Annotated in this window: 52 protein-coding genes (1 of these 52 only partly in view); 30 read left to right on the forward strand and 22 right to left on the reverse strand. The window is 71.7% G+C overall.

From position 1 onward, the window contains the following. From IEZ05_RS03885 to glgB, 4 genes are all read left to right on the forward strand, one after another. On the forward strand, window positions 1-439 hold a 439-nt coding region (locus IEZ05_RS03885; RefSeq protein ID WP_189228574.1), incomplete at its 5' end, for a DUF3459 domain-containing protein. Next, window positions 436-2,136: a maltose alpha-D-glucosyltransferase gene (gene treS / locus IEZ05_RS03890; RefSeq protein WP_189228575.1), complete on the forward strand. Its 1,701-nt coding sequence runs from the start codon at window positions 436-438 to the stop codon at window positions 2,134-2,136. The genes IEZ05_RS03885 and treS, both read left to right, overlap by 4 nt. Window positions 2,137-2,225: 89 nt before the next feature. Continuing rightward, window positions 2,226-3,632 (forward strand): maltokinase N-terminal cap-like domain-containing protein, encoded by a 1,407-nt coding sequence (locus tag IEZ05_RS03895; RefSeq protein ID WP_189228576.1) that lies wholly within the window; start codon window positions 2,226-2,228, stop codon window positions 3,630-3,632. A 40-nt stretch (window positions 3,633-3,672) separates the two neighbouring features. Continuing rightward, window positions 3,673-6,282, forward strand: a complete 2,610-nt coding sequence (gene glgB / locus IEZ05_RS03900; RefSeq protein WP_189228577.1) for a 1,4-alpha-glucan branching enzyme — start codon at window positions 3,673-3,675, stop codon at window positions 6,280-6,282. Window positions 6,283-6,292: 10 nt separating this feature from the next. On the opposite strand, the gene IEZ05_RS03905 is transcribed toward glgB, so the two are convergent. The 4 genes from IEZ05_RS03905 to IEZ05_RS03920 all read right to left on the reverse strand — a co-directional run bounded on the left by IEZ05_RS03905 (window position 6,293) and on the right by IEZ05_RS03920 (window position 10,964). Next, entirely contained in the window at window positions 6,293-8,557 is a 2,265-nt protein-coding gene (locus IEZ05_RS03905; protein WP_189228578.1) for a HelD family protein, read from the reverse strand. Window positions 8,558-8,676: 119 nt separating this feature from the next. After that, window positions 8,677-8,991 (reverse strand): thioredoxin family protein, encoded by a 315-nt coding sequence (locus tag IEZ05_RS03910; RefSeq protein ID WP_189229203.1) that lies wholly within the window; start codon window positions 8,989-8,991, stop codon window positions 8,677-8,679. Between the two features lie 14 nt (window positions 8,992-9,005). After that, complete coding sequence (locus tag IEZ05_RS03915; protein WP_189228579.1) at window positions 9,006-9,434, reverse strand: MerR family transcriptional regulator; 429 nt, start codon at window positions 9,432-9,434, stop codon at window positions 9,006-9,008. A 111-nt stretch (window positions 9,435-9,545) separates the two neighbouring features. Continuing rightward, on the reverse strand, window positions 9,546-10,964 hold the full coding sequence (locus IEZ05_RS03920) for a cation:dicarboxylate symporter family transporter (RefSeq protein ID WP_189229204.1): 1,419 nt from the start codon (window positions 10,962-10,964) through the stop codon (window positions 9,546-9,548). A gap of 124 nt (window positions 10,965-11,088) precedes the next feature. Between IEZ05_RS03920 and IEZ05_RS03925 the strand changes: the two genes are divergently transcribed. The 7 genes from IEZ05_RS03925 to IEZ05_RS03955 all read left to right on the forward strand — a co-directional run bounded on the left by IEZ05_RS03925 (window position 11,089) and on the right by IEZ05_RS03955 (window position 17,946). Then, window positions 11,089-12,762: a sensor histidine kinase gene (locus IEZ05_RS03925; protein ID WP_189228580.1), complete on the forward strand. Its 1,674-nt coding sequence runs from the start codon at window positions 11,089-11,091 to the stop codon at window positions 12,760-12,762. Next, window positions 12,759-12,938 (forward strand): hypothetical protein, encoded by a 180-nt coding sequence (locus IEZ05_RS03930; RefSeq protein WP_189228581.1) that lies wholly within the window; start codon window positions 12,759-12,761, stop codon window positions 12,936-12,938. Before IEZ05_RS03925 ends, IEZ05_RS03930 begins: the two co-directional genes overlap by 4 nt. Before the next feature lie 183 nt (window positions 12,939-13,121). Then, entirely contained in the window at window positions 13,122-13,820 is a 699-nt protein-coding gene (locus IEZ05_RS03935; RefSeq protein WP_189228582.1) for a response regulator, read from the forward strand. A 122-nt stretch (window positions 13,821-13,942) separates the two neighbouring features. Continuing rightward, window positions 13,943-15,313: an extracellular solute-binding protein gene (locus tag IEZ05_RS03940; RefSeq protein ID WP_189228583.1), complete on the forward strand. Its 1,371-nt coding sequence runs from the start codon at window positions 13,943-13,945 to the stop codon at window positions 15,311-15,313. Continuing rightward, window positions 15,310-16,263: a carbohydrate ABC transporter permease gene (locus tag IEZ05_RS03945; RefSeq protein ID WP_189228584.1), complete on the forward strand. Its 954-nt coding sequence runs from the start codon at window positions 15,310-15,312 to the stop codon at window positions 16,261-16,263. Before IEZ05_RS03940 ends, IEZ05_RS03945 begins: the two co-directional genes overlap by 4 nt. A gap of 15 nt (window positions 16,264-16,278) precedes the next feature. After that, window positions 16,279-17,118, forward strand: coding sequence for a carbohydrate ABC transporter permease (locus IEZ05_RS03950; RefSeq protein WP_189229205.1), 840 nt, complete (start codon window positions 16,279-16,281; stop codon window positions 17,116-17,118). 111 nt (window positions 17,119-17,229) lie between these two features. Beyond that, window positions 17,230-17,946 (forward strand): helix-turn-helix domain-containing protein, encoded by a 717-nt coding sequence (locus tag IEZ05_RS03955; RefSeq protein WP_189228585.1) that lies wholly within the window; start codon window positions 17,230-17,232, stop codon window positions 17,944-17,946. 10 nt (window positions 17,947-17,956) lie between these two features. On the opposite strand, the gene IEZ05_RS03960 is transcribed toward IEZ05_RS03955, so the two are convergent. Continuing rightward, on the reverse strand, window positions 17,957-18,643 hold the full coding sequence (locus IEZ05_RS03960) for an alpha/beta fold hydrolase (protein WP_189228586.1): 687 nt from the start codon (window positions 18,641-18,643) through the stop codon (window positions 17,957-17,959). A 183-nt stretch (window positions 18,644-18,826) separates the two neighbouring features. Between IEZ05_RS03960 and IEZ05_RS03965 the strand changes: the two genes are divergently transcribed. Then, entirely contained in the window at window positions 18,827-19,792 is a 966-nt protein-coding gene (locus tag IEZ05_RS03965) for a helix-turn-helix transcriptional regulator (RefSeq protein WP_189228587.1), read from the forward strand. A gap of 46 nt (window positions 19,793-19,838) precedes the next feature. Here IEZ05_RS03965 and IEZ05_RS03970 read toward each other — a convergent pair whose 3' ends face one another. Then, window positions 19,839-20,864, reverse strand: coding sequence for an ATP-dependent 6-phosphofructokinase (locus IEZ05_RS03970; RefSeq protein ID WP_189228588.1), 1,026 nt, complete (start codon window positions 20,862-20,864; stop codon window positions 19,839-19,841). Window positions 20,865-21,120: 256 nt separating this feature from the next. On the opposite strand from IEZ05_RS03970, the gene pta reads away from it, so the two are divergent. The 3 genes from pta (at window position 21,121) to pyk (ending at window position 25,932) form a co-directional block, all read left to right on the forward strand. After that, the gene (gene pta / locus IEZ05_RS03975; RefSeq protein ID WP_189228589.1) at window positions 21,121-23,214 is read left to right on the forward strand and encodes a phosphate acetyltransferase; all 2,094 of its coding nucleotides are present in this window, start codon (window positions 21,121-21,123) and stop codon (window positions 23,212-23,214) included. Continuing rightward, window positions 23,211-24,428, forward strand: a complete 1,218-nt coding sequence (locus tag IEZ05_RS03980; protein ID WP_189228590.1) for an acetate kinase — start codon at window positions 23,211-23,213, stop codon at window positions 24,426-24,428. The genes pta and IEZ05_RS03980 overlap by 4 nt, the downstream gene beginning before the upstream one ends. A 73-nt stretch (window positions 24,429-24,501) precedes the next feature. Continuing rightward, a complete protein-coding gene (gene pyk, locus IEZ05_RS03985) occupies window positions 24,502-25,932 on the forward strand; it encodes a pyruvate kinase (protein ID WP_189228591.1) in 1,431 nt (476 codons plus the stop codon). 90 nt (window positions 25,933-26,022) lie between these two features. On the opposite strand, the gene IEZ05_RS03990 is transcribed toward pyk, so the two are convergent. The 4 genes from IEZ05_RS03990 to IEZ05_RS04005 form a co-directional block, all read right to left on the reverse strand. Next, window positions 26,023-27,429, reverse strand: coding sequence for a hypothetical protein (locus IEZ05_RS03990; protein WP_189228592.1), 1,407 nt, complete (start codon window positions 27,427-27,429; stop codon window positions 26,023-26,025). Then, window positions 27,419-27,994, reverse strand: coding sequence for a DUF6114 domain-containing protein (locus IEZ05_RS03995; RefSeq protein WP_189228593.1), 576 nt, complete (start codon window positions 27,992-27,994; stop codon window positions 27,419-27,421). Before IEZ05_RS03995 ends, IEZ05_RS03990 begins: the two co-directional genes overlap by 11 nt. A gap of 117 nt (window positions 27,995-28,111) precedes the next feature. After that, window positions 28,112-28,744, reverse strand: coding sequence for a DUF6230 family protein (locus tag IEZ05_RS04000; RefSeq protein ID WP_189228594.1), 633 nt, complete (start codon window positions 28,742-28,744; stop codon window positions 28,112-28,114). A 651-nt stretch (window positions 28,745-29,395) separates the two neighbouring features. Continuing rightward, window positions 29,396-30,373: a tetratricopeptide repeat protein gene (locus tag IEZ05_RS04005; protein WP_189228595.1), complete on the reverse strand. Its 978-nt coding sequence runs from the start codon at window positions 30,371-30,373 to the stop codon at window positions 29,396-29,398. A 249-nt stretch (window positions 30,374-30,622) separates the two neighbouring features. Here IEZ05_RS04005 and IEZ05_RS04010 point away from each other — a divergent pair, with 249 nt between their 5' ends. Beyond that, window positions 30,623-31,264 (forward strand): TetR/AcrR family transcriptional regulator, encoded by a 642-nt coding sequence (locus IEZ05_RS04010; RefSeq protein ID WP_189228596.1) that lies wholly within the window; start codon window positions 30,623-30,625, stop codon window positions 31,262-31,264. A 40-nt stretch (window positions 31,265-31,304) separates the two neighbouring features. Here the strand turns inward: IEZ05_RS04010 and IEZ05_RS04015 are convergent, their stop codons facing one another. The 5 genes from IEZ05_RS04015 to IEZ05_RS04035 all read right to left on the reverse strand — a co-directional run bounded on the left by IEZ05_RS04015 (window position 31,305) and on the right by IEZ05_RS04035 (window position 34,695). After that, window positions 31,305-33,005 carry an acyl-CoA mutase large subunit family protein gene (locus IEZ05_RS04015; protein WP_189228597.1) on the reverse strand — a complete coding sequence of 567 codons (1,701 nt, stop codon included), beginning with the start codon at window positions 33,003-33,005 and terminating at the stop codon, window positions 31,305-31,307. Window positions 33,006-33,079: 74 nt separating this feature from the next. Next, entirely contained in the window at window positions 33,080-33,418 is a 339-nt protein-coding gene (locus IEZ05_RS04020) for a DUF3817 domain-containing protein (protein ID WP_189228598.1), read from the reverse strand. Between the two features lie 56 nt (window positions 33,419-33,474). Beyond that, the gene (locus IEZ05_RS04025) at window positions 33,475-33,984 is read right to left on the reverse strand and encodes a MarR family winged helix-turn-helix transcriptional regulator (RefSeq protein WP_189228599.1); all 510 of its coding nucleotides are present in this window, start codon (window positions 33,982-33,984) and stop codon (window positions 33,475-33,477) included. 76 nt (window positions 33,985-34,060) lie between these two features. Further along, window positions 34,061-34,354 carry an MTH1187 family thiamine-binding protein gene (locus IEZ05_RS04030; protein ID WP_030187368.1) on the reverse strand — a complete coding sequence of 98 codons (294 nt, stop codon included), beginning with the start codon at window positions 34,352-34,354 and terminating at the stop codon, window positions 34,061-34,063. Beyond that, window positions 34,351-34,695 (reverse strand): DUF3817 domain-containing protein, encoded by a 345-nt coding sequence (locus IEZ05_RS04035; RefSeq protein WP_189228600.1) that lies wholly within the window; start codon window positions 34,693-34,695, stop codon window positions 34,351-34,353. Before IEZ05_RS04035 ends, IEZ05_RS04030 begins: the two co-directional genes overlap by 4 nt. Before the next feature lie 182 nt (window positions 34,696-34,877). Here IEZ05_RS04035 and IEZ05_RS04040 point away from each other — a divergent pair, with 182 nt between their 5' ends. From IEZ05_RS04040 to IEZ05_RS04055, 4 genes are all read left to right on the forward strand, one after another. Next, window positions 34,878-35,510: an AIM24 family protein gene (locus tag IEZ05_RS04040; protein WP_189229206.1), complete on the forward strand. Its 633-nt coding sequence runs from the start codon at window positions 34,878-34,880 to the stop codon at window positions 35,508-35,510. A gap of 1 nt (window position 35,511) precedes the next feature. Beyond that, on the forward strand, window positions 35,512-36,162 hold the full coding sequence (locus IEZ05_RS04045) for an AIM24 family protein (RefSeq protein ID WP_189228601.1): 651 nt from the start codon (window positions 35,512-35,514) through the stop codon (window positions 36,160-36,162). Then, entirely contained in the window at window positions 36,159-36,935 is a 777-nt protein-coding gene (locus IEZ05_RS04050; RefSeq protein ID WP_189228602.1) for an AIM24 family protein, read from the forward strand. Before IEZ05_RS04045 ends, IEZ05_RS04050 begins: the two co-directional genes overlap by 4 nt. Before the next feature lie 104 nt (window positions 36,936-37,039). Continuing rightward, window positions 37,040-37,516, forward strand: coding sequence for a MarR family winged helix-turn-helix transcriptional regulator (locus IEZ05_RS04055; RefSeq protein WP_189228603.1), 477 nt, complete (start codon window positions 37,040-37,042; stop codon window positions 37,514-37,516). 25 nt (window positions 37,517-37,541) lie between these two features. On the opposite strand, the gene IEZ05_RS04060 is transcribed toward IEZ05_RS04055, so the two are convergent. After that, window positions 37,542-38,969: a sensor histidine kinase gene (locus IEZ05_RS04060; RefSeq protein WP_189228604.1), complete on the reverse strand. Its 1,428-nt coding sequence runs from the start codon at window positions 38,967-38,969 to the stop codon at window positions 37,542-37,544. Beyond that, on the reverse strand, window positions 38,966-39,685 hold the full coding sequence (locus IEZ05_RS04065) for a response regulator transcription factor (RefSeq protein ID WP_189228605.1): 720 nt from the start codon (window positions 39,683-39,685) through the stop codon (window positions 38,966-38,968). Before IEZ05_RS04065 ends, IEZ05_RS04060 begins: the two co-directional genes overlap by 4 nt. Window positions 39,686-39,807: 122 nt before the next feature. Between IEZ05_RS04065 and IEZ05_RS04070 the strand changes: the two genes are divergently transcribed. Further along, on the forward strand, window positions 39,808-40,467 hold the full coding sequence (locus tag IEZ05_RS04070) for a PepSY domain-containing protein (RefSeq protein ID WP_189228606.1): 660 nt from the start codon (window positions 39,808-39,810) through the stop codon (window positions 40,465-40,467). Here the strand turns inward: IEZ05_RS04070 and IEZ05_RS04075 are convergent. From IEZ05_RS04075 to IEZ05_RS04085, 3 genes are all read right to left on the reverse strand, one after another. Then, entirely contained in the window at window positions 40,379-41,683 is a 1,305-nt protein-coding gene (locus IEZ05_RS04075; RefSeq protein ID WP_189228607.1) for an MFS transporter, read from the reverse strand. The two genes, IEZ05_RS04070 and IEZ05_RS04075, sit on opposite strands and share 89 nt — an antisense overlap. A gap of 170 nt (window positions 41,684-41,853) precedes the next feature. Then, window positions 41,854-42,810: a methylmalonyl Co-A mutase-associated GTPase MeaB gene (meaB, locus tag IEZ05_RS04080; protein ID WP_189228608.1), complete on the reverse strand. Its 957-nt coding sequence runs from the start codon at window positions 42,808-42,810 to the stop codon at window positions 41,854-41,856. Window positions 42,811-42,853: 43 nt separating this feature from the next. After that, window positions 42,854-44,059: an acetyl-CoA C-acetyltransferase gene (locus tag IEZ05_RS04085; protein WP_189228609.1), complete on the reverse strand. Its 1,206-nt coding sequence runs from the start codon at window positions 44,057-44,059 to the stop codon at window positions 42,854-42,856. 149 nt (window positions 44,060-44,208) lie between these two features. Between IEZ05_RS04085 and mce the strand changes: the two genes are divergently transcribed. The 7 genes from mce to IEZ05_RS04120 all read left to right on the forward strand — a co-directional run bounded on the left by mce (window position 44,209) and on the right by IEZ05_RS04120 (window position 54,133). Next, on the forward strand, window positions 44,209-44,649 hold the full coding sequence (gene mce / locus IEZ05_RS04090) for a methylmalonyl-CoA epimerase (RefSeq protein ID WP_189228610.1): 441 nt from the start codon (window positions 44,209-44,211) through the stop codon (window positions 44,647-44,649). 235 nt (window positions 44,650-44,884) lie between these two features. After that, window positions 44,885-48,865 (forward strand): polarized growth protein Scy, encoded by a 3,981-nt coding sequence (gene scy, locus IEZ05_RS04095; protein ID WP_189228611.1) that lies wholly within the window; start codon window positions 44,885-44,887, stop codon window positions 48,863-48,865. A 208-nt stretch (window positions 48,866-49,073) separates the two neighbouring features. Next, a complete protein-coding gene (locus IEZ05_RS04100) occupies window positions 49,074-50,009 on the forward strand; it encodes a coiled-coil domain-containing protein (RefSeq protein WP_189228612.1) in 936 nt (311 codons plus the stop codon). Between the two features lie 97 nt (window positions 50,010-50,106). Further along, window positions 50,107-51,114: an ABC transporter ATP-binding protein gene (locus tag IEZ05_RS04105; RefSeq protein WP_189228613.1), complete on the forward strand. Its 1,008-nt coding sequence runs from the start codon at window positions 50,107-50,109 to the stop codon at window positions 51,112-51,114. After that, on the forward strand, window positions 51,111-51,887 hold the full coding sequence (locus IEZ05_RS04110; protein WP_189228614.1) for an ABC transporter permease: 777 nt from the start codon (window positions 51,111-51,113) through the stop codon (window positions 51,885-51,887). The genes IEZ05_RS04105 and IEZ05_RS04110 overlap by 4 nt, the downstream gene beginning before the upstream one ends. A 117-nt stretch (window positions 51,888-52,004) precedes the next feature. Then, on the forward strand, window positions 52,005-53,267 hold the full coding sequence (locus IEZ05_RS04115) for an ABC transporter ATP-binding protein (protein ID WP_189228615.1): 1,263 nt from the start codon (window positions 52,005-52,007) through the stop codon (window positions 53,265-53,267). Next, window positions 53,264-54,133: an ABC transporter permease subunit gene (locus IEZ05_RS04120; RefSeq protein ID WP_189228616.1), complete on the forward strand. Its 870-nt coding sequence runs from the start codon at window positions 53,264-53,266 to the stop codon at window positions 54,131-54,133. Before IEZ05_RS04115 ends, IEZ05_RS04120 begins: the two co-directional genes overlap by 4 nt. Before the next feature lie 7 nt (window positions 54,134-54,140). On the opposite strand, the gene IEZ05_RS04125 is transcribed toward IEZ05_RS04120, so the two are convergent. Next, a complete protein-coding gene (locus IEZ05_RS04125; protein WP_189228617.1) occupies window positions 54,141-54,473 on the reverse strand; it encodes an ATP/GTP-binding protein in 333 nt (110 codons plus the stop codon). Window positions 54,474-54,674: 201 nt separating this feature from the next. Here IEZ05_RS04125 and IEZ05_RS04130 point away from each other — a divergent pair, with 201 nt between their 5' ends. Continuing rightward, on the forward strand, window positions 54,675-55,703 hold the full coding sequence (locus IEZ05_RS04130) for an LLM class flavin-dependent oxidoreductase (protein ID WP_189228618.1): 1,029 nt from the start codon (window positions 54,675-54,677) through the stop codon (window positions 55,701-55,703). Window positions 55,704-55,817: 114 nt separating this feature from the next. On the opposite strand, the gene IEZ05_RS04135 is transcribed toward IEZ05_RS04130, so the two are convergent. After that, a complete protein-coding gene (locus tag IEZ05_RS04135) occupies window positions 55,818-56,210 on the reverse strand; it encodes an SCO5389 family protein (protein ID WP_189228619.1) in 393 nt (130 codons plus the stop codon). A gap of 280 nt (window positions 56,211-56,490) precedes the next feature. Between IEZ05_RS04135 and nucS the strand changes: the two genes are divergently transcribed. Then, window positions 56,491-56,661, forward strand: the 5' end (the start) of a protein-coding gene (gene nucS, locus IEZ05_RS04140; protein WP_189228620.1) for an endonuclease NucS. It continues 501 nt past the right edge of the window; only the first 171 of its 672 coding nucleotides appear in the window; it begins with the start codon at window positions 56,491-56,493; its stop codon lies off the right edge, out of view.

Below are 56,661 nucleotides of genomic sequence, written 5' to 3' on the forward strand. Positions count from 1 at the left end.
CGACAGCGAGAAGTACCAGCTCAAACCCCGCGACTGGGACGCCGCCCACCGCGAGGGCCGCACCATCGCCCCCCTCATCACCAGACTCAACAGCATCCGACGCGAGAACCCGGCCCTGCGGCAGCTGCGTGATCTGCACTTCCACCACGCGGACAAGGAGGAGGTGATCGTGTACTCGAAGCGGCAGGGATCGAACACGGTTCTGGTGGTCGCCAACCTCGACCCCCACCACACCCAGGAGGCCACGGTCTCGTTGGACATGCCGCAACTCGGCCTGGACTGGCACGAGTCGGTGCCGGTGCGCGACGAGCTCACCGGTGAGACCTATCACTGGGGCAGGGCCAACTATGTGCGCCTCGAGCCGGGCCGGACGCCCGCGCATGTCTGCACGGTTCTGCGACCGTCCACCCCGCAGATCGGAGGGTCCCCCACAACATGATCGTCAACGAGCCCGTACCGGACACCTTCGAGGACACACCGGCCAAGGACCGGGACCCGGACTGGTTCAAACGAGCCGTCTTCTACGAGGTCCTCGTCCGCTCCTTCCAGGACAGCAACGGCGACGGCGTCGGTGACCTCAAGGGCCTGACCGCCAAACTGGACTACCTGCAGTGGCTGGGCGTGGACTGCCTGTGGCTGCCGCCCTTCTTCAAGTCACCGCTCAGGGACGGCGGTTACGACGTCTCCGACTACACCGCCGTCCTGCCCGAGTTCGGCGACCTGGCCGACTTCGTCGAGTTCGTCGACGCCGCCCACCAGCGCGGCATGCGCGTGATCATCGACTTCGTCATGAACCACACCAGCGACCAGCACCCGTGGTTCCAGGAGTCGCGGAAGAACCCCGACGGCCCGTACGGCGACTACTACGTGTGGGCCGACGACGACAAGCAGTTCCAGGACGCGCGGATCATCTTCGTGGACACGGAGGCGTCGAACTGGACGTACGACCCCGTCCGCAAGCAGTACTACTGGCACCGCTTCTTCTCCCACCAGCCGGACCTCAACTACGAGAACCCGGCCGTACAGGAGGAGATGATCTCCGCCCTGAAGTTCTGGCTGGACCTCGGCATCGACGGGTTCCGGCTGGACGCCGTGCCGTACCTGTACCAGCAGGAGGGCACCAACTGCGAGAACCTCCCGGCCACGCACGCCTTCCTGAAGCGGGTGCGCAAGGAGATCGACGACCAGTATCCGGACACCGTGCTGCTGGCCGAGGCCAATCAGTGGCCGGAGGACGTCGTCGACTACTTCGGCGACTATCCGAGCGGCGGCGACGAGTGCCACATGGCGTTCCACTTCCCGGTGATGCCGCGGATCTTCATGGCGGTCAGGAGGGAGTCGCGCTACCCGGTCTCGGAGATCCTGGCGAAGACCCCGGCGATCCCGTCGGGCTGCCAGTGGGGCATCTTCCTGCGCAACCACGACGAGCTCACCCTCGAGATGGTCACCGACGAGGAACGCGACTACATGTGGGCCGAGTACGCCAAGGACCCGCGGATGCGCGCCAACATCGGCATCCGGCGGCGCCTCGCCCCGCTCCTCGACAACGACCGCAACCAGATCGAGCTGTTCACGGCCCTGCTGCTGTCCCTGCCCGGCTCGCCGATCCTGTACTACGGCGACGAGATCGGCATGGGCGACAACATCTGGCTCGGCGACCGCGACGCGGTGCGCACCCCGATGCAGTGGACCCCGGACCGCAACGCCGGCTTCTCGTCGTCGGACCCCGGCCGGCTGTTCCTGCCGACGATCATGGACCCGGTCTACGGCTACCAGGTGACGAACGTCGAGGCCTCCATGGCGTCGCCCTCCTCCCTGCTGCACTGGACCCGCCGGATGATCGAGATCCGCAAGCAGAACGTGGCGTTCGGCCTCGGCTCGTACACGGAACTGCCCTCGTCCAACCCCGCCGTGCTGGCCTTCCTGCGCGAGTACGAGGACGACCTGGTGCTGTGCGTCCACAACTTCTCCCGGTTCGCACAGCCCACCGAGCTCGATCTCAGCGCCTTCGAGGGACGCCACCCCGTCGAACTGTTCGGCGGGGTCCGTTTCCCGGCGGTCGGGGAGCTGCCGTACCTGCTGACCCTGGCCGGGCACGGCTTCTACTGGTTCCGGCTCCGCAAGGACGCCGCTTAGACCCAGACCCCGGGCGGGGCGGTTTCCGTCGCCCCGCCCGGGGCACGCATCAGTAACACCCCGTCGACCCGGGGAAAGGACGCGACGCCATGTCGGAAGCCGTCATACGCACCGTCACGAGCCCGCCCGGACTCCTGGCGTCCCTGGACCCGCTGCTGCGGGAATGGCTGCCGCGGCAACGCTGGTTCGCGGGCAAGGGGCGACCGGTCACCGGGTTCTCGCTGGTCGCGGCCACCGAGCTGCTGCCGGCGGACGCCCGTCTCGGCCTCTTCCACGTGCTGGTGCGCGCCCACCAGCCGCTCGTGCCGGCCCTCGGCTCCCCCGAGCAGCCGGGCGACTGCTACCAGCTCCTGATAGGGGTGCGCGAGGCGCTGCCGCCCCGGCTGGCGCCCGCCATGATCGGGCACGTCACCGAGGGCCCGCTGGCCGGGCGCACCGCCTACGACGCCCTGTACGACTCCAGGCCCGCCGAGGTGCTGCTGGAGGCGCTGCGCTCCCGGGCCCGCGTGGGCGGGCTCCGTTTCGAGCGCGACCCGGACCAGGAGATCCGCACCGGACTGGTGCCGCGCCTGATGACCGCCGAGCAGTCGAACTCGTCGGTCGTGTATGGAGATACGTTCATTCTCAAGTTGTTGCGCCGGATCGTGCCGGGGATCAACCCCGATCTGGAGCTGCCGCTGGCGCTGGCTCGCGAGGGCTGCCCCCGGGTGCCCTCGCCCACGGGCTGGATGGTGTCGGACCTGGCCGGGCAGACCTGGGTGCTGGGCGTGCTCCAGCCCTATGTGCAGGGCGCGACCGACGGCTGGGAGCTGGCCCTGCGCGAACTGGCCAAGGGCCAGGACTTCGCCGCCGAGGCGCGCGCGCTCGGCCGGGCCACGGCCGAGGTGCACACCGCGCTGGCCCGCGCGCTGCCGACGGTCACGGTGGGCCACAGCCAGCTGCGGCCGCTGGTCGACGGCATGACCGCGCGGCTGGAGGAGGCCGTCCACGCGGTGCCCGCTCTGCGGCCGTACGCGTCCGGGCTGCGCACGGCGTTCACGGCCCTGGCCGATCTGGCCGGCGAGGGCCGCACCTGGACCGCGCAGCGCGTCCACGGCGATCTGCACCTCGGGCAGTGCCTGCGGTCGCCCACCGGGCAGTGGTCGCTGATCGACTTCGAGGGCGAGCCCGCGAAACCGCTGGCCGAGCGGCGGATGCCGCAGCCGCCGGTACGGGACGTCGCGGGGATGCTGCGCTCCTTCGACTACGCGGCGCACTCGGCCGAGGTCCCGGTGCCCGGCTGGGCCGAGACCTGCCGGGCCGCGTACTGCACCGGCTACGCGGAGGCCGGCGGCTTCGACCCGCGCACCGACCCGGTGCTGCTGCGCGCCTACGAGACGGACAAGGCCGTCTACGAGGTCGTGTACGAGGCCCGGCACCGCCCCGACTGGCTCCCGGTACCCCTGTCCGCGGTGCGCCGCCTGGCCATGCCCGACCGGCCCGGCGTCACCTCCTGACCCCCTTTTCCCGCTCGCCCTGCGCCTAGGAGGCTCCCCCGTGACCCCCCGCCCCCCGTCCAGCGGTCCGGATCCGAAGAAGACGGCCGAGGAGAAGAGCGCGAAAAAGGCGGCCGCAGAGCGGACACCCGCGAAGAAGGCGGCGAAGAAGACGGCGAAGACGGTCGTGAAGAAGGCGGTCGTGAAGGAGACGGCCGCACGGGAGACGCCTGCGAAGGGGACGTCTGCGAAGAAGGTGGTCGCGAAGACGGCGGCCGTCAAGAAGACCGTGACGGAGAACGCCGTCACCAGGAAAGCCGTCGCGAAGAAGGCCGCCACGAAAAAGGCCCCCGCGGCGAAAAAGGCCCCGGCGGTGAAGAAGGCCGCCGGGACGCGGACCGCCTCGAAGAAGGCCGCCGCGAAGAAGACTCCCGCGCCGAGGCGGACCACCGCCGGGACGGCCCCCGCCCCCGTCGTGCCCACCGCCTCCGTCGCGCTGGACGCCGGTGACCGGGAGCGGCTGCTGGCCGGTACGCACCACGACCCGCACGCCGTGCTCGGCGCCCACCCGGTGCCCGGCGGGATCGCCGTACGGGTGTTCCGTCCGTACGCGCTCGCCGTGACCGTCCTGGCCGGGGAACTGCGCGCCGAGCTGGACCACGACGGGGACGGCTTCTTCTCGGGTCTGCTGCCGCTCGACGAGGTCCCGGCCTACCGGCTCCTGGTCGCCTACGAGGGAACGGCCCAGGAGACCGAGGACCCGTACCGCTTCCTGCCCACACTGGGCGACCTGGACCTGCACCTGATCGGCGAGGGCCGGCACGAGCAACTGTGGCAGGCGCTCGGCGCGCACCCGACGACCCACCAGGGGGTGACCGGCACCCGCTTCGCGGTGTGGGCGCCGAACGCGCGCGGGGTGCGGGTCGCCGGCGGCTTCAACTTCTGGGACGGCACCGGCCACCCCATGCGGTCGCTCGGCGGGACCGGCGTGTGGGAGGTGTTCCTGCCCGGCATCGACGCGGGCGAACTGTACAAGTTCGAGATCACCCGGCCCGACGGCTCGCGCACCTTCCGCGCCGACCCGCTGGCCCGTCGGACGGAGGTGCCGCCGGCCACGTCCTCCGTCGTGTACGCCTCGGACTACACCTGGGGCGACGACGAGTGGCTGGCCGGACGCGCCGGAGCGCCCGCGCACGAGGCCCCGATGTCGGTGTACGAGGTCCATCTGGCGTCCTGGCGACCGGGCCTGACGTACCGTGAGCTCGCCGAGCAGCTCCCCGCGTACGTCAAGGACCTGGGCTTCACGCACGTCGAGCTGATGCCGGTCGCCGAGCACCCCTTCGGCGGCTCGTGGGGCTACCAGGTCACCGGTTTCTACGCGCCCACGGCCCGGCTCGGCGAGCCCGACGACTTCAAGTACCTGGTCGACCGGCTGCACCAGGCCGGCATCGGCGTCCTGATGGACTGGGTGCCGGCACACTTCCCGCGCGACGACTGGGCGCTGGCCGAGTTCGACGGGCGCCCCCTGTACGAGCACTCCGATCCGCTGCGGGCCGCTCACCCGGACTGGGGGACGCTGGAGTTCGACTTCGGGCGCCGCGAGGTGCGCAACTTCCTGGTCGCCAACGCCGTGTACTGGTGCGAGGAGTTCCACATCGACGGGCTGCGCGTGGACGCGGTCGCCTCGATGCTGTACCTGGACTACTCGCGCGAGCCGGGCCAGTGGACGCCCAACGAGCACGGCGGCCGGGAGAACCTGGACGCGGTGGCGTTCCTCCAGGAGATGAACGCCACGGTGTACCGGCGGGTGCCGGGCGTCGTGACCGTGGCCGAGGAGTCCACGGCCTGGGACGGGGTCACGCGGGCCACGCACCACCAGGGGCCCAGCGGCTTCGGCGGGCTCGGGTTCGGGCTGAAGTGGAACATGGGCTGGATGCACGACTCGCTGGAGTACATGAGCCACGAGCCGGTGCACCGCAAGTACCACCACGGTGAGATGACCTTCTCCATGGTGTACGCGTACAGCGAGAACTACGTGCTGCCCATATCGCACGACGAGGTGGTGCACGGCAAGAAGTCGCTGGTGTCGAAGATGCCGGGCGACTGGTGGCAACAGCGCGCGAACGAGCGGGCGTACCTCGGCTTCATGTGGGCGCACCCCGGCAAGCAGCTGCTGTTCATGGGCCAGGAGTTCGCGCAGGGCGCCGAGTGGTCCGAGGAGCGCGGCCCCGACTGGTGGCTGCTCGATCCGCAGTACGGGGCGGCGGCCGACCACCGGGGCGTGCTGGACCTGGTCCGCGATCTGAACACCGTGTACCGGGACACCCCCGCGCTGTGGCAGCGGGACACCCACCCCGCCGGTTTCTCGTGGGTGGTCGGGGACGCGGCCGAGGACAACGTCCTCGCGTTCCTGCGGTGCGACGCGGACGGCAGCCCGCTGCTGGCAGTGTCGAACTTCGCGCCGGTCGTCCGCCCCGACTACCGGCTCGGCGTCCCCGACGAGGTGCCCGCCTGGCACGAGGTGCTCAACACCGACGCCGCCCGGTACGGCGGCGGCGACGTGGGCAACCCCGGCCCGGTGAAGCCGGAGCCGCAGGGGTGGCACGGCCGCCCGGCGAGCATCCGGCTGACCCTGCCGCCCCTGGCGACGGTGTGGCTGCGTCCGGCGTAGCGCCTCCCGGCTACGCGTCGACCAGTCCCTTCGGCAGCGGCTCGGTGTGCAGGACGCCGAGCCGCTGGGTGGCCCGGGTGAGGGCGACGTACAGGTCGCTCGTGCCGTAGCGGCCGGGCTCGACGACCAGGACGGAGTCGAACTCCAGGCCCTTGGACTGGCGCGGGTCGAGGAGGACCACGGACCGGGTCAGGTCCGGCTCGGTACCCGCCGTGACGCCGTCCAGCCGGGCCGCGAGGGCCCGGTGCAGTGCGCGCGGGGCGATGACGGCGAGGCGGCCCTCGTCCGGGGCCAGCTCCCGGGCGGCCTCGGCGACGGCGGCCGGGAGGTCGCCGGTGGCGCGGACCCAGGGGCGCACCCCCGTGGAGCGCACCGAGCTCGGCGGGTCGAACTCCGGGTCCTCGGCGCGGACGACGGCCGCCGCCAGATCCATGATCTCGGCCGGGGTGCGGTAGTTGACGCCGAGGCGGGTGTGCTCCCAGCGGTCCTCGACGTAGGGGGCGAGGATCTTCGACCAGGAGCCGACGCCGGCCGCCTCCGCGGTCTGCGCCGGGTCGCCGACCAGGGTCATCGAGCGGGTCGGGCAGCGGCGCATCAGCAGCCGCCAGGCCATCGGGGACAGCTCCTGCGCCTCGTCGACGATGATGTGCCCGAACGCCCACGTGCGGTCGGCCGCCGCGCGCTCGGCGGCGCTGCGGTGGTCGTCCTCCTCCTGGCGTTCGGCGAACCGCTCCGCGTCGATGATGTCGTGCGCGGACAGGACCTCGGCGTCCTCCTCGTCCTTGTCCTCGAACTCGTACGTCCGGGAGGCGTACGACACGTCGAGCACGCCCTGCGCGTAGGCGATCTGCTCCTCCCGCTCGCGTTCGGCGCGGGAGCGGGCGATCCGGTCGTCCACGCCGAGCAGCTCGGCCGCCTCGTCCAGCAGGGGGACGTCGGCGACGGTCCAGTGCCGGGTCACCGGGCGGCGGACGGCGGCGGCGTCCTCCGCGGACAGGAAGGCCTCGGGCGCGGCGAGGAAGTCGGCGACGAGGCGCTGCGGGGTCAGCCGGGGCCACAGCCGGTCGACGGCCGCCCAGACCTCGGGGTTCTCGGCGAGTTCGTCGCGGATCTGGGTGATGTCGCTGGGGTCGAGGAGGTTGGAGCCGTCGTAGGGGTCGGTGCCGATGCGCTCGGCGACCATGTCGGTGAGGGTGTTCAGGATGTGACCCTCGAAGTGCTCGCGGGCCGCGTTGTGGGGCAGCCCGGTGGCGCGGGTGCGCTCGCGGGCGACGTTGACCAGGTCGTCGTCGAGCATGAGGACGTCGCGGTCGTGCTCGATCGCGATGACGGGGTCGGGCAGCGCCTGCCGGTCGCGGACCACCTCGGCGAGGACGTCGGCCATGTCGGCCCGGCCCTTCACGGCCGCCGCCTCGGGGGTGTCCGCGGCGGTGGCCTTCACGCCGGGGAACAGCTCGCCGACGGTGGCGAGGAGCACCCCGGTCTCGCCGAGCGAGGGCAGTACCTCGCCGATGTAGCCGAGGAAGGCCGGGTTGGGGCCGACGATGAGGACGGCGCGCTTGGCGAGCAGTTCGCGGTGCTCGTAGAGCAGGTAGGCGGCGCGGTGCAGGGCGACGGCGGTCTTGCCGGTGCCGGGGCCGCCCTCGACGACCAGCACACCGCGGTGCGGGGCGCGGATGATGCGGTCCTGGTCGGCCTGGATGGTCTGCACGATGTCGCCCATGCGGCCGGTGCGCGCGGAGTTCAGCGCAGCGAGCAGCACGGCGTCGCCCGACGGGTCCTCGTGGCCGGTGCGCCTCTCGTCGCCGAGGTCGAGGATCTCGTCGTGCAGGGCGGTGACGCGGCGGCCCTCGCTCGCGATGTGCCGGCGGCGGCGCAGGCCCATCGGGGTGTGGCCGGTCGCCAGGTAGAAGGGACGGGCGACGTCGGCGCGCCAGTCGATGAGGACCGGGGTGCGTTCGGCGTCGTCGGCGCGCAGGCCGATGCGGCCGATGTGGTGGCCCTGGCCGGAGGCGAGGTCGATCCGCCCGAAGCACAGGGAGCCGTCCACCGCGTTGAGCGCGGCGAGCAGTCCGGAGCGCTCGGCGACCAGGATGTCCCGCTCCAGCCGGGCCTGCATCGGGGTGTTGCCCCGCGCGAGCGCGTCCGTGACCGCGACCTCGGTGTCGCCGCGCAGCGCGTCCACGCGCGCGTACAGTCCGTCGATGAATTCCTGTTCGTGCCGCAATTCATCGTCCGGAAATTCGTTGTTTGACAATGCCACTCCCGCCCGCATATACTGTGCTCAGTGAACTTCTTCGTGACGCCCTTTATCCGAAGTCACGAATCATCGAATATACGCAAAGAAATCCCCCGAGCGCAATTGCGCTCGGGGGATTTCTTTTGCCGATGGGGTCACAGCACGTCGGACAGCTCCTCCAGCAGCCGCCGCTTGGGCCGGGCGCCCACCATCGCCTTCACCGGCTCGCCGTCCCGGAACACCATGAAGGTCGGCATCGACAGCACCTTGTAGGCGTTGGTCGTCTCCGGGTTCAGATCGACGTTCAGCTGGACCACCCGGAGCCGGTCCGCCTCCTCGGCGGCCAGGGCGCCGAGCACCGGGGCCATCTGCCGGCACGGCGGGCACCAGTCCGCCGTGAATTCCACCAGCACCGGCAGCCCGGCCCCGATGACCTCCTCCGCGAAGGTCGCGTCGGTCACCTCGGCCACACCACTCGCTACGCTCACAGTCCTCGCCCTCCCAGTTCGCACTCGGGCTCCGGGCCCCCCGGAACCAGCGCCTCGGTGGCCAGCCCGTCCCGCGCCGCTTCCGCGCGCGCCAGCTGGCCCGCGACCGTCGCGCGCACGCCCCGGAGCTCGCCGATCAGCGCGTCCAGCTCCGCGAGCTTGCGGCGGTAGACGGCGAGCGACGCCGGACACGCGTCGCCCTCCGGGTGTCCCGCCCGCAGACAGTCCACGAAGGGCCGGGTCTCCTCCAGGTCGAACCCGAAGTCGCGCAGCGTCCTGATCTGCTCCAGCAGCTTCACGTCGCGCTCGTCGTAGGTCCGGTACCCGTGGGCGTCCCGCCGCGCGGGCAGCAGCCCGCGTGACTCGTAGTACCGCAGCGTCCGCGTCGTGGTCCCGGCGCGTGCGGCCAGCTCACCGATTCGCATGAGGACGAACGTAAGCCTTGACGCGGACGTCAAGGCAAGGAGGGAAGAAGAGGCCGGGCGGCTGAGCAACGGGGGAGCCCTCAGCCGCCCGGGGTCTTCGCGGGGCGGGCGTCAGGCCTTCGCCAGCTCCTTCTCGCCGCCCTGCTCGGGCAGCTCCGCCGGGGTGTCGTCGTCGCCGCGGCCGTGGCCGTCGTCGAGGAGCGTCCGCTCGTCGAACGGGACCCGCCCGGCCAGCACCTCGGCGACCCGCTCCTTGTCGATCTCCTTGGTCCAGGTGCCGATCAGGACGGTGGCCACCGCGTTGCCCGCGAAGTTGGTCAGGGCGCGGGCCTCGCTCATGAAGCGGTCGATGCCGACGATCAGGCCGATGCCGTCCACCAGGGCGGGCTTGTGCGACTGGAGACCACCGGCCAGCGTCGCCAGGCCCGCGCCGGTGACACCGGCGGCGCCCTTGGAGGCGACGAACAGGAACAGCAGCAGCGGGATCTGCTCACCGATCGACATCGGCGTACCCATGGCGTCGGCGATGAACAGCGAGGCCATGGTCATGTAGATCATGGTGCCGTCGAGGTTGAAGGAGTAGCCGGTCGGGACGGTGATGCCGACCACCGGCTTGCTGACGCCCAGGTGCTCCATCTTGGCGATGAGACGGGGCAGCGCCGACTCGGAGGAGGACGTGGACAGGATCAGCAGGAACTCGCGGCCCAGGTACTTGAAGAGCGCGAGCGCGTTGACGCCGGTGCAGATCTTCAGCAGGGCGCCCAGCACCACGATGACGAACAGGATGCAGGTGACGTAGAACCCCAGCATCAGCACGGCCAGGCTCTTCAGGGCGTCCACACCGGCCGAACCGGTCACCGCCGCCATCGCGCCGAACGCGCCGACCGGCGCCGCCCACATGATCATGGCGAGGACGCGGAAGACCAGGCGCTGGATGTGCTCGACGCCGCGCAGCACGGGTTGGCCAGCCTTGCCCATCGCCTGGAGCGCGAAGCCGCAGAGCAGGGCGACCAGCAGGGTCTGCAGGACCTCGCCCTCGGTGAACGCCGAGACGATCGTGGTCGGGATGATGCCGAGCAGGAACTCGGTGGTGTCCTTGGCCTCGGCGTCGACCTGCGCGTGACCGGTCTCCTTGACGGCGTCGGTGACCGCGAGGCCGGTGCCCGGGTCCAGGATGTTGCCGACGATCAGGCCGATCCCCAGGGCGACCAGCGACATCACCATGAAGTAGGCGAGGGCGATGCCGCCCACCGCGCCGACCTTCGCCGCCTTGCGCACCGAGCCGATGCCCAGCACGATCGTGCAGAAGATGATCGGCGAGATCATCATCTTGATCAGGTTCACGAAGCCGGTGCCGATCGGCTTCAGCTCGACCGCGAAGTCGGGGGCGGCCAGGCCGACGGCGATGCCGAGGGCGACCGCGACGATCACCGCGATGTAGAGGTAGTGCGTGCGGTCCCGCTTGGCGGGGGGTGCGGCAGGTGCCGTATCGGCTGTCACGGCGGCCCTCCTTGACGACGTCGTCGGCATCACCGGCGTGCGGCTCACGTCCGGGCGGTTCGGTTCGGGGATGCGGTGACTATCTCCCGCCCTGTGAGCGCGGTCACCCTTGCGTTCATTTAGTTCGCAATCAGCCAGGAGAGACACTGGCGGCATGCGCCTCAGCGTCCCCCGCCCCCGCAGCCTGGCCGGCCAGCTCTTCGCGATGCAGGCCGTGCTGATAGCGGTCGTCGTCGCCGGGTACGCGCTGTTCACCTACCTCAGCGACCGGGGGCAGGCCGAGGAGGCCGCGGGACGTCAGGCCAGGTCGGTGGCGCTGTCGATCGCCGACTCGCCGTCCGTGCTGGAGGCCATCGGCACCGCCGACCCGACGGCGCGGCTCCAGCCGTACGCGGTGCGCGTCATGCGGGACACCGACGTCGACTTCGTCACGATCATGACCCCGCGGGGGATCCGCTGGACCCACCCCGACCCGCGGCAGATCGGCCATCTCTTCCAGGGGCACATCGAGCGCGCACAGCGCGGCGAGACCTTCACCGAGACCTACACGGGGACGCTCGGTCCGTCGGTCCGGGCGGTCACGCCCGTGCGGGACGACGGACGGGTCGTCGGCCTGGTCAGCGCGGGGATCAAGGTCGAGGAGATCAGCAAGCGGGTGCAGGACCAGCTGACGGCCCTGCTCGGCGTCGCGGCCGGCGCCCTGGTGCTCGGCGCGGTCGGCACGTACGTGATCAACGCGCGGTTGCGCCGGCACACCCACGGCATGAACGCGGACGAGCTCAGCCGCATGCACGACTACCATCAGGCGGCGCTGCACGCGGTACGGGAGGGGCTGCTGATGCTGGACTGGCAGTACCGTGTCGCGCTGATCAACGACGGCGGACGGGAGCTGCTCGGCGTGAGCGGCGACGTGGTCGGCACCTCGGTCGCCGACCTAGGCCTGCCGGCGCAGCTGACGGGGGCGCTGCTGGCGTCGGAGCCACGGGTGGACGAGGTGCACCTGACCGCCGAGCGGGTGCTGGTGGTGAACACCTCGCCGGTCTCGGGCGGGGAGCGCCGGGGCACGGTGGTGACCCTGCGCGACGTCACCGAGCTGCAGTCGCTGATGGGCGAGCTGGACTCGGAGCGCGGCTTCACGCAGGCGCTGCGCTCGCAGGCGCACGAGGCGGCCAACCGGCTGCACACGGTGGTCTCGCTGATCGAGCTGGGGCGCGCCGAGGAGGCGGTGGAGTTCGCGACGGCCGAGCTGGAGCTGGCGCAGGCGCTCACCGACCAGGTGGTGGCGGCGGTGAGCGAGCCGGTGCTGGCCGCGCTGCTGCTGGGCAAGACGGCACAGGCGAACGAGCGGGGAGTGGAACTGGTGGTGTCGCAGGACAGCCGGCTGGACGACGGGCTGCTGCCGTCGTCCCTGCCCGCCCGGGACCTGGTGACGATCCTGGGCAACCTGATCGACAACGCGGTGGACGCGGCCCAGGGCCGGGTGCCCTCGCGGGTGACGGTGGCGGCGTACACCGACACGGACGGGGCCGGGGCCGGCCCGGAGCTGGTGCTGCGCGTGTCGGACACCGGCGCGGGCGTGGACCCCGCCCGTGCCGGCCTGCTCTTCCAGCGGGGCTTCTCGACCAAGCCGGCCGGGCCCGGCGGACGGGGCCTGGGTCTCGCGCTGGTCCACCAGGCGGTGCACCGGCACGGGGGCACGCTGACCGTGACGGAGGCCGACGGGGGCGGCGCCCGCTTCGAGGCACGGCTGCCGCTGGCCGGCGCCGGTTCGCCGACAGCGACGTCGCCGACGGGCAGCCCGGCCGCGGCATCCGGGGGCCACGCATGACGACCACCCGCGCCGCCCACCACCGGACCACCCGGCAACCGCTTCGGGCCCCGGCCGTCGGCCGGCCCCACCGGACCCCGGCCGCCGAGCACCCCCGCCGCGTCCTGTCCGTCGGGCAGCCCCGCCGCGTCCTGTCGTCGGGCAGCCCGGCCGCGGCACCCGGAGGCCACGCATGACCACGACCCACGCCACGCACCGCCGGCCCACCGGGCAACCCCGTCGGACCCCGGCCGCCGAGCACCCCCGCCGCGTCCCGTCGGTCGGGCAGCCCCTCGCGGTCCCGGCCCCGCGCCGCCCGGCGCCCCGCGTCGGAGCCGCGCGCAGGACCGCGGTCCGCGACCGGGTCGCGGAGGCCCGGGATGAGTGATCAGCAGCCCATCCGCGTGCTCGTCGTCGAGGACGACCCCGTCGCCGCCGACGCGCATGTGATGTACGTCGAGCGGGTGCCGGGGTTCACGGCCGTCGGCAAGGCGCACACCGGGGCCCAGGCGCGGCGGCTGCTGGACCGTACGCCGGTCGACCTGCTGCTGCTCGACCTGCACCTGCCGGACGTGCACGGGCTCCAGCTGGCCCGTTCGCTGCGCGCGACCGGGCACCACACCGACGTGATAGCGGTGACGTCGGCCCGGGACCTGACGGTCGTACGGGAGGGCGTGTCGCTGGGCGTCGTCCAGTACGTGCTGAAGCCGTTCACCTTCGCCACCCTGCGGGACCGGCTGGTGCGGTACGCCGAGTTCCGGGGCACCGTCGGGGAGGCGAGCGGCCAGGAGGAGGTGGACCGGGCGCTGGCCACACTGCGGGCCCCCGGCCCGGCGGCGCTGCCCAAGGGGCTCAGCGCGCCCACACTGGAGCGGGTGACGGGCGCGCTGCGGGGCGCGGAGGAGGGCCTCACCGCGGCCGGCGTGGCCGAGGCCGTGGGCATCTCGCGGATCACCGCCCGCCGTTACCTGGAGCACCTGGTGGACACCGGCCGGGCACAGCGGAGTCCGCTCTACGGGCAGGTGGGGCGGCCGGAGTTGGTCTATCGGTGGATCCGGGACACCGAGCGGAGCAGATGAGCACAGGCAATCCACGCAGGTAATCCACCGCACACGCATTGACCTGGCTGGACCACCCCTCTTACCTTCGCCGAGCAGCCGTCCCGGCCACAACGTCGTGCGCCAGCAGGAGGTCGTTGCCCGTGCGTCCCACCGTCCGGTTCACCTCTCTCGTCACCCTGACCGCGCTCGCCTCCACCGCACTCGCCGCCTGTTCGAGCGGCTCCGGCAGCGATCCGGACACGGTGAAGGTCTCCTTCAAACAGTCGACGGACAACTCCGTCAAGGTGATGGACACCTACCTCGCCGACATCAAGAAGCAGTTCGAGAAGGCCCACCCGGGCAAGAAGGTCGAGCTCGTCCCGATCAAGGCCCCGGACTCGGAGTACTACACCAAGGTGCAGCAGATGCTGCGCTCCCCCAAGACCGCGCCGGACCTGGTCTACGAGGACACCTTCCTCATCAACTCCGACATCACCAGCGGGTACTTGAAGCCCCTCGACGCCTACCTCGCCAAGTGGCAGGACTGGGACAGGTTCATCGACACCGCGAAGGCGGCGGCCAAGGGCGAGGACGGCAAGACGTACGGCGTCCCGGACGGCACCGACACCCGCGGGCTGTGGTTCAGCAAGGACGTCTTCGCCAAGGCCGGTCTGCCCGCCGACTGGCAGCCGAGGACCTGGGACGACGTGCTCTCGGCGGCCCGCACCATCAAGGAGAAGGTCCCCGGCGTCACACCGCTCAACGTGTACACGGGCAAGCCCGCCGGCGAGGCCGCCACCATGCAGGGCTTCGAGATGCTGCTGTACGGCACGAACGACGGGACCACCGACCCGCTGTACGACAAGGGCAGCAAGAAGTGGATCGCGGCGGGGCAGGGCTTCAAGGACTCCCTCGCGTTCGTCGAGACGGTCTACAAGGAGAAGCTCGGCCCCGAGGTGTCCGACGCGCTCGACCCCAACTTCGCCACCACGGTCCGCGGCGAGCTCCTCCCGCAGGGCAAGCTCGGCATCGCCCTGGACGGCTCCTGGCTGCCCCAGGACTGGCTGGAGGGAAGCGGCCACGAGTGGCCCGAGTGGTCCGAGAAGCTCGGCCTGGCCGCCATGCCGACCCAGAAGGGCCAGGCCCCCGGCAAGGTGAGCATGTCCGGCGGCTGGACCTGGGCGATCCCCGCCAAGGCGGCCAACCCTGACCTGGCCTTCGAGTTCATCAAGACGATGCAGACCAAGGCGAACGCGCAGAAGTGGTACGTCGCCAACTCCGGTATCGCGGTCCGCGAGGACGTCGCGAGCGACCCCGCGTACGTCCGGGCCCAGCCCGGCATCAAGTTCTTCACCGACCTGGTCGCCAGCACCCACTACCGGCCCGCCTACCCGGCGTATCCGAAGGTGTCCGTCGCCGTCCAGGAGGCCATGGAGGGCGTGACGACCGGTGACCTGTCGGTCGAGGAGGCGGCGCGCGGCTACGACGAGGCGCTGAAGGAGGCCACCGACGGCCAGGTGGTCCGCAAGTGACCGCGGCCGCGCCGCGGCACACCGGCCCGGAGGTCCGCAAGGTCCCGCCGGGCCCGCCCGCCGCCGTCCCGGCCCGCCGGGGGCCCGGCTCGATGCGCCGCTCCCTGGTCCGTGCCCTGCCCGTCTCCCCCGCGGTCGTCCTGCTGCTGCTCTTCCTCGCCGGCCCGATCGTCTACTGCGTCGTCATCGCCTTCACCGACCTCCAGCTGACCGGGCAGGCCGAGGAGTCCTTCGTCGGGTTCGACAACTTCCGGCGGGCCTTCCAGGACGAGGCGTTCCTCAACGCCGTGTGGCTGACGCTGGTCTTCACGGTGCTGTCGTCGCTGATCGGGCAGAACACCCTGGGGCTGGCGCTGGCCTCGCTGATGCAGCGGGCCTCGAAGCCGGTCCGTACGCTCACCGGCGGCATCGTTGTCACGGCGTGGGTGCTGCCGGAGGTGGTGGCGGGCTTCCTGCTCTACGCCTTCTTCCGCCGCGAGGGCACCCTCAACGCCATCCTGGACTGGCTCCATCTGCCCTCCCAGAACTGGCTGTTCACGCTGCCGATCCTGGCGGTGTCCTTCGCCAACGTCTGGCGGGGCACGGCGTTCTCGATGCTGGTGTACTCGGCCGCCCTGAACGAGATCCCGAAGGAGGTCACCGAGGCCGCCGAGGTGGACGGGGCGAGCGGCTGGCGCCGCATGTGGCACATCACGCTGCCGATGATCCGCCGTTCCATCGGCACCAACCTCATGCTCAACACCCTGCAGACGCTGTCGGTGTTCGGCCTGATCTGGGTGATGACGCGCGGCGGCCCGAGCGGCAGGAGCCAGACGCTGCCGCTGTTCATGTACGAACAGGCCTTCCAGAACAGCCTGATCGGCTACGGCACGGCGGTGGCGCTGCTGCTGTTGCTGATCGGATCGCTGTTCTCGGTCGTGTATCTGCGCCTGCTGCGGACGGAGGTCTGATCGCCCATGGCCCGCATGACGCGCACGCCCGCCTCCCGTCGTACGAGACGGCGCCTGGCCGCCGACGCCGGGCTGCTGGTGGCCGCCGCGGCCTTCGTGCTGCCGCTGGCGTGGGTGGTGCTGTCCGCCCTCGACCCGCACGCGAGCCTGCGGGTCAAGGCTCCCGACGGCCTCACCCTGGACAACTTCGACGCGATCCTCACCGACGACATCACCTTCACCCCGCTGCTCAACAGCCTGGTGCTGTGCGGCGGCGCGACCCTGCTGACGGTGGTGTGCGCGGTGCTCGCGGCGTACCCGCTGTCCCGTTTCCGGTCCCGGCTGAACCGGCCGTTCCTGCTGACCGTGCTGTTCGCGACCAGCCTGCCCATCACGGCGATCATGGTGCCGGTCTACGCCCTGTTCGTACGGGTGAACCTGATCGACACCCTCCAGGGCACCATCTTCTTCTTCGCCGCGTCCCAACTGCCGTTCGCCATCTGGCTGATGAAGAACTTCATGGACGGCGTGCCCAAGGAGCTGGAGGAGGCGGCGTGGACGGACGGCGCGTCCCCGTTGCAGTCACTGCTGCGGATCGTGCTGCCGCTGATGGGTCCGGGGGTGGCGGTGGTGACCGTGTTCTCGTTCGTGATGATGTGGGGGAACTTCTTCGTCCCCTTCATGCTGCTGCTCACCCCGGACCAGATGCCGGCGTCGGTGAGCATCAACGACTTCTTCGGCAACCGGGGCATGGTGGCGTACGGGCAGCTGGCGGCGTTCTCCCTCGTCTACTCGACGCCGGTGATCCTGCTGTACGTGCTGATCTCGCGGCGGCTCGGCGGCGGCTTCGCGCTGGGCGGGGCAGTCAAGGGGTGAGGCCCGCCGGTCAGGGGGTGAGCGGGGCGGCGCCCGTTCGTGCCCGTAGGTTCGCACAATCCGTATCGCTGGGTGAACAGCCCGTAGTCAAGTCGGCCGGGGCCCCCTACGGTGTGGCCCGTGCGCCGACCCTCACCTCACCCGAACCAGTCGGGTCCCCCGTTCAACGCCCTCGCCGCCCGCCGCCTCCGTGCCGCCCTCGGCATGGGGCCCGAGCACGTCGCCCACGGCATGCGGGTGTCGTACGGGCTGCCGTACGTCACCCCGGACCTCGTCGTCGCCTGGGAGCGGGGGCTCGCCTCCCCCGGCAATTCCGAGCTCACGGCCCTCGCGGGCGTGCTGTGGTGCTCGCCCGGTGAGCTCATCGGCCGCCCGCAGACCCTGCGCGAGCACCGCATCGCCCGCGGGCTGGCACCGGAGGACGTCGCGCGTGCCGTCGGGCTCGGTCTGGACGCCTATCTGAAGATGGAGGAGAAGGAGGACTGGCGCGGCACCGACCGCCAGTCCTCCGCGCTCGCCGACGTGCTCGGCCTCGAGATGCCCGACTTCGTGACCGTCACGGGGCGCGACGGGAAACTCGCCGACCTGCTGCGCAGCGCGGTGAACACCCGCTGGCAGGGGTACGTCCGCCAGGTCGCCAAGATCGCCCCGCTGGACCGGCGGATCCTGGAGGACGTGCTCCAGGAACTGCACCAGGACTACCAGGGGCACATGGTCGCCACCCTCAGCTGGGGCGGCGGCAGCGGCGACTCGAGCGCGGCCGGCCGCGACTACCTCGAGCGGATCGTGGAGCACTTCTGGACGGTGGTCCGCAAGCACACCCAGTGAGGCGCGCCGGTCAGACCGCGTCGGCGGCGGCGGCCAGGATCCGGGCGAGCTCGGCGGGCCTGGTGATCATGGGCCAGTGGCCCGAGTCGATGTCGGCGAAGCCGACGCGCGCGGCCCGGGCGAGTTCCGGGGCGTCGCCGGCGGCGATCCACTCCCGCGCCTGTGCGGGGGTGAACTCCGGGCACACGACCAGGACCGGGACCTCGAACCGCCGCTCGTCCGCGAGCCGCACCACGCCCCGGGCCACGCCCTCGGGCACGGGGATCGCGGCGGCCGCGAACTGCCGCCTGGCCTCCGCGTCGAGATCGGCGGCGTCCGGCCCGTCGAACGGGTCCCAGCCGGGGAAGGGCATGACACCGTCGCGCACCTCGAAGAAGTCGGCGTACGGCTGTCCGTCGCCGGTCGGGAAGCCGCCGACGAGAGCGACCTCGGCCACTCGCTCCGGCCGCCGGTCGGCGGCCAGCCAGGCCAGGGTGCAGGCGGCGGAGTGCCCCACCACCAGGCATCTGCCGGGCGCCGCGTCCACCGCGGCGAGCACCGCCGCCAGCTGGTCGTCGAGCGTCGCGGACGCGGCGCCGTCCCCCTGGCCGGGGAGGGTGAGCGGCGCGGGGCGGTGGCCGAGCGGCTCCAGCGCGGACGCGACGCGGTCCCACACGGACCCGTCCAGCCACAGGCCGCCGACGAGCAGGATGTCCATGGTCGGTTCCCCTTCTCAGGGTTCGTCGGAGCAGAGATCGCCTGACGCAGGGGTCACCTGAGGCAGGGCTCCACTGCCGCGAGGACTTCCCCGCGGCGGCTTCACCGTAGGAGGAGATCCGGACGATCCGCTGCCGGTTCGTCCGGCGACCGCCGAAGCCGCCGGCCGGACTAGCCTGCTCCCGTGCCGAACGACCTCAGCCCCACCGCGCGAGCGCTGCGCACCCTGGAGATCCTCCGGGCCCGCCCCGGAACGACGGCCGGCGACCTCGCCGCGCGGCTGGGCGTCACGGAGCGGGCCGCGCGCCGGTACGTCGGGATCCTCAGGGAGGCCGGCATCCCCGTGCAGTCGGCCCGGGGGCCGCACGGCGGGTACCGGCTGGGGCGCGGTACCCGGCTGCCCCCGGTGCACTTCACGCAGGCCGAGGCGCTCGGCCTGGTGATGGCGGTGCTCGGCGACCAGCCGGCCGCGGCCGACGCCGACGACCTGGTCGGCACCGCCCTGGGCAAGGTCGTCAAGGCGCTGCCGGAGAGCGTCGGCCGCCAGGCGGCACTGCTGCGGGAGTACGCGTCGGCCGCGCCCGACCCGTACGCGGTCCGCCCGGATCCGGCCGTCACCAGCGACCTCGTCGACGCCGTCGCGGCCCGGCGCCGCGTGCTGGTCACGTACCGCAGCGAGGCCGGGAACGAGGGGGAGGCCGAGGTGGAACCCTGGTCCCTCGTCGTCCGCCACGGGCGCTGGTATCTGCTGTGCCACTCCCGGCGCGCCGACGCGGTCCGCACCTACCGGGTCGACCGGATCCGCGCGGTCCGGCCGACCGGGCACGGTTTCCAGCCGCCCGAGGACCTGGATCCGGTGGCGGTGTTGGAGGAGCACCTGGGGCTCGGCTGGGAGTTCGCCACCCGCGTGGTGTTCGACGCCCCGCCGGGCGAGGTGGCTCCGTGGGTCCGGCCGCCCATGGGGCGGCTCGAGCCCTCGGGGGACGGGTGCGTGCTGGTCGGCAGCACCCGCAACCCGGACATGTACGCGCAGGAGTGGCTGGCGACGCTGCCGTTCGCCTTCCGCGTCGACGGCGGGGAGGAACTGCGGGCCGCAGTCCGGGCGCTGGCGGCGCGCTTCACCGCCGCGGTGACGGAGGAACGGGCCTGACCGGATGCGCGGGCCGGGCCCGGCCGGGGCCGGGCCCCGTTCCCGGCTAGAAGACCGACTCGGCCTCGTCCATGCGGTCCTTCGGCACCGTCTTCAGCTCGGTGACGGCCTCGGCCAGGGGCACCATGACGACGTCCGTGCCGCGCAGCGCGGTCATCCGGCCGAACTCGCCCCGGTGCGCGGCCTCGACCGCGTGCCAGCCGAAGCGGGTGGCGAGCACCCTGTCGTAGGCGGTCGGCACGCCGCCGCGCTGGACGTGACCGAGGATGACCGGCTTGGCCTCCTTGCCGAGCCGGCGCTCCAGCTCGTACGCCAGTGCCGTGCCGATGCCCTGGAAGCGCTCGTGGCCGAACTTGTCGATCGCGCCCTTGCCGTAGTCCATGGAGCCGTCGACGGGGTGGGCGCCCTCGGCGACGCAGACGACGGCGAACTTCTTGCCGCGGGCGAACCGCTCCTCGACCATCTTGACCAGGTCGGCGGGGTCGAAGGGCCGCTCGGGCAGGCAGATGCCGTGGGCGCCGGCGGCCATGCCGGACTCCAGGGCGATCCAGCCGGCGTGCCGGCCCATGACCTCGACGACCATCACGCGCTGGTGGGACTCGGCGGTGGTCTTGAGGCGGTCCATCGCCTCCGTCGCCACGCCGACCGCCGTGTCGAAGCCGAAGGTGCGGTCGGTGGAGGAGATGTCGTTGTCGATCGTCTTGGGCACGCCGACCACCGGCAGACCCGCGTCGGACAGCATCCGGGCCGCCGTCAGCGTGCCCTCGCCGCCGATCGGGATCAGCGCGTCGATGCCGAAGTTCTGGATCATGTCGCCCGCGTTCTCGCAGGCCTCGCGGAGCCGGTCGCGCTCCAGCCGGGAGGAGCCGAGGATGGTGCCGCCGCGCGCCAGGATGCCGCTGACCGCGTTCAGGTCGAGGGCGCGGTAACGGCCGTCCAGGAGGCCCGCGTAGCCGTCCTCGAAGCCGATGACCTCGTCGCCGTAGTTGTCGACCGCTCGGTGCACGACCGACCGGATCACTGCGTTCAGGCCGGGGCAGTCGCCGCCTGCGGTGAGAACTCCGATACGCATCGTGCTGTGTCTCCTGCTCGCTGTGGACACCGGTGAGCCATGTCCGATTCTTTCACGTCCCCCAAGGGGATGCCGCTTCCGTACGGTCGGCACCATAGCGGCCCTCGAGCGCCGCTCACTGACGGGCGCCTTATCTATTGGGAGAGGTATTGTCAAGAGGGTTCTGCTCACCCCGGTGGGCGATTTTTGTGCATGGGGACAGCCGCCGCCGGAAAGCCGCCATCAGGACAACCACCAGACGAAACGGAGAGCACGCGTGACGCGCAGCGTGTACGTGACCGGTATCGACCGCGGCGACGGCCGGCAGGTCGTCGAGCTGGGGGTCATGGAGCTCCTGACCCGGCAGGTCGACCGGGTCGGCGTCTTCCGACCCCTGGTCCACGACGGGCCGGACCGGCTCTTCGAGCTGCTGCGCTCCCGCTACCGGCTCTCGCAGGACCCCACGACGGTCTACGGCCTGGACTACCAGGAGGCCTCCGCCCTCCAGGCCGAACAGGGCACGGACGAGCTGGTGTCCGCGCTGGTCGACCGGTTCCACCTGGTCGCCCGCGACTACGACGTCGTCCTCGTCCTCGGCACCGACTTCGCCGGCACCCAGCTCCCGGACGAGCTGTCGCTGAACGCGCGGCTCGCCAACGAGTTCGGCGCCTCGGTGCTCCCGGTCGTGGGCGGCCGCAAGCAGACCGCCGAGTCGGTGCTCGCCGAGACGGTCAACGCCTTCCGCGCCTACGACGGGCTGGGCTGCGACGTCCTCGCCATGGTGACCAACCGGGTCGCCCGCGAGGACCGGGACGAGATCGCCGAGCGCCTCGCGAACCGGCTGCCGGTGCCCTGCTGGGTGGTGCCCGACGAGCCCGCGCTGTCGGCGCCGACCGTCTCCCAGATCGCGCACTCCCTCGGCGCCGAGGTGATCCTCGGGGACGACTCGGGTCTCGCCCGCGACGCGCTGGACTTCGTCTTCGGCGGGGCCATGCTGCCCAACCTGCTGGCCGCGCTGACCCCCGGCTGCCTGGTGATCACCCCCGGCGACCGGGCCGACCTGGTGATCGGCACCCTGGCCGCGCACAGCGCCGGCACCCCGCCGATAGCCGGCCTGCTGCTGACCCTGAACGAGGTGCCGGGCGAGGGCATCCTCACCCTCGCCGCCCGGCTCGCCCCGGGCACGCCGGTGCTCTCGGTGACGGGCAACAGCTTCCCCACCGCCGAGCAGCTGTTCTCCCTGGAGGGCAAGCTGAACGCGGCCACCCCGCGCAAGGCGGAGACCGCCCTCGGCCTCTTCGAGCGGTACGTCGACACCGCAGACCTCAGCAAGCGGGTCTCCGCGCCGAGCAGCGACCGCGTCACCCCGATGATGTTCGAGCACAAGCTGCTCGAACAGGCCCGCTCCGACCTGCGCAGGGTCGTCCTGCCCGAGGGCACCGAGGAGCGGGTGCTGCACGCGGCGGAGGTGCTGCTGCGCCGGGGCGTGTGCGAACTGACGCTGCTCGGCAACGTGGAGCAGATCCGCAAGAAGGCCGCCGACCTCGGCATCGACCTCGGCGCCGCCCAGCTGATCGACCCGGCGGTGTCCGAGCTGCGCGACTCCTTCGCCGAGAAGTACGCCGCCCTGCGCGCCCACAAGGGCGTCACGGTGGAGCTGGCGTACGACGTCGTCTCCGACGTCAACTACTTCGGCACGCTGATGGTGCAGGAGGGGCTGGCCGACGGCATGGTGTCGGGGTCCGTGCACTCGACGGCGGCGACCATCCGCCCGGCCTTCGAGATCATCAAGACCAAGCCGGAGGCGTCGATCGTCTCCTCCGTCTTCTTCATGTGCCTGGCCGACAAGGTCCTCGTCTACGGCGACTGCGCGGTGAACCCGGACCCGAACGCCGAGCAGCTCGCCGACATCGCGACGCAGTCGGCGTCCACGGCGGCGCAGTTCGGCGTGGATCCGCGGATCGCGATGCTGTCGTACTCGACCGGCACGTCCGGTTCCGGCGCGGACGTCGACAAGGTGCGCGAGGCGACCGGCCTGGTCCGCTCGCGCCGCCCCGACCTCCGGGTCGAGGGACCGATCCAGTACGACGCCGCCGTCGAGCCGTCGGTCGCCGCGACCAAGCTGCCCGGCTCGGAGGTCGCCGGGCAGGCCAGCGTGCTGATCTTCCCCGACCTGAACACCGGCAACAACACGTACAAGGCCGTGCAGCGCTCGGCCGGCGCCATCGCCGTCGGCCCGGTCCTCCAGGGCCTGCGCAAGCCGGTCAACGACCTGTCCCGGGGCGCGCTCGTCCAGGACATCGTCAACACCGTCGCCATCACGGCGATCCAGGCCCAGCAGTCCCCCAGTGAGAAGGCGTCCGACCTGTGAGTGGCACCCGCGTCCTCGTCCTCAACTCCGGCTCCTCGTCGGTGAAGTACCAGCTGCTCGACATGCGCGACAACAGCCGGCTGGCGGTGGGCCTCGTCGAGCGGATCGGCGAGCAGACCTCCCGGCTCAAGCACACCCACGTGGCCGGCGGTGACACCCGCGAACAGAACGGCCCCATCGCCGACCACGAGGCCGCCCTGAAGGCGGTCGCCGGGGAACTGAGCCGGGACGGTCTGGGCCTGGAGTCCCCGGAGCTGGCCGCGATCGGGCACCGGGTCGTGCACGGGGGCATGTTCTTCACCGAGCCCACCCTCGTCGACGACTCCGTGCTGACGGAGATCGAGCGGCTGATCCCGGTGGCACCGCTGCACAACCCGGCCAACCTCACCGGCATCCGCACCGCGCGGGCGCTCCGCCCCGACCTGCCCCAGGTGGCCGTCTTCGACACGGCGTTCCACACCACGATGCCGGAGTCCGCGGCGCGCTACGCGATCGACCCGAAGATCGCCGACCGGTACCGCATCCGCCGCTACGGCTTCCACGGCACCTCGCACGCGTACGTCTCCCGCGAGACGGCGCGGCTACTGGGCAAGGATCCGTCGGAGGTCAACGTCATCGTGCTGCACCTCGGCAACGGCGCCTCGGCGTCGGCGGTCGAGGGCGGCCGGTGCGTGGACACCTCCATGGGACTGACGCCCTTGGAGGGACTGGTGATGGGTACGCGGTCGGGAGACCTGGACCCTGCGGTCATCTTCCATTTGGAGCGCGTTGGCGGAATGTCCACGGACGAGATCGACACTTTCCTCAACAAGAGGAGCGGTCTGTTCGGCCTGTGCGGCGACAACGACATGCGGGAGATCCGCCGCCGGGTGGACGAGGGCGACGAGCGGGCGCGGCTCGCCTTCGACATCTACATTCACCGGCTGAAGAAGTACATCGGCGCCTATTACGCCGTTCTCGGACGGGTGGACGCGGTCGCCTTCACGGCCGGGGTCGGGGAGAACGCGGCGCCGGTGCGGGAAGCTGCCGTGGCGGGCCTGGAGGGACTGGGCCTGGCCGTCGACGCGGACCTCAACGCGGTGCGCGGCGACGCGGCGCGGCTGATCTCGCCCGCGTCCGCGCGGGTGGCGGTGGCCGTGGTGCCGACCGACGAGGAAATGGAGATCGCGACACAAACCTACGCGCTGGTAATTGGTTCAGGGAATCTCACCTGAGCGGCATCCCGCCCTTTTGTATTTTCCGCCAGACGGAATATTCCGCAGCGAAACAAACCGATAGGATCGCCCCATGCGCCGTTCGAAAATCGTCTGTACTCTCGGCCCCGCGGTCGACTCCCACGAGCAGCTCGTCGCGCTGATCGAAGCCGGCATGAACGTGGCCCGCTTCAACTTCAGCCACGGAACTCACGCCGAGCACCAGGGGCGTTACGACCGTGTGCGGGCCGCCGCCAAGGAGACCGGCAGGGCCATCGGTGTCCTCGCCGACCTGCAGGGCCCCAAGATCCGCCTGGAGACCTTCGCCGAGGGCCCCGTCGAGCTGGTGCGCGGTGACGAGTTCACCATCACCACCGAGGACGTGCCGGGCGACCGGACGATCTGCGGCACGACGTACAAGGGCCTGCCCGGCGACGTGGCCAAGGGCGACCAGGTGCTCATCAACGACGGCAACGTCGAGCTGAAGGTCACCGAGGTCGACGGCCCCCGGGTGCGGACGATCGTCATCGAGGGCGGTGTCATCTCCGACCACAAGGGCATCAACCTGCCCGGCGCCGCGGTGAACGTCCCCGCGCTGTCCGAGAAGGACGTCGAGGACCTCCGCTTCGCGCTGCGCATGGGCTGCGACATGGTCGCGCTGTCCTTCGTCCGGGACGCCAAGGACGTGGCCGACGTCCACCGTGTGATGGACGAGGAGGGCCGCCGGGTCCCCGTCATCGCCAAGGTGGAGAAGCCGCAGGCGGTGGACAACATGGAGGACGTCGTGATGGCGTTCGACGCCGTCATGGTGGCCCGCGGCGACCTGGCCGTCGAGTACCCGCTCGAGAAGGTCCCCATGGTGCAGAAGCGCCTCATCGAGCTGTGCCGGCGCAACGCCAAGCCGGTGATCGTGGCGACCCAGATGATGGAGTCGATGATCACCAACTCCCGGCCGACCCGCGCCGAGGCCTCCGACGTGGCCAACGCGATCCTGGACGGCGCGGACGCGGTCATGCTGTCGGCGGAGTCGTCCGTGGGCGCGTACCCGATCGAGACCGTGAAGACGATGTCGAAGATCGTCACCGCGGCCGAGCAGGAGCTGCTCTCCAAGGGCCTCCAGCCGCTGGTGCCGGGCAAGAAGCCGCGCACGCAGGGCGGTTCGGTGGCCCGTGCCGCCGCCGAGATCGCCGACTTCCTCGGCGGCAAGGGCCTGGTGGCCTTCACCCAGTCCGGCGACACCGCGCGCCGCCTGTCCCGCTACCGCGCGGCCCAGCCGATCCTGGCCTTCACCACCGACGAGTCCACCCGCAACCAGCTGGCGCTCAGCTGGGGCGTGGAGCCGTACGTGGTGCCGTTCGTCAACAGCACGGACGAGATGGTCGAGCTGGTGGACCAGGAGATGGTGAAGCTCAGCCGCTTCAACGACGGCGACATCGTCGTGATCACCGCCGGTTCGCCCCCCGGCGTGCCCGGCACCACCAACATGGTCCGTGTGCACCACCTCGGCGAGTCGCGTCGCGCCTGACGCCGCCCGCGGTGCACGACGAGGGCGCCCCCTGTGGTCAGGGGGCGCCCTCGCTCTTTCGCGGCTCCCGGAACGGGCCTGGGGGTGCGCTCAGGTCGTGTACTGGTGCAGCCCGGGGATGTGCAGGGTCCCGCCGAACTGGCCGGCCTGGACGACCGTCACCTTGGTGAAGTAGATCAGCGGGATGTCCAGCGGCGGCGGGTTCTCCGGATCGAAGGTGATCGGGATCAGCCCGAGCAGGTTGCCCGAGATGCTCTCGGTGTACATCACGGTCTCGCCGTCGCGGATCGTGGACGTCGAGCCCTGGGCCGCCTGCACGTGGTAGGTCTTGCCGGACTGCTCGTCCTTCACCGTCTGGTGCAGGTCGCCGATGTCGGTGCCGTTCGAGATGACGTACTTCAGCACCTTCTTGGTGGTGCCGTTGGCCGTCCTGACCTCCACGACGCCCTTGTACGAGGCGCCCTTGAGCAGCAGCGAGCTGGCGTTCAGGTACCAGGGGTCGTCCGGCAGCGGCACCTTGTTGTCGACGCCGCCCTCCGCGTCCGTGGCGACCGGGCAGTCGTCCACGTCCGTGCCGGCGCTCTCGGAGGCGTCGGGGCTGGGCGAGGCCGTGGCGTCCTCGGCGGCCTCCGTCGCCTCCGCGGCCTCGTCGGCGGCCTCGTCCACCGTCTTCCCGGTGTCCTCGGCCGCCCCGGACGCCGCGTCGGTGGCGTCCTTCGCGGTGTCCGTCGCCGCGTCGGTGGCCTTCTCGACCGTGTCCTCCACGGTGTCGGAGGCGTCCTTCGCGGCGCTCTCACCGGCACCCTCGCCGGCGCTCGCGGACGCCGAGGGGGTGGGCGTGGGGCTCGGACTCTCCTCGGCCTTGCCGCCGGTGAGGATGCCCCCGATGGCGTCGCCGAGGTCCTTCAGCACGCCTCCGCTGTCGCTCTCGGACGGCGAGGGCGACGGGGTCTCCGTCCCGGACGCCGTCTCCTGGCTCTGCGCCCCGGAGGACGCGGAGGGTGCGGGCTCGGCCTTGTCGTCGGAACCTGAATCCGGCGAAGAGGTCGAACCGGCGCCCTGCTCGGCGCCCTTGCCACTGTCCTGGTCCGCGTCACCGGAGGCCGAGGGGTCGGGCTCCGTCGCGTCGCCCTTGTCGTCGGCCTCGTTGTCGTCGGCCTTCTCGTCGTCCGCCCCGTCGGTCGCCGAGGGCGACGGCGTGGGGGACTCCGAGGGGCCCTTCTCGGCGTCCTCGAGGGCCGCCACGCAGTCCTTGTACTCGTCGGCCGTCAGGCTGTTCGACGGCGGCGCCGCGTCGTTGCCGTCGGCGAGGGCCAGCGTCGGCGTGAACCCCATCCCCATGAGGACCGCCGTGGGCATCGCCGCCAGGGCTATCGCCTTCCCGGCCGGCATGTGGAACCTGGTGAACAACGGCTTCTTGGGTGCCGCGTGGCGCGGCCCGGTTCTCGCACGGGACGCCTCCACGTCAGTCCCGCGGGTCACCTCGTCAGCCGGCACTGTGCCTCCCGTTCGCCCCGTTGGCCGGGCTCGTTCCTGACAGATCGTTCGGCTCTTCCACACCGTCCCGCGGCTGCGGCACCGTGGCGTCGGGCACCGGGATGCCGGGGACCACGCCCTCGGGCGCGTCGCCCGTTCCCTTGCCCTCCACCGGCGGCTCGGCCTGCGGCGGCTGACCCGGTACCCACGACACGGCCATCGCTCCGCCGACCAGCGCGAGCAGGAAACCGATGAGGAAACCACCGAGGTTGGACACGGGGATGGACACCAGCGCCAGCAGGATCGCCGCCACGCCCGCGAAGACCCGGACGTGCTTCTGGAACCACAGGCTGACGCCCAGGACGACCAGCAGCACGCCGATGATCAGGGACCCGGCGCCCGCGGTGGTGGCCATCGCCAGCGTCAGGTGTCCGATCTGGAGGTTCGCGTACGGGAAGTAGGCGATGGGGAGTCCGCCGAGGGCGACGAACAGACCGGCCCAGAACGGCCGCGCACCTCTCCAGGCACGGAACTGCAGCCTACGGCGGGTGAACTGGCCGGTGGCGGCAGGAGTCTCGGCGCTCATGGAAAACAGCTCCCTGGTACGGCTTTGCTGTGGTGGAGATGTGGGCCGTGCGCGAAGGCGCGGCCGGAGAGTGGACGGGCGGGGGCGCCATCGGCTCCCCCGCCCGTCAGCGAGTGCTTAGTAGCACTCCTTGACACCCTTGGACAGCGACATCTTCAGACCGCTGAGCTTGAAGGTTCCGGCGGTGGTCGCCCACGCCGTCTGCTTCACGTTCTTCAGCGTGGCCGAGTCGGCCTGCTGCGAGAACCCGTACGGGTTCGCGGTGTCGCCCTTCTTGATGCCGGGACCCTTGGTGGCGTCCTTGGCGGCCACACCGATGTCGATGCCGCGGAAGGTGGCATCGGCCTCGAGCTGCTCGACGTCGATGTACAGGTTCTCGGCCTCGACCGGGGTGCTGCCACCGCCCGCCTTGAGCATCAGGCTGACCGAACCGATCAGCGGGATGTCCGGGGTGACCACGGACTGGCACATGCCCTTGATGGACGCGGACTTGAACGCCGAGACGGCGACGGGGTGAGCCGTCTTCTGTCCGTCGAGCGTGTAACCCGAGTCGATCGCCCCGTACTGGACGAAGCCCGTACCGTCGAGCTGCTCCGCCGTCACCTTGAACGACTGGCCGGAAACGCTGAACGACGCGGCCAGGGCACCCTGCGCCAGCGCCACGCCTATCGCGGCCGTCGCGGCCACGCTGGGCACCATGACGACGGCGAACCGCTTCCATCTGGTCCCGCCACGCACCTGGGACTCCATATTTCCTCCTTCTCGGACGTACATCTCCTGGCCTCGGCCCGCCGCCGGATCGGCGGCTCGGCCTGGCAGGGATGGGAGAAGTGCTACGTCCTCGGGAAGGAGAGCGCCCGCGCTCGGCGGCACGTACAACGCGCCCGAATCACCGGCGATCACCCCCGAGCGACAACCACTGGTCGCGCCTGACACGCATCACGCACAACCCTGCTGGACAGGCTTCACCGGGTGGGTGAAGACCCCCCTGCCCAAGAGCCGGCCCACTGCCGCCGGCTCTGCTCGGTGGGGACCCAGGAACCCCCGCGACCCGATTGGCTTTCGGGGTACGGGAATGGACCGAGCGTCGCCGATCGTGGTGCATTCTCGCCGCCGACACAAGGGGTTCATTACTCGCTAGTAACGGCCGGATAACCGCGGGACGACACACCGGTCCCGGACGGCGACGCTGGGTGTGCCATGAGGGCGGAACAAAACTATTGATCGCTGGACAGAATCCGACAGAACGACGTCTGCGACTTACTGGCAGTAACAGCGGCCGCGATTACCAAGATTTGGTAAAGCGCGGCCGCACTGACGTCTCGTCGGCAGTTCTCCCACTCGGGCATCACCCGGCCGGACGGTCCGCGACCGCCCGGCGAACGGGCCCCGGAGCGCCCTCTAGAACAGGGCGCGGGCGAGTGCCCTGCGCGCCGCGGTCACCCGCGGATCGTCGGCACCGACCACCTCGAACAGCTCCAGCAGCCGCATCCGTACGGCGTCCCGGTCGTCCCCGGCCGTGCGGCGCACCGTGTCGACGAGCCGGCCGAAGGCGTCCTCGACGTGCCCGCCCACCAGGTCCAGGTCGGCGGCGGCGATCTGCGCCTGCGCGTCGTCCGGCTTGTCGGCCGCGTCCTGACGGACCCGCTGCGGGTCGGCGTCCTGCACGCGCTGGAGCAACTCGGCCTGGGAGAGGCCCAGTTTGGCCTCGGTGTTGCCCGGGTCGTCGCTGAGCACGTTCTTGTACGCGCGGACGGCGCCGGCCAGGTCCCCGGCGTCCAGCGCCTGCACCGCGGCCTCCAGTGCCGCGTCGTGCGGTCCGGCCGGACGCTCGGGGGCGGCGGCCCGCTCCGCGCCCGGCTCCGCCTCCGGGTCGACGACGAGGCCGGTCAGGCCGAAGCGCTGCTCGGCGACCTGCACCAGCTGGTCCAGGGTCTGACGGATCTGCGCCTCACCGGCGGCGCCCTGGAAGAGAGGCAGCGCCTGTCCGGCCACGACCGCGAACACGGCCGGGATGCCCTGGACGCCGAACTGCTGCATCAGCATCTGGTTGGCGTCGACGTCGATCTTGGCAAGGAGGAAGCGCCCGTTGTACTCGACGGCGAGCCGCTCCAGGACGGGGCTCAACTGCTTGCAGGGCTCGCACCACTCGGCCCAGAAGTCGATGACGACCGGGACCTCGGTGGAACGCTGCAGGACGTCGCTCTCGAAGCGGGCCTCGTCGACGTCGATGACGAGATCGGCCGGGGAGACGCCCCCCGCTCCACCGTGCCGGGCGGCCTCGGCGCGCGCCTGCTCCGCCTTGGCCTTGGCCTCCTGGGCCGCCTTCACCGCGGCGAGGTCGACGACCCCGCTCATGGACATGTTCCGTGGCTGCATGGGTCTATCCTCCCCTGTCCTGCGCGCGTGTGTGAAAAGCGGTGTGAAAGCCCGCCCTGACGTGTGCCGTCGGCACGGTTGTCCGGCGCCGGGTCCCCACCCTGCGCCCGTGGTCGTCGCTCGGGCACGGGCGTACCCGCGCTTTCGCTACGAGTCGTAGCGTAATGCCATGACGGCCCGTCGGAACACCCCGCCCCGGTGATCTCCCTCACGGCCGGCGGGCCCAAACGCGCCGGTTATGGTCGGGACATGCAGAGCAGCACCCCCGCCGGCCGTGCCGGGCGCCCGCGCAGCGCCGCCGCGGACACCGCGATCCTGGCCGCGACACGGGCGGCCCTGGTGGACCTCGGCTGGTCGAAGCTCACCCTGGGAGACGTGGCGACGCGGGCCGGGGTTGCCAAGACGACCCTGTACCGCCGCTGGGCGGGCAAGAACGAACTCGTCGTGGACGCGGTCGCGGAGCTCTTCGACGAACTCGAACTGCCCGACCTCGGTTGCCTGGCCGCCGACATCGAGGGCGTCGTGCTGCAGTTCGCGGCGATCCTGGCCCGGCCGGAGGCCAAGAGCGGGCTGATGGCGGTGGTGGCCGAGTCCACGCGTGACGACGCGCTGCGCGAACGCATCCGCGCCTCCATCGTCGACCGGCAGAAGCGCCTGGTGCTGGAGGGCAGGGCCCGCGCCCAGGCGCGCGGCGAGCTGCCCGCCGAGACCGACCCGGCCGAGGCCGCCCGCACCGCGGACCTCGTCTTCGACGTGGTGGCGGGTGCGGTGGTGCACCGCACCCTGGTCAGCGCGGAACCGGCGGACGGCGAGTGGGTACGGGGGTTCACCCAGGTACTGCTGTGGGGCCTGACCGCTCAGCCGCCCGACCGGCCCGCCCCCACCTCCTGACCGACCGGGACCCGACCGGCCTTTCGACCTGGACCGGCGGCTAGAAGCCCGCCGGCTCCGTGTACACCCCCCACTCGTCCCGCAGCACCCCGCAGATCTCCCCGAGCGTGGCCTCGGCCCGCACCGCGTCCAGCATCGGCTCGATCATGTTCCCGCCGGACCGCGCCGCGGCGAGCATCGCGTCCAGCGCGGAGCGCACGGCCGCGTCGTCCCGGGCCCCCTTGCGCTCGCCCAGCACCCGCACCTGCTCGCGCTCGACCTCGTGGCTGACCCGCAGGATCTCCAGGTCACCGGTGACGGAGCCGGTGTGGACGTTGACGCCGACGACCTTCTTGTCGTCCTTCTCCAGCGCCTGCTGGTAGCGGAAGGCGGACTCGGCGATCTCGCCGGTGAACCAGCCGTCCTCGATGCCACGCAGGATGCCGGAGGTGATCGGGCCGATGGGGTGCTGCCCGTCCGGGTGGGCGCGCAGCCCGCGCTCCTTGATCTGCTCGAAGATCTTCTCCGCGTCCGCCTCGATCCGGTCCGTGAGCTGCTCGACGAACCAGGAACCGCCCAGCGGGTCGGCGACGTTGGCGACGCCGGTCTCCTCCATCAGCACCTGCTGGGTCCGCAGGGCGATCTCGGCGGCCTGCTCGCTGGGCAGGGCGAGGGTCTCGTCCAGGGCGTTGGTGTGCAGGGAGTTGGTCCCGCCGAGCACGGCTGCCAGCGCCTCCACGGCGGTGCGGACGACGTTGTTGTACGGCTGCTGGGCGGTCAGCGAGACCCCGGCGGTCTGGGTGTGGAACCGCAGCCACTGCGCCTTCTCGCTCTTCGCGCCGTAGACGTCCCGCATCCAGCGCGCCCAGATGCGCCGGGCCGCGCGGAACTTGGCGATCTCCTCGAAGAAGTCGACGTGCGCGTCGAAGAAGAAGGACAGCCCGGGCGCGAAGACGTCGACGTCCAGCCCCCGGCTGAGCCCCAGCTCGACGTACCCGAAACCGTCCGCCAGCGTGTACGCCAGCTCCTGCGCGGCCGTCGCCCCGGCCTCGCGGATGTGGTACCCGGAGACGGAGAGCGGCTTGTAGGCGGGGATGCCGGCCGCGCAGTACTCCATCAGGTCGCCGATGAGGCGCAGGTGCGGCTCGGGCTGGAAGAGCCACTCCTTCTGGGCGATGTACTCCTTGAAGATGTCCGTCTGGAGCGTGCCGTTGAGCACGGAGGCGTCGACGCCCTGCCGCTCGGCGGCGACGAGGTACATGCAGAACACGGGTACGGCGGGCCCACTGATCGTCATGGAGGTCGTCACGTCGCCGAGCGGGATGTCCTTGAACAGCACCTCCATGTCGGCGGCCGAGTCGATGGCGACCCCGCAGTGCCCGACCTCGCCCAGCGAGCGCGGGTCGTCGGAGTCGCGGCCCATCAGCGTCGGCATGTCGAAGGCGACGGAGAGCCCCCCTCCGCCGTTGCGGAGGATCATCTTGTACCGCTCGTTGGTCTGCTCGGCGTTCCCGAACCCGGCGAACTGCCGGATGGTCCACGTCCGCCCTCGGTAGCCGGTGGGATACAGCCCCCGGGTGAAGGGGTACTCCCCCGGCCACCCGATCCGCTCGAACCCCTGGTACCGGTCCCCGTCCCGGGGCCCGTACACCGGCTCCACGGGATCGCCGGAGAGCGTGGTGAAGTCGGCGTCACGCTTGCGCGCGGCGTCGTAGCGAGCCTGCCACCGACGGCGGCCTTCTTCTATGGCGTCAGCGTCCATACTTCGAATTTACTAGGACGTCCAAGTAAATGTCGATGGGGTACCGCCGTACGGGTGTCCGTACGGCGGTGGGGTCAGGCCTTGGCGGGCGCCGGTGCGGGCCGGGCGACCTTGGCGTCCAGCTCCCGGCTGATCTTCCGCTCCACGAAGAAGGCGGCCGTCGGGACGGTCCCCGCGAGCAGCACCCAGAGCTGCTTCTTGACCGGCCACTTCGCCTTGGAGCCCAGGTCGAAGGCGAAGACGAGGTAGATGACGTACAGCCAGCCGTGGGCGATGCTGACGACCCGGGTGAAGTCGGCGGCGCCGTCCATCTCCAGGGCGTACTTGGCGATCATGCCCAGGCACAGGGCGATCAGCAGGACACCGGTGACGTACGCCATGACGCGGTAGCGGGTCAGCACGCTCTTTTTCATGCCCACGAGCGTAACCACCCGTTTCGGGCGATCTTGCGGCGGGCCCGCCGACGGCCTCACTCCTCGTCGAAGTCCCCCGCCGCCACCCGCAGGGGCCTCAGCATCGCGAAGATCTCGCCGCACTCCTCGGCGTCGTACGCGCCGAGACCGAAGTCCATCGCCATGAGGTCGCGGGTGGCCGACTCGACGACCTCGCGGCCCTTGTCGGTGATGCTGGCGAGCGTGCCGCGGCCGTCGTTGGGGTTGGGGCGCTTGTCGACCAGACCCGACCTGACCAGGCGGTCGACGGTGTTCGTCACGGAGGTGGGGTGCACCATGAGCCGTTCGCCGATCTTGGACATCGGCAGCTCGCCCGACTTGGAGAAGGTGAGCAGCACCAGCGCCTCGTAGCGCGCGAACGTCAGGCCGTAGGGCTTGACCACCGCGTCCACCTCGGCCAGCAGGATCTGGTGGGCGCGCATGATCGAGGTGATCGCCGCCATGGAGGGGACGCCGCCCCAGCGCTGCTTCCAGAGTTCGTCGGCGCGGGCGATGGGATCGAAGGAGAGGCTGAGGGGCTTCGGCACGGCATCAGACCTTACCGGCCGGTCACATGCCGGTCAGCCCCGTCTCGCCCCTCGATACCACCGCCCGCCGGCCGCGTCACCCGGCAAGGTGGCGCTCCACCGTCTCGACCTTGGAGGTGAGGCCGTCCGTCACACCGGGGCGGATGTCCGCCTTGAGGACCAGGGACACCCGCGGTGCCCGCGCCTCGACGGCGGCGACGGCGCGCCGGACGACGTCCATGACCTCGTCCCACTCGCCCTCGACGGACGTGAACATCGCGTCGGTGCGGTTCGGCAGCCCGGACTCGCGGACCACCCGGACCGCGTCGGCCACGTATTCCCCGACGTCCTCGCCGACACCCAGGGGCGTCACGGAGAAGGCGACGATCATGCGTTGACGACCCCTTCCTGGCGGGCGCGCGAGGCGATGACCGCGTTCTCGGCCTCCCGCTTGAGCTTGCGCTCGGCGAAGAAGCCGCCGGTCGGCAGCACCGAGAGGACGAAGTAGAGGGCGGCCGTACCGAAGGGCCACTTGGCGCGGTTCCAGGCGTCCGCCCAGAAGAGGACGTACAGCACGAAGAGGATGCCGTGGATCGCCCCCATGACCGGCACCGCGTTGAAGTCCGTGGTCCGCTTCAGGACCGAGCAGACGAGCAGCAGGAGGAACGAGATCGCCTCGGGGCCCGAGACCAGGCGGAGGCGGCGGAGGGCGGTGGCGGTCTTGAGGTCCACGGGTCACCTTCGGTGGGAGAGGGGATGGGGGCGGGATCGATCGCGAGCCGGCGCTTTGTGAACACACTCACAAGCGCCCGTCCATTGTGGCAAACCCGCGGCACGTCCGGGTGAGGGGGTCGGTGTCCCCCCGTGGGGCCTGTCGGCGGACCCATCTGACGGCTACGTTCTCATTTGTGGCGATGTTCCGACTCCAAGGCAGCAAGGTGCTCGCCGTCGACATGACCGGGGACGCCGTGAAGGCGAAGAACGGCTCGATGGTCGCGTACGACGGGGAGATGGCCTTCAAGAAGCTGAGCGGCGGCGGTGAGGGCCTCCGGGGCATGGTGACCCGGCGGCTCACCGGCGAGCAGATTACGGTGATGGAGGTGAGGGGGCAGGGGACCTGCTGGTTCGCGGACCGGGCCTCGGAGATCACCCTGGTGGGACTCCGGGGCGACAAGCTGTACGTCGAGTCCAGCAACTTCCTGGCGGCCGACGCCGGGCTGCGCACGGGCACCAGCTTCACGGGGACCCGCGGCGCCGCGCAGGGCAACGGGCTGTTCACCACGACGGTCGAGGGGAACGGACAGGCGGCGATCATGTCGGACGGTCCGGCGGTGGTGCTGCGGGTGAGCGCGCAGTACCCGCTGACCGTGGACCCCGGGGCGTACGTCGCGCACCAGGGGAACCTGCGGCAGTCCTTCCAGTCGGGTGTGACCTTCCGCACGCTGCTGGGCGAGGGCGGCGGGGAGGCCTTCCAGATCCGCTTCGAGGGCGACGGACTGGTGTACGTGCAGCCGAGCGAGCGGAACACGATCGCGGGGGACGTGTGACATGGCCTTCGAGGAAGTGAACTCCAAGATGGTCCGGGCGACCGTGAGGCCCGGGCAGCGGCTGTTCAGTCAGCGCGGCGCGATGCTCGCGTACCAGGGGGACGTGTCCTTCACCCCGAACCTGACCGGCGGCCGGGGCGGCGTCGTGTCGATGATCGGCCGCCGGGTGGCGAACGAGGACACCCCGCTGATGACCGTCGAGGGCAGCGGCACGGTGTTCTTCGGGCACGGCGGCCACCACGTGCAGGTCGTCCACCTCTCCGGCGACACGCTGTACGTCGAGGCGGACCGGCTCCTCGCCTTCGAGGGCACCCTGGAGCAGGGGACGATGTTCCTGGGCTCGCAGGGCGGGGTCATGGGCATGGTGCGCGGCCAGGTCAGCGGGCAGGGGCTGTTCACGACCACGCTGCGCGGGCACGGCGCGGTGGCGGTCATGGCCCACGGGGGCGTCTTCGAGGTGCCCGTCACCCCGCACCGGTCGGTGCACGTCGACCCGCAGGCGTACGTCGCCCACCACGGCGACGTCCGCAACAGGCTGTCCACGGCGCTGGGCTGGCGGGACATGGTGGGGCGCGGCTCCGGCGAGGCGTTCCAGCTGGAGCTGAGCGGCAGCGGCACGGTGTACGTCCAGGCGTCCGAGGAGAAGCTGTGAGCACCGTCCACCACGACCCGGCGACGCTGCCGGCCGACGACAACGTCAACGCGTACACCTTCTGCGTGGAGCTCACGGGGAGCCGGTGGTTCCTGCAGAAGGGGAAGATGATCGCCTACTACGGGACGATCGATTTCCAGGGGATCGGGCACGGCCGGCTGGACCGTCTGGTGCGCACGTCCTTCCATTCGCCTCTGCACGCGAGCGACTGGGTCGTGGCGGAGGGGACGGGCAAGATGCTGCTCGCCGACCGGGCCTTCGACGTCAATTCGTACGACCTCGAGGACGGCAATCTGACCATTCGCTCGGGCAACTTGCTCGCTTTTCAGCCAAGTCTCGCTCTCAAGCAGTCGATCGTGCCGGGTTTTCTGACCCTGATCGGAACCGGAAAGTTCGTGGCCGCGTCAAACGGTCCGGTGGTGTTCGTCGAACCTCCGATCCGGGTGGACCCGCAGGCCCTGGTCGGCTGGGCCGACTGCCCCTCGCCCTGCCATCACTACGACCACGGGTACATGACCGGCCTGCTGGGCGGTCTACGTGCGATGACGGGCCTGGGCGGCGCCTCCGGGGAGGAGCACCAGTTCGAGTTCACGGGGGCGGGGACGGTGCTGCTGCAGTCGAGCGAGACGCTGATGGCGGAGCAGGCCACGGGGGTCACTCCGCAGCAGGCGGGCGTGCCCGGCGGCGGGGCTCAGGGCGTGCCGGGGGGCCGGTCAGGGGTACCGGGGCTTCCCGGACAGCTGGGAGACCTCCAACGCCGCTTCGGGCTGTGAGCGGTAACCTGCGGAGTGTGACATCGAACGCGTGCGCACCCGTCTCACCGTCACACAGAACCCCTCACTAGTTCGCCTTTCAACTTTTTAGGTAGACTTCATTCATGGAGACCGAGACGGCCACCCGCTGGCTGACCGATACGGAGCAGTGTGCCTGGCGCACCCACCTGGAGGTCAACAGGCTGTTGACGCACCAGCTCGAGAAGGACCTGCAGCCGTTCGGCCTGACAATGAACGACTACGAAATCCTGGTGAACCTCTCCGAGTCCGAGGACGACCGGATGCGGATGAGCGATCTGGCCTCAGCCACCCTCCAGTCCAAGAGCCGCCTCTCCCACCAGATCACCCGCATGGAGAACGCGAACCTGGTCCGGCGGGAGAACTGCGAGTCCGACCGCCGCGGACTCTACGCCGTCCTCACCGAGCACGGCCTGGAGACCATGCGGAAGGTCGCGCCGCACCACGTGGCGTCCGTGCGCAGGCACTTCATCGACCTGCTGGCCCCCGAGGCCCTGACGGAGCTCGACAAGGCGCTCAGGCCCATCGCGGAGCACCTGCGCGGCCAGCGAGGACGTCCCTGACCCCGGACGACCCCCTCGATACGCCCTAGGCGACCGGCAGGCGGAGCTCGAACAGGGCGCCGCCTGCCGGCGCGTCGCGGACCGTGAGCGTGCCGCCGTGCCGCACGGCGACGTCACGGGCGATGGCGAGCCCGAGACCGGCCCCGCCGTCGTCGCGGCTGCGGGCGGCGTCGAGCCGTACGAACCGTTCGAAGATCCGCTCCCGGTCGGCCGGCGGCACGCCCTCTCCGTCGTCGGCCACCGCGGCCACCGCCACGCCGCCGTCCCGGCGCACGGACACCTCCACCGCCGAGCGCGCGTGCCGCTGGGCGTTGTCGAGCAGATTGGCCAGCACCCGCTCCAGCTGTCCCCGCGATCCGGCGACCACCACGGCGTCCTCGGCCCGCACGCCCACCCCGGCCCGGCCCTGCGCCTGCGCCTGCGCACGCGCCAGCGCGGCGAGGTCGACCTGCGCGTCGGCGGGCCGCTCCCCCGCGTCCAGCCTGGCCAGCAGCAACAGGTCGGCGGCGAGCCGCTGCAGCCGTACGGTGTCCTCGACGGCGCCGTCCAGGTCGAGCAGCTCGGGATGGGCGGCGGCCACCTCCAGCTGGGTCCGCAGCGAGGCGATCGGGCTGCGCAGTTCGTGCGAGGCGTCCGCGACGAACCGCCGCTGCCGCTCCACCGAGCTCTCCAGCGCGGCCAGCGTCTCGTTGGTCGTGGAGGCGAGCCGGGCGATCTCGTCGTGGGTGTCCGGCACCGGGACGCGCCGGGCGAGGTCCTGACTGGCGGTGATCGCGGCCATCTCCCGGCGGATGCCCTCCACCGGGCGCAGCGCGCGCCGGGTGACCAGCCAGGTCACCCACGCCACGACCGCGAGCAGCGCCGGGAAGCCGATCAGCATCACGGTCAGCGCGGTGTCGACGGCGCCGTGCTCGGCGGACAGCGGGGCACCGGCGTAGACGGTGAGCCGGCCCTTGTCCCGGGTCTCCACGGGTACGGCGGCGAACCGGTAGTCCTCCGTCTCGCCGTCGATCGTCGCCGAACCGTCGCTGACGGTGGTCCGCTCGCCGATCTCGCCGGGTTCGAGGGAGTCGCCGGAGTCGTCGTCCTCGTCGTCCCGGCCGTCGTCGCCACCGCGCTCCCCCGTGGCGGCCGGCAGCGGCTTCACCGCGGCGACACCGGTGCCGCTGATCCGCTCCAGGTCCTCGCCGGCGGCGACCAGCCTGCCGTCCTCGTCGACGACCTGCACCGGCCGGTCGTCCACGTCCAGCGACAGATCGCGGTACGGCGTGCCGACGGAGAGCTCGGCGGCGACCTCCCGCGCGGAGCGTTCCGCCTGGGTGCCGGCCTCGCCGAGCAGGTTGGAGCGCAGGGACAGCAGCACGGCGGTGCCCGCCGCGACGAGGGCGACGGCCACGACGAGGGTGGCGGCGAGGGTCGCGCGGGCCCGGACGGATCCGAGGAGCCGGCTCATCGCCCGGCCTCCAGCCGGTATCCGGCGCCGCGCACGGTCCGGATGAGCCCGGCGCGCAGCTTGCGCCGCAGCGCGCTGACGTACACCTCGACGATGTTGGGGTCGCCGTCGTAGGCGAAGTCCCAGACGTGCTCCAGGATCTCCGCCTTGGACACCACCTGCCCGGCCCGCACCACGAGCTCCTCCAGGACGGCGAACTCCTTCGCGGTGAGGGCGACTTCATCCTCACCGAGGAACACCCGACGGGCGGCGGTGTCGACCTTCAGGTCCCCGTGGACGTGCACGGGCGAGGACTCGGCGCCCTGGGCCCGACGCCGCAGCAGCGCCTTCACACGGGCGACGAGGACGACGTACGAGAAGGGCTTGGTGAGGTAGTCGTCGGCGCCCGTGTCCAGGCCCTCCGCCTCGTCGTACTCGCCGTCCTTGGCGGTGAGCATGAGGATCGGCACGTCGTGCCCGGCGGCGCGCAGGGCGGCGCAGACCCGGTAGCCGTTGAGGCCGGGCAGCATGATGTCGAGGAGGACGAGGTCGTACGCGCCCTCGGAGGCCCGGTGCAGTCCCTCCAGCCCGTCGTGGACGACGTCCACGGCATAGCCCTCGGCGCTCAGTCCCTTGGCGAGCGACAGGGCCAGCCGCTTCTCGTCCTCCACGATCAAGATTCGGGAGGGGCGGCGCGAAGCGCCTCGGGCAGGGTGGTGGGTGACGGGCGGGCGCATGGCACAAGGGTTCCAGAACGAAGCTGAAGATCCCTTCAGGCGGCTTCAGGCTGCCCTCAGCGTCGGCCGGTGACAGTGGGGACTTCGAACGGAGCGACAGTCAACGACTCGGGAGGAACCGCATGAAGCGCAACATCGTGATCGCCGCCGTCACCGCCGCCGCACTCGTCGGAGGCGGCACGGCGACGGCCCTGGCGACCACAGGGGACGACGACTCGGCCCACCGGGGCGATGACGGCGCCCGGGTGACCTCGGTGAAGGTCCCGGCCGGCGACGCCCTCGCCTCCGCGCTGCGGGAGGCGCCGGGCACCGCCGTCTCCGCCGAACTCGACGACGAGGACGGCGACGACGAAGGTGAGCGCGCCGCGTGGGAGGTGGACGTCCTCGCCGGGGACGGCACCTGGCACAGCGTCCGGATCGACCCGTCGTCCGGCAAGGTCCTCGGTTCGCAGACGGAGGATGAGGACGACACCGACGACACCGACGACACCGCCGAGGTGCGGGCCGCGCTGAAGGGCACCTCCGTGGACGCCGCCGAGGCCGCCCGTGCCGCGGCCGGCCACGGCACCGTGACCTCGGTGGAGCTGGACGACGACGGCGACCACGGCGACGGCAGGGCCGCCTGGGAGGTCGAGACCCGCACCTCGGGCAAGGCCGAGCAGGACTGGCGGGTGGATGGGAAGACCGGCAAGGTCACGGCCGATCGCCCGGACGACTCGGGCTCGGACGACTCGGAGGGCTCGGACTCCGGCTCGGACGACTCCGGCTCGGACGACGACTGAGCAGCCCCGCCCACCCGGCCGACCGGCCGTGGCGGCCCGGCACCAGGGCCACCGCCCCGGCGACGGCGCCGGCCACCGCGAAGCACACCGGCAGCGGCAGCCGTTCCACCAGCAGGCCCACCGCCGCGGCACCGCCGGACATCCCGGCGTTCACGGCGGTGTTGACCCAGGCGCCCGCCCGGTTCCGGAAGCCGGGCGGCACGCTCTCGTCGGCGATCAGGTACGCCGTCGTCAGCGCCGGCGCCACGAACAGCCCCGCGCAGACGACGGCCGCGACCAGGGTGCCGACGCCGGGGGCGAGGCCGGCGGCGGCCAGGCAGAGGCCGAGGCCGGCCGCGAGGAACGGGAGCCGGGCGCGGGCGGCCGACTTCCAGGTGACGGCGCCGTTGAGCAGACCGCCGACCGCGCTGCCCACCGACAGGGCCGCGAGCACCCAGGCGACGGTGCCGCCCCCGAGGCCGCGCTGCCCGGCGAAGGCGACGACCAGCAGGTCCACGGCGCTCACCGCGACCCCGACGCCCGCGGTGACCACGACGGGTTGCAGCAGGGCGCGGCCGTGCCCTGCTGCAACCCGGGCGGCGTCCTCCTTCGTGCCGCCCGCCGTCCGCAGCGCGCCGGCCGCCGGTGACGTGGCGAAGGCGAGGGTGCCCGCCGCCACCAGCAGCGCGCTGAGCAGCACACCGGCGGCCGGCGGGGCGACGCCGACCACCACGCCGACCAGGAGCGGGCCCGAGACGAAGAGCAGTTCCTCGGCGACGCCGTCCAGACTGTAGGCGCGCTGGAGCATCCGCCGGTCGGGCAGCAACCCGGCCCACACCGCGCGCATCGTGGGACCGAGCGGGGGCGTGCAGGCTCCCGTGAGGGCGGCGGTCACCACGAGGACGGCCGAGGGCGTGCCGGGACGGCCGCAGGCCGCCGCCAGAAGGCAGAGCAGGGCGGCGTACAGCAGCGCCATGGGGAGCAGGGCCCGGCGCGGGCCGTGCCGGTCGACCAGGCCGGCCCGGTAGGGGGACAGGAAGACGCTCGTGGCGCCGAACAGCGCCATGACCGTGCCGGCGACGGCGTACGACCCGGTGGCCCGGGTCACGGAGAGCATCAGGGCGAGACCGACCGTGCCGTACGACAGCCGCCCGACGAGGGCGGCCGCGAACGTGCGGCGGGCATGGGGGACGCGGAGGACGGCGGCGTACGAGGGCCGCGGAGTGGGCGTGGACACGCGAAGGTTCCTCGGGAGGGAGGCGACAAGGGGACGCCGAAGCCCGCGACGGCCGGATGCGGCGGTCGCGTGCGGGGCGGGCCCTAGGCCAAGAGGAGGAACACGCGCGTCAAGTTAGCAGCGGGCTGCGCGGACCGGCCAGACCTTTTCCGGTCCGCGTCAGCCGTGGGTCAGCCCTGCGTCAGCCCCGTCACCAGCTCGTCCGCGGCGCGGTACGGGTCCAGTTCGCCCGACACGATCCGGTCGGCCAGCGCACCGAGGCGCCGGTCGCCGTGCAGGTCGCCGATGCGCTCGCGCAGGGTGGTGACGGCGATCGTCTCGACCTCGCGGGCGGCGCGGGCCCGGCGGCGCTCGGCCAGCACGTCCCGCTCCTCCATCCAGGCGCGGTGCTTCTCCAGCGCCTCGACGACCTCGTCGACGCCCTCGCCGCGCGCGGCGACCGTCTTGACGATGGGCGGGCGCCAGTCCCCGGCGGCGCGGGCCTCGCCGAGGCCCAGCATGTGGTTGAGCTCGCGGGCGGTGGCGTCCGCGCCGTCGCGGTCGGCCTTGTTGACGACGTAGACGTCGCCGATCTCCAGGATTCCGGCCTTGGCGGCCTGAATGCCGTCGCCCATGCCGGGGGCGAGGAGGACGACGGAGGTGTCGGCCTGCGAGGCGATCTCGACCTCGGACTGGCCGACGCCGACGGTCTCGACGAGGATCACGTCGCAGCCCGCCGCGTCCAGCACGCGGATGGCCTGCGGCGCGGCCCAGGCGAGGCCGCCGAGGTGGCCGCGGGTGGCCATGGAACGGATGTAGACGCCGGGGTCGGAGGCGTGCTCCGACATCCGGACCCGGTCGCCGAGCAGGGCGCCGCCGGAGAACGGCGAGGACGGGTCGACGGCCAGGACGCCGACCCGCTTGCCCTGCTTGCGGTACGCCGTGACCAGCGCCGAGGTGGACGTCGACTTGCCGACGCCCGGCGAGCCCGTCAGGCCCACCACGTACGCGCCCCCGGTGAGCGGCGCGAGGGCCGCCATGACCTCCCTGAGCTGCGGGGACGCCCCCTCCACCAGGGAGATCAGCCGGGCCACGGCCCGCGGCCGGCCTTCCCTGGCCTGGGCGACCAGTGAGGAGACGTCCTGCATCACAGCTCCGTTCCGATTAGCGCGTACGTGAGGAGAAGGGGGGTCAGGCCTTGGGCACCCGGACGATCAGCGCGTCGCCCTGGCCGCCGCCGCCGCACAGCGCCGCCGCGCCGACGCCGCCGCCGCGCCGCTTCAGCTCCAGCGCCAGGTGCAGGACGAGCCGGGCGCCGGACATGCCGATCGGGTGGCCCAGGGCGATGGCGCCGCCGTTGACGTTCACCTTTTCGGTGGATACGCCGAGGTCCTTCATCGACTGCACGGCGACGGCCGCGAACGCCTCGTTGATCTCGATCAGGTCGAGGTCGCCGACCTCCAGGCCCTCCTTCTTCAGGGCGTGCTGGATGGCGTTGGACGGCTGCGACTGCAATGAGTTGTCGGGGCCGGCCACATTGCCGTGGGCGCCGATCTCGGCGATCCACTCCAGGCCGAGCTCCTGCGCCTTGGCCTTGCTCATGACGACCACGGCGGCGGCGCCGTCGGAGATCTGCGAGGAGGAGCCGGCGGTGATGGTGCCGTCCTTCGAGAAGGCCGGGCGGAGCTTGCCGAGGGACTCGGCGGTGGTGTCGCCGCGGATGCCCTCGTCCTTGCTGAACAGCACCGGGTCGCCCTTGCGCTGCGGGATCTCGACCGGGGTGATCTCGGCCTCGAAGATGCCGTTCTTCTGGGCGGCGGCGGCGCGCTGGTGGGACAGGGCGGCGATCTCGTCCTGCTCCGGACGGGCGATGCCGAGGCGGGTGTTGTGCTTCTCCGTCGACTCGCCCATGGCGATGTTCTCGAAGGCGTCGGTCAGACCGTCGTGCGCCATGGCGTCGAGCATCTGCACCGCGCCGTACTTGTAGCCGTCGCGGGACTTGGGCAGCAGGTGCGGGGCGTTGGTCATGGACTCCTGGCCGCCGGCCACGACCACGTCGAATTCGCCGGCGCGAATCAGCTGGTCGGCGAGCGCGATGGCGTCGAGGCCGGAGAGGCACACCTTGTTGACGGTGAGCGCCGGGACGTTCATGGGGATGCCGGCCTTGACGGCGGCCTGGCGGGCCGGGATCTGGCCGGCGCCGGCCTGGAGCACCTGCCCCATGATCACGTACTGGACCTGGTCGCCGCCGATCCCCGCACGGTCGAGGGCGGCCTTGATCGCGAAGCCGCCGAGGTCGGCCCCGGAGAAGGACTTCAGCGAGCCGAGCAGCCGCCCCATCGGGGTGCGGGCACCCGCGACGATGACGGAGGTCGTGCCGTTCGTTGCAGAAGACATGAGCTGCGATCCCCTTTTCCGGCCCGCACAGGCCGAGGAGTGAACGAGGGTTTACTCGAATGTACTGAGCGGTATCCCGCCCGTCACTGTGCTGTCGGTGTGATCGCCCGCACGTTGCGCAACCACCTCCGCCGCGCTGCACTGATTCCATGCTGACGCGAATCGACCACATCGGAATCGCCTGCCACGACCTCGACGCGACCGTCGACTTCTACCGTGCCACCTACGGCTTCGAGGTGTTCCACACCGAGGTCAACGAGGAACAGGGCGTGCGCGAGGCCATGCTCAAGATCAACGATACGTCGGACGGCGGTGCCTCGTACCTCCAGCTGCTGGAGCCGACCCGGGAGGACTCCGCGGTCGGCAAGTGGCTGGCGAAGAACGGGGAGGGCGTCCACCACATCGCCTTCGGCACGGCGGACGTCGACGCGGACGCCGCGGACATCCGCGAGAAGGGCGTACGCGTGCTGTACGACGAGCCCCGGCGCGGTTCCATGGGGTCGCGGATCACCTTCCTGCACCCCAAGGACTGCCATGGCGTCCTGACAGAACTGGTCACTTCGGCGGCCGTTGAGTCACCTGAGCACTGACCCTCGTACATAAGGGCCGGTAGGGTTGGGTGCGGTCGCCGCTCAGTCCAGGGTGACCCGGTCCTGTCGTCGTCGGCGCCGGGACCGCCGGGGTCCGTGTTTCGGGGGGCGAGCGACGGGGCAGCAGCCCGTGCTCCGCCGTTGATCTGACACCATTCCCCCGGGGGCCCCGTTCGGTGGACGGACGGAGCCCGTTCTAAGGGATTTGCGACCAGGGGACGGATGGGACCGCGCAGTGCGGGGCTACGAGAGCCAGGAGCGAGAGCCGGCGGCTGACGTCGACCACCTCTCTCGGTTCGAGGCCGAGATGAAGCGGCTGAAGACCGAGCGGGAAAAGGCGATCCAGCACGCCGAGGACCTCGGCTACCAGGTCGAGGTGCTGCGCGCCAAGCTGCACGAGGCGCGGCGCACCATCATGTCCCGGCCCGCCTTCGACGGCGGCGACATCGGGTACCAGGCCGAGCAGTTGCTGCGCAACGCGCAGGTGCAGGCGGACCAGCTGCGCGCGGACGCCGAGCGGGAGCTGAGCCAGGCCCGCGCGCAGACCCAGCGCATCCTCCAGGAGCACGCCGAGCAGGCCGCCCGGCTCCAGGCCGAGCTGCACCAGGAGGCGGTGACCCGGCGCCAGCAGCTCGACCAGGAGCTGGCCGAGCGCCGGCAGACCGTCGAGTCGCACGTCAACGAGAACGTGGCCTGGGCGGAGCAGCTGCGCGCCCGCACGGAGCAGCAGGCCCGCCGGCTGCTCGACGAGTCCCGCGCCGAGGCCGAGCAGGCCCTGGCCGCGGCCCGCGCGGAGGCCGAACGGCTGACCTCCGAGGCCCGCCAGCGGCTGCGCAACGACGCCGAGACGGCGCGCGCCGAGGCCGAGCAGCTCCTGCGCCGCGCCCGCGCGGACGCCGAACGGCTGCTGAACGCCGCCTCCACGCAGGCGCAGGAGGCCACCGACCACGCCGAGCAGCTGCGCAGCTCCACGGCGAGCGAGTCGGAGTCCGCGCGCCGGCAGGCCCAGGAGCTGAGCCGGACCGCCGAGCAGCGCATGAGCGAGGCCGAGGAGGCGCTGCGCAAGGCGCAGACCGAGGCCGAGAAACTGGTCGCCGAGGCCAAGGAGTCCGCGGCCAAGACCCTCGCGAGCGCCGAGTCGGCCAACGAGCAGCGCACGCGAACGGCCAAGGAGCAGGTCGCCCGGCTGGTCAGCGAGGCCACCAAGGACGCCGAGACCACCAAGGCCGAGGCCGAGCAGCTGGTCGCGGACGCCCGCGCCGAGGCCGAGAAGATCGTCGCCGAGGCCGCCGAGAAGGCCCGTACGGTCACCGCCGAGGAGTCGGCCACCCAGCTGTCCAAGGCCGCCAAGACCGCCGAGGACGTCCTGAACAAGGCGTCCGAGGAGGCCAAGCGGACCACGAAGGCCGCCGTCGAGGAGGCCGAGCGGATCCGCACCGAGGCCGAGGCGGAGGCCGACCGGCTGCGGGCCGAGGCGCACGACATCGCCGAGGAGCTCAAGGGCGCGGCGAAGGACGACACCAAGGAGTACCGCGCCAAGACGGTCGAGCTCCAGGAGGAGGCGCGCCGGCTGCGCGGCGAGGCCGAGCAGCTGCGCGCCGACGCGGTCGCCGAGGGCGAGAAGATCCGCGCCGAGGCCCGCAAGGAGGCCGTGGCGCAGATCGAGGAGGCGGCGAAGACCGCCGAGGAGCTGCTCGCCAAGGCCAAGGCGGACGCCGACGAGCTGCGGCAGACGGCCACCGCGGACAGCGAGAAGGTCCGCACCGAGGCGATCGAGCGGGCGACGACCCTGCGCCGCCAGGCCGAGGAGACGCTGGAGCGCACCCGCGCCGAGGCCGAGCGGCACCGCGCGGAGGCCGCCGAGCGCGCCGAGGAGCTCCAGGCGGACGCCGAGCGTGCCGCCCGCGAGCTGCGCGAGGAGACCGAGCGGGCCGTGGAGGCCCGGCAGGCGGAGGCCGCCGAGGAGCTGACGCGGCTGCACGGCGAGGCGGAGGAGCGCCGGAGCGCCGCCGAGCAGGCGCTGACCGAGGCCCGTGAGGAGGGCGCGCGGATCCGCCGCGAGGCCGCCGAGGAGAGCGAGCGGCTGCGCACGGAGGCCGCGGAGCGGATCCGCGCGCTCCAGCAGCAGGCCGAGACGGAGGCCGAGCGGCTGCGCACCGAGGCGGCCGCCGACGCCTCCGCGTTCCGCGCGGAGGGCGAGGCCGTCGCCGTACGGCTGCGGTCGGAGGCCGCGAGCGAGGCGGAGCGGCTGAAGTCGGAGGCGCAGGAGAGCGCGGACCGGGTGCGGGCGGAGGCGCAGGCCGCCGCCGAGCGCATCGCCGCCGAGGCGTCCGAGACGCTGGCCGCCGCCCAGGAGGAGGCCGTCCGGCGCCGCCGCGAGGCCGAGGAGCTGCTGGGTGCCGCCCGGCAGGAGGCGGACCAGGAGCGCGAGCGGGCCCGCGAGCAGAGCGAGGAACTGCTGGCCTCGGCGCGCAACCGCGTGGAGGAGGCGCAGGCCGAGGCGACCCGGCTGGTCGAGGAGGCCGACCGGCGCGCGACCGAGATGGTGTCGGCCGCCGAGCAGCACGCCCAGCAGGTACGGGAGTCGGTCGCCGGGCTGCACGAGCAGGCCCAGGAGGAGATCACCGGGCTGCGCAGCGCCGCCGAGCACGCGGCGGAGCGCACCCGGCGCGAGGCCGAGGAGGAGGCGGACCGGGTCCGCGCCGACGCCTACGCGGAGCGGGAGCGGGCCAGCGAGGACGCCGGCCGGCTGCGCCGCGAGGCGCAGGAGGAGTCGGAGGCCGCCAAGGCGCTGGCCGAGCGCACGATGTCCGACGCGATCGCGGAGGCCGACCGGATCCGCGCGGACGTGTCCGAGCACGCCCAGCGGGTGCGCACGGAGGCGTCGGACACGATCGCCGAGGCGGAGCAGAGCGCGGCGCGCACCCGGGCGGACGCCCGCGAGGACGCCAACCGCATCCGTTCCGACGCGGCGACGCAGGCGGACACCCTGATCACGGAGGCTCGGTCCGAGGCCGAGCGGCTCACCACGGAGACGGCCGCCGAGACCGACCGGATCCGCACGGAGACGGTCGCGGAGGCGGAGCGGGTCCGCACCGAGGCGGCGGCCGAGGCCGAGCGGCTGCGCTCGGAGGCGGCCGGTGAGGCGGAGCGGCTGCGCACGGAGTCGGTCGCCGAGGCCGACCGGGTCCGGGCCGAGGCGAGCGCCCAGGCGGAACGGCTGCTGTCGGAGGCCGGCGGGGAGGCGGAGCGGCTGCGGGCCGAGGCCGCCGAGGCGGTCGGCTCCGCGCAGCAGCACGCCGAGCGGATCCGCACCGAGGCGGAGCGGCTCAAGGCCGAGGCGGCGGCGGAGGCCGAACGGGTCACGACGGCCGCCCGCGAGGAGTCCGAGCGCACCCTGGACGAGGCCCGCAAGGACGCCAACAAGCGGCGTTCGGAGGCGGCCGAGCAGGTCGACACGCTCATCACGGAGACCACGGCCGAGGCCGACAAGCTGCTCACCGAGGCCCAGCAGCAGGCCCAGAAGACCACCGCGGACGCCGAGTCGCAGGCCGACACGATGGTCGGCGCGGCCCGTACGGAGGCCGACCGGATCGTCGCCGAGGCGACGGTCGAGGGCAACACCCGGGTGGAGAAGGCCCGTGCGGACGCGGACGAGCTGCTCGTCGGTGCCCGGCGGGACGCGACGGCCATAAGGGAGCGGGCGGAGGAGCTGCGCGAGCGCCTCACCTCCGAGATCGAGGAGCTGCACGAGCGGGCCCGCCGCGAGGCCGCCGAGACGATGAAGTCGGCCGGCGACCGGTGCGACGCGCTCATCAAGGCCGCCGAGGAGCAGCTCGCCAAGGCGGAGGCGAAGGCCAAGGAGCTGGTGTCGGAGGCCAACTCCGAGGCCGGCAAGGTGCGCATCGCCGCCGTCAAGAAGGCCGAGGGGCTGCTGAAGGAGGCCGAGCAGAAGAAGGCCTCGCTGGTCCGGGAGGCCGAGGAGCTCAAGGCCGAGGCGGTCCGGGAGGCCCGGCGCACGGTCGAGGAGGGCAAGCGCGAGCTGGAGATCCTGGTGCGGCGCCGCGAGGACATCAACGCGGAGATCTCGCGGGTGCAGGACGTGCTGGAGGCGCTGGAGTCCTTCGAGGCCCCGGCGGGCGGCAAGGACAGCGGAGTGAAGGCCGGTGCGACGGTCGGCGCCCCCCGTTCGGGTGGCAAGTCGTCAGACGGCTAGCGTGCGGGGTGGTTTCCGTGTCTCCTGGAAGGCTCTGCCTCACCCTCCGTCTTGACCTTTGACCTGAACTTTGGCAAGCCGTCCGTGTGTTAGCCACTCAAAAGAGGTGTCATTCTCCAGATCAAACACGCATCCGCTCGATGACACACCGCATTGGCGCCTAGGATTCCCTCTATCACCTCACCCGGTCTCTTTCGACAGGAACCCCATGAGCGACACTTCCCCCTACGGCTTCGAGCACGTGCGGCGTGGGTACGACCGCGCTCAGGTGGACGAGTACATCTCCAAGATCATTTCTGATCGCGACAGCGCTTTCTCCCGCATCACCGCTCTGGAAAAGCGCATCGAGGAGCTCCACCTCGAGACCCAGAACGCCCAGGCCCAGGTCAACGACGCCGAGCCGTCGTACGCCGGACTCGGTGCGCGGGTCGAGAAGATCCTGCGCCTCGCCGAGGAGGAGGCGAAGGACCTGCGGGAGGAGGCCCGGCGCGCGGCCGAGCAGCACCGCGAGCTCGCCGAGTCGGCGGCCCAGCAGGTGCGCAACGACGCCGAGTCGTACGCCGCGGAGCGCAAGGCCAAGGCCGAGGACGAGGGCGTCCGGATCGTCGAGAAGGCCAAGAGCGACGCGTCGCAGCTGCGTTCCGAGGCGCAGAAGGACGCGCAGTCCAAGCGCGAGGAGGCGGACGCCCTCTTCGAGGAGACCCGCGCCAAGGCCGCGCAGGCCGCCGCCGACTTCGAGACGAACCTGGCCAAGCGCCGCGAGCAGTCCGAGCGCGACCTGGCCTCCCGTCAGGCCAAGGCCGAGAAGCGCCTCGCGGAGATCGAGCACCGCGCGGAGCAGCTGCGCCTGGAGGCGGAGAAGCTGCGCACGGACGCCGAGCGCCGCGCCCGCCAGACCGTCGAGACGGCGCAGCGTCAGGCCGAGGACATCGTGGCCGACGCCAACGCCAAGGCCGACCGCATCCGTTCCGAGTCGGAGCGCGAGCTCGCCGCCCTCACCAACCGCCGCGACTCCATCAACGCGCAGCTGACCAACGTGCGCGAGATGCTGGCGACCCTCACGGGCGCCGCGGTGGCCGCCGCCGGCACGCCGGCCGAGGACGAGCCGGTCTCCCGCGGGGTGCCGGCCCAGCAGTCCCGCTGACGCCGGGACACGGTCCGGCCGGACAAGAGCAGAACACGGTCGAAGCCTTCTGCCACTGGGGTGGCAGGGGGCTTCGTCCCGTTCTAGCGTGGGCCGCATGATCGAGCTCGAGGGGCTGACCAAGCGGTACGGCGAGAAGGTGGCGGTCAACAACCTCACGTTCACCGTCAGACCCGGCATCATCACCGGCTTCCTCGGGCCGAACGGTGCGGGCAAGTCGACCACCATGCGGATGGTGCTGGGCCTGGACCGGCCCACCGCCGGCGACGTCCGCATCGACGGCCGCCGCTACGACCAGTTGAAGGACCCGCTCACCTACATCGGCGCCCTGCTGGACGCCAAGGCGATGCACGGCGGACGCAGCGCCTACAACCATCTGCTGTGCCTGGCGCAGGCCAACGGGATCCCGCCCCGAAGGGTCCACGAGGTGCTGGACACCGTCGGTCTGACGGCGGTCGCGAAGAAGAAGGCCAAGGGTTTCTCGCTCGGCATGGGCCAGCGGCTCGGCATCGCCGGCGCGCTGCTCGGCGACCCCCGGATCCTGATGTTCGACGAGCCGGTCAACGGCCTGGACCCCGAGGGCATCCACTGGATCCGCAATCTGATGAAGACGCTGGCCGCCCAGGGCCGTACGGTCTTCGTCTCCTCCCATCTGATGAGCGAGATGGCGCTGACCGCCGACCATCTGGTCGTCATCGGCCAGGGCAGGCTGCTGGCGGACACCTCGATGGCCGAGTTCATCGAGGAGAACTCGCGCAGCTACGTCCGGATCCGCACCCCGCAGCGGGAGCGGCTGCTCGACGTGCTGCACGGCGCGGGGATCACGGTCGTCGAGAGCGGCGCCGAGGTCCTGGAGGTGGACGGCGACAAGTCGGAGGCGATCGGCGAACTGGCGGCGCGGAACCAGATCGTGCTGCACGAGCTGAGCCCGCAGCGGGCCTCGCTGGAGGAGGCGTTCATGCAGCTGACGGCGGAGTCGGTGGAGTACCACGCGCACGACGGGCAGCCGCTCGGGGCGGCGCCCGGAGCAGGGGCGGAGCCGGGCGGACAGCGGGGCGGACAGCAGCGGGCACAGCAGTGGGGCAGCGACTGGAGGCAGCGATGAGCACGGCCGCGACACAGGTCGTCCGGTCCGAGTGGACCAAGATCCGGTCGGTGGCTTCCACGGTGTGGACGCTGTCCCTGGCCGTGGTCGTCACCGTCGCCCTCGGCATGCTGATCTCGGCCCTGTCGAAGAACGAGTTCGGCGACATGAGCGAGCGGGACCGGCTCTCCTTCGACCCGACCTTCATCAGCTTCGCCGGGATGAGTCTCGGTCAGCTCGCGATGATCGTCTTCGGGGTGCTGGTGGTGGCGAACGAGTACAGCTCCGGCATGATCCGCACCTCGCTGGCGGCCGTGCCGCAGCGCGGCACCTTCCTGTTCAGCAAGATCGCCGTGGCCACCGGTCTCGCCTTCGTCGTCGCCATGATCACCAGCTTCGTCGCCTTCTTCCTCGGGCAGGCGATGCTCGGCGACCTCAAGGCGTCGATCGGCGATCCGGGCGTGCTGCGGGCGGTCATCGGCGGCGGCCTCTACATGACCCTCATCGCGATGTTCTCGATGGGTGTCGCCGCGATGCTGCGCTCACCGATGCTGTCGCTCGGCATCCTGATGCCGTTCTTCTTCCTGATCTCCAACATCCTGGGCAACGTCGACGTGACCAAGAAGGTCGGCCAGTTCCTGCCGGACCAGGCCGGCAGCAAGATCATGCAGGTGGTGACACCGCTCGACGACGACACCCCGTACGGCCCGTGGGGCGGCCTCGGGATCATGGCGCTGTGGGTGGTGGCGGCGCTCGTCGGCGGCTACCTCGTGCTGAAGCGGCGGGACGCCTAGGAAGGGCGGCCGGTTTTTTTACCTGGACTTGAGGGGAACCGTCAGCGCCTCGATATCCTCCTAACCCTTACGGGGGCGTGTGCCCCGCTGTCCTGAACCTTTCGATGGGTGCGGAGCATGATCGAGGCAGTCGGCCTGACCAAGCGCTACGGCGACAAGACCGCTGTGTACAACCTGTCCTTCCAGGTGCGGCCCGGTGCCGTCACCGGCTTCCTCGGACCCAACGGCTCCGGCAAGTCGACGACGATGCGCATGATCCTCGGCCTGGACAACCCGACCGCGGGACACGTGACGATCGGCGGCCACCCGTACCGCAGGCTCCCCAACGCCCCCCGCCAGGTCGGCGCGCTGCTCGACGCCAAGGCCGTGCACGGCGGCCGGTCCGCCCGCAACCACCTGCTGAGCCTGGCCCAGCTGTCGGGCATCCCCGCCCGGCGCGTGGACGAGGTGCTCGGCGTGGTCGGCCTCCAGGACGTGGCCAAGCGGCGCTCCAAGGGCTTCTCCCTCGGCATGGGCCAGCGGCTCGGCATCGCCGCCGCGCTGCTCGGCGACCCCCAGGTGCTCCTCTTCGACGAGCCGGTCAACGGCCTGGACCCCGAGGGCATCCTCTGGGTGCGGAACCTGATGAAGGCGCTCGCGGCCGAGGGCCGTACGGTCTTCGTCTCCTCGCACCTGATGAGCGAGATGGCGTTGACCGCCGACCACCTGATCGTCATCGGGCGCGGCCAGCTGCTCGCCGACATGAGCGTGACGGCCTTCATCTCGGCGAACTCCGCCGACTTCGCGCGGGTGCGCACGCCGGACACCGATCCGCAGCTGCGCGAGAAGCTGACGTCCGCACTGACCGAGGCGGGCGGGCACGTGCTCCCCGAGCAGGACGGGGCGCTGCGGGTGACCGGCCTGGCGCTGCCCCGGATCAGCGACATCGCGCACGAGTCCGACGTACGGCTGTGGGAGCTGTCGCCGCACCAGGCCTCGCTGGAGGAGGCGTACATGCGGATGACACAGGGCGCCGTCGACTACCGGTCGACCATCGACCAGAAGGCCGGGCTCCAGCAGCCGCTGCCGCCCGGCGCGCAGCCGGCGATGCCGGTGCCCGGGCAGGGCCAGCCCGGCTGGTACGCCCCGCCGCCGCCCCACCCGGGCGGTCAGCCCGCGCCCGCGCCGCAGGGCCCGCCCGGCCAGGCCCCCGCGGGCCCGTACGGCGGCCCGGCCGCACCCGCCGCGCCCGCGGCCGGCACGCCGTCGGACAACCCGTACGCGCAGCCGTCCCCGGCGGCCCCCGCGACTCCTCCGGACGCCCCCTCGCCCGCTCCCGCCGCCCCGGCTCCCGCCCCCGCGCCCGTCACCGACCCGATCCAGTCCGAGGACGCCCGATGAGCACGCCCCAGTCCCCGATGCCGCAGGCCGCACCCGAGTGGCAGGCGGCGCCCGGTTCGCCGTACCCCACCTACACCTCTCCGATCCCGGTGGTGCGCACGCATCTCGGGCACGCGCTGGCCTCCGAGTGGACCAAGATCAGGTCGGTGCGCTCGACGATGTGGACGCTGGGCGTGTTCGTCCTGCTGGTCCTCGGCATCGGCACGCTGACCGGAGTGGTGGTGGCGAACTCCACCACGGACGCGTCCGGCGAGAGCGCGCTCAGCCTCGGCTTCTTCGGTCTGCTGCTCGGCAGCATGTGCGTCATCACGCTCGGCGTGCTGACCACCGCCTCGGAGTACGGGACCGGCATGATCCGCACGACGATGACCGCCTGCCCCAGCCGCGGCCGGGTGCTCGCCGCGAAGGCGATCGTCTTCTTCCTGGTCGCGTTCGTGGTGACGCTGGTGTCCGCGACGCTGGTCGCCCTGCTGCACGTGGCCCTGCTGGAGGACCACGGCGCGGTGTCGCCCTCCGGCGAGGAGTGGCTGAAGGGCACCGTGGGCGTCTCGTTCTACGTCGCGCTGCTCGGGCTGGTCTCGCTCGCCGTCGGCTCCGTCGTCCGGCACTCGGCGGGGGCCATCACCCTCATGATCGGGGCCGTGCTCGCGCCGCTGGTGATCGCGCTGTTCATGTTCTCGCGGTCCCTGGAGGACGTGCGCACCGCCCTGTTCGAGTACTCGATCCCGAACCAGATGAGCATCTTCTACACCAACTCGCTCACGGAGTCCGGCCCGTCCGGCTGGGACCCGCTGTGGATCATGCTCGTGGTGACGGCCGCCGTGTTCGCCGGTGCCTTCGCCCTGCTCCAGAAGCGGGACGTCTGAGCGGCGCTCAGAACCTCGGCGCGTTACGGGACCGCTGCACCCGCGTGGTGCGGCGGTCCTTCGCGTTCCAGCAGGACTTGTGCCAGTGCCGGCGGTCGTCGACGCCCGAGTGCGCCGGCCAGGCCACCACGTGCGGGACGCCGTCCGGAATCAGCTGGTCGCAGCCGGGGCAGCGGTACGCCTTCCCCTGCGCGCTCGCGCCCGCGACGTGCCGTACGCTCCAGTCCTCGCCCTGCCAGCTCTCCGACGACTGCCAGCCGCCGTAGCGGCCGGAGCCGTCGTCCTCGGCGCTCCGGCCGGGCACGCCGGCTCCCTTGGGTCGGTTGCGACGCGGGGACACAGGACACCTCACGGAGCTATACAGGAGTTACGGACCGCGTCCAGCCTACGCGGCGCGGACGAGGCGCCTTCGGACCTCCCGTGACGGCCGATTCTGCAGACAATCCGCAAATCCCTTCGCCCGGCCGTGTCCTCGGCACGTGTCGGACGGTTATGCCCTGTGGGGGAGCTCCGTGTCGGAGCCGAGGAAGCAGGAAGAGCAATGCGCGTTGGAAGTTTCGTGTTGGGCGCCCAGTTCCCGGGCCAGGGCCAGGGAGAAGCGCTGCACCGCGCGGTCCGCTCGGCCGAGGTCGCCGAGGAGTCGGGGCTCGACACGGTCTGGCTGGCCGAGCACCACTTCGTGCCGTACGGCACGTGTCCGTCGGCCGTGACGCTGGCCGCGCTGCTGCTGGGCCGCACCCGCCGCATCCGGGTCGGCACGGCGGTCAGCGTGCTGCCCACCGTCCATCCCGTGGCGCTCGGCGAGCAGGCCGCGCTGCTGCACGTCACGAGCGGCGGCCGGTTCTCGCTGGGCGTGGGCCGCGGCGGCCCGTGGGTCGACCTGGAGGTGTTCGGCGCAGGCCTGGAGGCGTACGAGACGGGGTTCCCGGAGTCACTCGATCTGCTGGTGCGCTGGCTGCGCGAACCGGCCGTCGGCGCCCATGGGGACCGCTTCCGGTTTCGTGAGGTGCCCGTCGTCCCGCGGCCCTCGGAGGCCCTGTCCGAGGCTCCGGGGCCGGAGGTCGTGGTGGCCTGCACCTCCCCGGCGAGCGTGCGCACGGCGGCCGAGCGGGGACTGCCGATGCTGCTCGGGATGCACGTCGGGGACGAGGAGAAGGCCGAGATGGTCGCCCTGTGGCGGCGGCACGCCCGCGCCGCCGGCCGTCCGGACGCGGAGATCCACGGCGCGGCCCATGTCTCGGCCGGTGTCTGCCAGATCGCGGACCGGCGCGCCGACGCGGCGGAGACGCTGCTCAAGGCGATGCCGGGCTGGCTGCGGCAGGGGCTGGGCGCCCATGTCACGGTGGACGGCCGCGCCCGGCAGATGCGCGACCCGCTGGCGTACACCGAACTGCTCTGCGGACTGCACCCGGTGGGCACGCCCCGGCTGTGCGCCGACCGGCTCGCGGCGACCAGCGAGCGGACCGGCATCTCCCGTTTCGCGCTGCTCGTCGAGGGCTCCGGCGACCTCGCGGCCACCGAGGAGAACGTGCGTCGCCTCGGGACCGAGGTACTCCCCCAGCTCCGCTGATCGGGCCGGGGACGGACGGGCGCCCGGGACCCGCGAAGGTCCGGGCGGAAAGCTTGCCGCTCCGGTACGAACTGCACCTCCCGCGTACGGAGCGGCAAGCGGACGACCATCGCGTCAGCAGTCGCGGAATTCCGGCGACTGGTTCAGCACCTGGCTGCGCACCGAGGTGAAACGGGTCAGCGTCTCGTCGACGGAGGAGTCCAACGGGAACACCGCCACCCGGTGGCAGTTCTGGAAGGCCAGCCGCACCCCGAAGTGCCGCTGCAGCGCACCGCGTATGGCGTCACTCGCGAGCGCACGCAGGAGCTGACCACGCGCCTGCTCGTCCGGCGGGGGCGTCTGGTTGTCGGCGAACGCTCCGCCGTCGACCTTCAGCTGTGCCACCAGGGAGCTGATCATCTCCCATGCGTAGGGCAGGGAGGTCCGGACGCAGTCGACGAATTCTGCTTCGTCGACCTCGCCTCGCTCGGCCTTTTCGAGTAGGGCCGGTGAGACGTCGAGCGACATGGGTACTCCTCTCGCACCCCCGACCAGCAGGGGTTGCCGGACAGTGAAGGGAGCGCGCGATGTCGGACACGCTGAGTACACACCTCGCGACCTCCCGTTCAATACCGTAAGCAACCGATCGTGACGGCACCAGGAGAATGCCCAGATGGGCATCATCCGGTACGCACACAATCGGCCAGTGCGCAACACGGGCCCAAGGGGAGAAGTGGGGCGTTCCGTCGGGCGCCGGGAGCGGAGCCGAATCGCGTCGGGACGGGCGCGTCGAGTAGCGTTGCCGACCATGCGTCTCGTCATTGCCCGCTGCTCCGTCGACTACGCCGGACGGCTCACCGCCCACCTCCCCTCGGCCCCCCGGCTGATTCTGGTCAAGGCGGACGGCAGCGTCTCGATCCATGCCGACGACCGGGCCTACAAGCCCCTGAACTGGATGTCGCCTCCCTGCACCCTCAAG

The organism is Streptomyces flaveolus (genome assembly GCF_014648815.1).
Lineage (GTDB): Bacteria > Actinomycetota > Actinomycetes > Streptomycetales > Streptomycetaceae > Streptomyces > Streptomyces flaveolus.

Bases quoted from the DNA above. Each gene is read 5' to 3' on its own strand.
- IEZ05_RS03915 (WP_189228579.1), bottom strand. From the start codon at position 9,434: ATGCGAATCGGTGAGCTGGCCGCACGCGCCGGGACCACGACGCGGACG.
- IEZ05_RS03960 (WP_189228586.1), bottom strand. From the start codon at position 18,643: ATGGACATCCTGCTCGTCGGCGGCCTGTGGCTGGACGGGTCCGTGTGG.
- IEZ05_RS04070 (WP_189228606.1), top strand. From the start codon at position 39,808: ATGAAGCGCAACATCGTGATCGCCGCCGTCACCGCCGCCGCACTCGTC.
- IEZ05_RS04135 (WP_189228619.1), bottom strand. From the start codon at position 56,210: ATGTCGCTCGACGTCTCACCGGCCCTACTCGAAAAGGCCGAGCGAGGC.
- IEZ05_RS04005 (WP_189228595.1), bottom strand. From the start codon at position 30,373: ATGCAGCCACGGAACATGTCCATGAGCGGGGTCGTCGACCTCGCCGCG.
- IEZ05_RS04115 (WP_189228615.1), top strand. From the start codon at position 52,005: ATGATCGAGGCAGTCGGCCTGACCAAGCGCTACGGCGACAAGACCGCT.
- IEZ05_RS04040 (WP_189229206.1), top strand. From the start codon at position 34,878: ATGTTCCGACTCCAAGGCAGCAAGGTGCTCGCCGTCGACATGACCGGG.
- IEZ05_RS03935 (WP_189228582.1), top strand. From the start codon at position 13,122: ATGAGTGATCAGCAGCCCATCCGCGTGCTCGTCGTCGAGGACGACCCC.
- IEZ05_RS04020 (WP_189228598.1), bottom strand. From the start codon at position 33,418: ATGAAAAAGAGCGTGCTGACCCGCTACCGCGTCATGGCGTACGTCACC.
- IEZ05_RS04010 (WP_189228596.1), top strand. From the start codon at position 30,623: ATGCAGAGCAGCACCCCCGCCGGCCGTGCCGGGCGCCCGCGCAGCGCC.
- IEZ05_RS04100 (WP_189228612.1), top strand. From the start codon at position 49,074: ATGAGCGACACTTCCCCCTACGGCTTCGAGCACGTGCGGCGTGGGTAC.
- meaB (WP_189228608.1), bottom strand. From the start codon at position 42,810: ATGCAGGACGTCTCCTCACTGGTCGCCCAGGCCAGGGAAGGCCGGCCG.
- IEZ05_RS04055 (WP_189228603.1), top strand. From the start codon at position 37,040: ATGGAGACCGAGACGGCCACCCGCTGGCTGACCGATACGGAGCAGTGT.
- IEZ05_RS04030 (WP_030187368.1), bottom strand. From the start codon at position 34,354: ATGATCGTCGCCTTCTCCGTGACGCCCCTGGGTGTCGGCGAGGACGTC.
- pyk (WP_189228591.1), top strand. From the start codon at position 24,502: ATGCGCCGTTCGAAAATCGTCTGTACTCTCGGCCCCGCGGTCGACTCC.
- IEZ05_RS04060 (WP_189228604.1), bottom strand. From the start codon at position 38,969: ATGAGCCGGCTCCTCGGATCCGTCCGGGCCCGCGCGACCCTCGCCGCC.
- IEZ05_RS04085 (WP_189228609.1), bottom strand. From the start codon at position 44,059: ATGTCTTCTGCAACGAACGGCACGACCTCCGTCATCGTCGCGGGTGCC.
- IEZ05_RS03970 (WP_189228588.1), bottom strand. From the start codon at position 20,864: ATGCGTATCGGAGTTCTCACCGCAGGCGGCGACTGCCCCGGCCTGAAC.
- IEZ05_RS03920 (WP_189229204.1), bottom strand. From the start codon at position 10,964: ATGCCGACGACGTCGTCAAGGAGGGCCGCCGTGACAGCCGATACGGCA.
- IEZ05_RS04000 (WP_189228594.1), bottom strand. From the start codon at position 28,744: ATGGAGTCCCAGGTGCGTGGCGGGACCAGATGGAAGCGGTTCGCCGTC.
- treS (WP_189228575.1), top strand. From the start codon at position 436: ATGATCGTCAACGAGCCCGTACCGGACACCTTCGAGGACACACCGGCC.
- IEZ05_RS03930 (WP_189228581.1), top strand. From the start codon at position 12,759: ATGACGACCACCCGCGCCGCCCACCACCGGACCACCCGGCAACCGCTT.
- IEZ05_RS04105 (WP_189228613.1), top strand. From the start codon at position 50,107: ATGATCGAGCTCGAGGGGCTGACCAAGCGGTACGGCGAGAAGGTGGCG.
- mce (WP_189228610.1), top strand. From the start codon at position 44,209: ATGCTGACGCGAATCGACCACATCGGAATCGCCTGCCACGACCTCGAC.
- IEZ05_RS04120 (WP_189228616.1), top strand. From the start codon at position 53,264: ATGAGCACGCCCCAGTCCCCGATGCCGCAGGCCGCACCCGAGTGGCAG.
- IEZ05_RS03895 (WP_189228576.1), top strand. From the start codon at position 2,226: ATGTCGGAAGCCGTCATACGCACCGTCACGAGCCCGCCCGGACTCCTG.
- IEZ05_RS04015 (WP_189228597.1), bottom strand. From the start codon at position 33,005: ATGGACGCTGACGCCATAGAAGAAGGCCGCCGTCGGTGGCAGGCTCGC.
- IEZ05_RS03950 (WP_189229205.1), top strand. From the start codon at position 16,279: ATGACGCGCACGCCCGCCTCCCGTCGTACGAGACGGCGCCTGGCCGCC.
- IEZ05_RS03925 (WP_189228580.1), top strand. From the start codon at position 11,089: ATGCGCCTCAGCGTCCCCCGCCCCCGCAGCCTGGCCGGCCAGCTCTTC.
- IEZ05_RS03905 (WP_189228578.1), bottom strand. From the start codon at position 8,557: ATGCGGGCGGGAGTGGCATTGTCAAACAACGAATTTCCGGACGATGAA.
- IEZ05_RS03995 (WP_189228593.1), bottom strand. From the start codon at position 27,994: ATGAGCGCCGAGACTCCTGCCGCCACCGGCCAGTTCACCCGCCGTAGG.
- IEZ05_RS04045 (WP_189228601.1), top strand. From the start codon at position 35,512: ATGGCCTTCGAGGAAGTGAACTCCAAGATGGTCCGGGCGACCGTGAGG.
- IEZ05_RS04110 (WP_189228614.1), top strand. From the start codon at position 51,111: ATGAGCACGGCCGCGACACAGGTCGTCCGGTCCGAGTGGACCAAGATC.
- IEZ05_RS04130 (WP_189228618.1), top strand. From the start codon at position 54,675: ATGCGCGTTGGAAGTTTCGTGTTGGGCGCCCAGTTCCCGGGCCAGGGC.
- IEZ05_RS04065 (WP_189228605.1), bottom strand. From the start codon at position 39,685: ATGCGCCCGCCCGTCACCCACCACCCTGCCCGAGGCGCTTCGCGCCGC.